Origin of the sequence: Pseudomonas sp. (assembly GCF_030698175.1) — a bacterium.
In the GTDB taxonomy this organism is placed as follows: Bacteria; Pseudomonadota; Gammaproteobacteria; order Pseudomonadales; family Pseudomonadaceae; genus Aquipseudomonas.
Genome location: NZ_JAUYNT010000029.1, coordinates 402,689 through 457,563, shown reverse-complemented (window position 1 = coordinate 457,563; position 54,875 = coordinate 402,689). Strand labels below are relative to the sequence as shown.

Genomic DNA, 54,875 nt, shown 5'->3' with positions numbered 1-54,875 from the left:
ACGCCGGCTGCGCCTGAGCAAAATCCAGATAACCCAGCACGGCCTGTTGCAACCGTTGTTCGAGGGCGATTTGCTCGTCACTGACCAGTTGTTGCAGCAAGGCGGCTAGCTCGACAAAGCCTTGTTCGGCGACGGCGGCCAGCAGTGCTTGTTTGTCTTTGAAGTGGTGATAGGGCGCCGCCCGCGACACCCCTGTCAGCTCGGCCAGGCGTCGCAACGACAAAGCCTCGCTGCCCTCGGCGCGCAGCAATTGCAGGCTGTTGTCGAGCAGGCTTTGGCGCAAGTTGCCGTGGTGGTAGAGGTTGCTGGTGGCGGTCATCGGTGACTCTTTGTGGCGGCTAAAAGGCGGGCGAGTGGGCTTGACAGTCTCAGGATCGCGCCTCTATCTTGACGCCGTCAAGATAATTTCTCCACGCCCACCGCGGCTTCGCACAGGTTTGTCTGCCATGACCTATAAGAGTTTTAACGTCACCCTTGCCAACCACGTTGCCCATGTCCAACTGGCACGCCCAGAGGCAATGAACTCGATGAATGCCGATTTTTGGCTGGAGTTGCCGCTGTGCATGCGTGAACTGGAGGCCAGCGGCGAGGCGCGGGTGATTGTGATTTCCTCCACCGGCAAGCATTTCTCGGCCGGCATGGATTTGGGCGTGTTTACCAACCCCAAGGCGGTGCCCATGGGCGGCGACCCGGCGCGTATGGCGGAAAACCTGCGCCGCGTGGTGCTGCAACTGCAAGCCAGTTTGAGCAGCCTGGAGGAGGTGCGCTTGCCGGTGCTGGTGGCGATTCAAGGCGGTTGCATCGGTGGCGCCCTGGACATGGTCTGCGCCGCCGACAGCCGCTATTGCTCGGCCGATGCCTACTTCACCATCAAGGAAACCGAGCTGGGCATGACCGCCGATGTCGGCACCTTGCAACGTTTGCCCAAGTTGTTGCCGCAAGGCGTGGTGCGCGAGCTGGCCTATACCGGGCGCAAATTCAGCGCCGACGAAGCCAAGGCCCTGGGCTTTGTCAATCAGGTGTATGCCAGCCATGGGGAAATGCTCGACGCGGTGCTGGCGATTGCCGCGCAGATCGCCGGCCATTCACCGCTGGCGGTCAGCGGCTGCAAGGAAATGCTCAACTTCAGCCGCGATCACAGTGTCGCCGATAGCTTGAAATACATGGCCACGTGGCAGTCGGGAATGTTTCGCCCCAACGAGATGCTCAAGACCTTTCAAGCCAAGGCCACCAAGACCACCGCGACCTTCGACGGTCTGTTTCCGGTTAAGGGTTTGTTTGAGCAATAAGCCTGAGTGCGTGGCGACGCTCAGCGGGCGTCGCCGCGCTTAGCGAACCCAGTCGCTTAAGCGCAGGACCAGCTCGTGCTTGGTACCCTTGAGGCGTAGTTGCTGTGGGCTCAAATCGGCCTCGCTCCAGTCACTCAGGGTGCTGGTCATGGCGGCTTCCCAGTCTTGCTGTGGCGATTGGCAGAGCATCATGGTCGAGGCCATCTTGCTGATGCGCAGTTGCTGGCCCTGGATTTCTACCTGGCCCATAAATCTATTGCAGCCGGCATTGCCGTTGGCGCGCAGTTGCTCGCCAATTTCCAGGTCGGGTTGCCGACCTTTCTCGGCGACCACCGGCTGGCCGTCGATCTGCTCCAGCACCCAGTGATGGTGCTGCAGGCTTTCAGCCGTTAGCGGCGTACCGCTTGGTGCGTTGGCACAGGCGCTGAGCAGGGCCGTCATGCCGATAAGGCTTAGGTAGTTGCCGCGCATAAAGTCTCCTTGGATTGAGCTTTAGCTGTTAACGCTTGCCCATCGAGCGACGCGTACCATTGGGCGCCCGGCTGGGGGTTTTGTCGTGACTGGACTTGTTGCCTTGCTGATGCCACGGCTGCTCGGCGTCCTTGTTCGGGGCAAAAGTCGCCGGCGAGAACGGGAAGCGAAACGCTGGAATCTTGCTCGCCGGTGCGGTTGCGTCGTTAGGTTGCGTCGCTACGTCGGGTTGAGTGTCGGCGTTGGCTGTTGGGCTGGTCATGGTTAATCCGTTAAAGCGAATGGCTTGAGTTAAGTGCGCAGCGGGCTTGCGCGAACCCGGACAGTATACCGGCTTAGCGGCCGGGGTTGCTGTTGGGGCGGATGTTGAGCTGTTGGCGCAGCGGCGTTAGCAGCTCGGATAGGCCGTTGTGGTCGATCTCCTGCATCAGCTGCAGCAGCTGGCCGATTTCCCCCTTGGGGAAACCTTCGCGGGCAAACCAGTTGAGGTATTGACCGGGCAGATCGGCAATCAGCCGGCCTTTGTATTTGCCGTAGGGCATTTGTCGGGTGAGCAGCAGTAAGAGATCTTCGGGTTTCATCGGCGGCGCTTAGCGGTCGTTGGCGGCGAGAATGCGCGCCACTTGCTGTGGCTGACACTTGAGGTAGGCCGAGGATTTGGCCAGGCGCCGGTCGGGATACCAGGAGTACATAAACTGGCCGCCCTTGAGTTTGTCGATCACCCGCTTGGCCACCTCCGGGCGCACCGCCGGACAGCCTTGGCTACGGCCAATGCGGCCTTGGCGCTGGCTCCAGAGTGGGTTCACGTAGTCGGCGCCATGAATCACGATGGCGCGCTCGCGGGCCAGGTCATTCACCCCAGGCTCCAGGCCGTCCATGCGCAGCGAATAACCGTGGCTGCCTTGATAACTCTCTTGGGTGCGAAATAGTCCAAGGCTGGACTGATAGCTGCCGACTCGATTGGAGAAGCGGGTGGCGAAGTTTTCGCCAGATTTATTGCCGTGGGCGACTAAGTCTTGCAGTAACAGGGTTTGTTTTTGTAGGTCAAAAATCCATAACCGCCGGGCCGTTGACGGCTCGGAGTAATCGATTATCGCCAGCCGTTGCGCTTGGGCGGCGCCGCTGTTGAGGGCGCACTGTACGGCGCTCAAGGCTTGCTGTAAGGCCTGTGGATTAAGCTTGGGCGCGGCGCGGGAAAGGCTGTTAAACAATGGTTGGGTATTGCTGTTGGTGGCCAGTGCCGGCACTGAACAACTGGCGGAAATCGCGGTGGCCAGGCAAAGCCTGCGCAAGAAATTAAACATGCGAGAGAGTCCCCAAAAAGTAGGCTCCCGACTTCCTGTCGTTACCCTCACTGGTCTGTTTATACTTAGCGATGCACGCTAAGCGTTGCCAGTTTAGGTTGGCCGTTAATGCGCCGGCCATGGATTGGAGTGGTTTTAATTGTACAAAAAGTGCGCAGTTTACCTCAGTGTTAGCCTGCTAGTCATGCCGCTGGTCAGTGCTGGCGCGGGGCTCGATACGCCCGCGGTCAGCCCTCTGCAGCTCAGCCTCGAACAACTACCCCTGGCGTGCCCGGCGTTACCAGTCAGTCTGGATGCTGCAGCCCAAGCCTCGTTGCAAGCCTTCTACCGCCAGCAGCAGTTTACCCAAGCCTGGTCGAGCCCTGGCCGGTTGGCTGCGTTGCTGGTGCAACTTGAGCAATTGGCCGATGACGGCCTCAATCCGGCCAGCTATCAGCTGGCCGGTTTACGCAGCTTTGCCCAGCAGCCGGCGACCGTTACGCAGCAGGCCCAGTGCCGCGACATTCTTATCAGTCATGTGTACTTGCAGGCGTTGCGGCACTTGCAGCATGGACGTTTACAGCAGGCCAAGGTTGAGCCCTTCTGGCAGGCACCCAGCCAACCCGAGGCCTTGGTGCCGGCGCCGGCAGCGGCAGAGGATGCACTGCTGGCGCTGGCCGTGTTTGGCTTGAATGACTTGCCGGCGGCCTTCCAGTATGCCCGGCCGGCCTTGGCGCAGTATCAAAGCTTGCGCCGCACCTATGCGCAACTGCGCCAACAACCCTTGGCCAGTTGGTCGGCAGTGGCCGGTGGTCCACTGCTGCGTCCGGATATGCAGGACGCGCGGGTGCCCGAGTTGACCCAGCGGTTGGCCAGTGAAGGTTATCTGCCGGCCACGGTGACCAGTATCGATAATCGCTACGACCCAGCGCAGGTCGCGGCGTTGAAGGCCTTTCAACAACACCACGCGTTGCAGGCGGATGGCATAGTCGGGGCGGGCACCTTGGCGGCGCTAAACGTCAGCCCGTTTGAGCGGCGTGAGCAGTTGCGGGTCAATCTGGAGCGTTTTCGCTGGCTGGCACACAACCTGGAGGCCACCAGCTTGCTGATTAACGTCGCGGCCGGCCAGCTGACCTATTACCAGGCCGGTGTACCGGTTTGGCAAACCCGTACCCAGGTCGGGCGACCCGAGCGGCCGACCCCGTTGTTGAAATCGCAGATTACCCGCTTGACCCTGAACCCGAGATGGAGCGTGCCACCGACCATTTTTCGGGAAGACAAACTGCCGGAAATCCGTCGTGACTTAGGCTTTCTCAGTAAGCACGAAATGCAAATTTTTGACCGTGAGGGCAATCAGTTAGAGGCCGAGCAAGTGGATTGGAATAACCCGGGTTTTATCCAACTGCGCCAGCGTGCCGGGCCGAAAAACCCACTGGGGCAGGTGGCGCTGCGCTTTGCCAATCCGTTCTCGGTGTACCTGCATGACACCCCCAGTCAGCAGCTCTTTGCCAAGGCGCCACGGGCGTTCAGCTCGGGTTGTGTGCGGGTTGAGCAGGCCTTGCAGCTGAGTCAGCAACTGTTGAGCGAGGCCGAGCGCGAGCGGGTCAGCACACTCCTGGCCAGCGGCAAAACCCATGAGTTTCGACTGGCCAGCCCGATGCCGCTGCTGATGAGTTATTGGACGGCCGAAGTCGACAGCGCCGGGGAGTTGCAGTACGCGCCGGATATTTACCAGCTCGATGCGGCCCTGTTGGCGGCGCTCGATAGCGCCCGGCTGTAACGGGTTTTTAACGCGGCTATGTCCCGGTTACGTGTTGCATAATATGTGCGCCACGTAACCCACCATGGCGCTCGACCGGCAAACCGCATGGTGGGTTACGCGGGCCTGGCTTACGCGGTGATGCAAACAACCACCGCTCGCGCCGCTAACCCACCCTACGAAACTATTTAGCCGGCGCTGGCGGCTATTAGCGCGGGCAGCGTTGGGCGACTATTTCGGGTAAATCCTGACGGCGCATATAGACCAGTAAGGGCGCGCTGATGCGCAGGCGATCAGGCACATGCTGGTCGAGCAAAATCTGCAAACGCTCGCGTTTGAGCGTCATCAAGCCACCTTCCAGGGCGCACCAGACGAACTCGCAGGCGGGGGTGATGCTGGCTTCGCTGATGTCCAGGCCGAAGGAGTCCTCACTAAAACGCACGAGGTATTGCTGGGTTTTGTGGTTGAAGCCCACCAAGCCGTTGAGCTGATCGACGGCGGTGCAGATGTCGGCGGATTTAATTGTCATGGCAGCCTCGCAGAGTGATGCGCACATGCTACCCATGGCTTGGCGCAGCGCCTTGCGCAAGATCAATGTCGGTGCGATCAGCGCCGTGGCGCGTGTTTCGCGGGTGGGGTTATTGGCTGGCGCGCGCTTGCCCCAGCTGCAGCAGCTGCACGCGACTCAGCCACAACTCGGCCCGCGACAGTGGAGTGGCCGCCGGCAATAGTGGGTTTTCCAGCTCTAGAATCCGCCGGTTGGACAGCTTCAGCTGGCGCAGTACGGCGCCGTAATGCTGGTAAAACAACTGATCGAAGGAACCATCGGCCAGCGCCCGCTCAAGCCCCAGGCGCAAAGTTTCAGCCAGCGCGGGGTTATGCGGGGAGACAAAAAAATACGAGGTGGTGGGGTAGTGCAGGAGGATATAAGGGTCTATCTGTAAACCCAGTTGCTGGTAGCTCTTGGCCTCGCGGGAGACCTCCAGCAGCGAGCGCGGAAAGTAATCGAAGCGCCCAGCCGCGAGCATGTGAAACAGCCCTTCGTAGCTGGAGCTGGCCTGCACCGGCAAGCCGTTATGGGCAAGAATCGTGCGATCCGGCCAGTCGTGGCCCTGACCGGCCTGGAGTTTCTGTAAGTCCGCCAGGCGCTGAATGTTCTGCAGCAGCTGCCCGTGCTGCTTGGCCAGCAGCGCCACGCGCCAGCCCATTAAACCTTTGTCGATACTGATGCGCACCGGCAGCAATTGAGCTTCGCGCTCCTTGCTGGTCATGGCCCAGACCACGTCCACGTTGCGCCGCAGCACCAGCTCGGCAAGGGCGCGGTTTTGCGCCATGCTGTTGGTTGAGGGGGTAAGGTTGAGCGAGCTGCCGGCTTTGCTGAGCGCCAATTGCAGCAGGGCCAAGGCGTAGCTGTCGCGCTGTTCATAGCCGCTGAATGAACGTGGATAACGCAAGTTGTTGCTGGCACTGGCAGTGTTTGCTGGCCCATCCGGCACTGCTGCCGGCTGGGCCAGTGCCGGACCGCTCAGCAGCATGGCCAGCAGTAAGCAGCGCCAGTGGCGAATTGCCGTAGGGCTGGATGATTTGCGTCGGTTGCGATTGCGCATAGCGGGCGCCAGTGTCCTTTGGCCTAAATCGGCCGGCAGTATCGCACCGCCGAGCCGGGTTGACGAATTCCCGCGTGAACTTGGACTAGCCGTCTGCTGCGACTAGGGGGCGGGCGCTGCGCCATGCTGACTGAGTTGCAGGCGGCGGCGAAAGGCACCGGGGGTTTCGCCGCAGAGCTGTTTAAACAGCCGGGCAAAGGTGGCCCGATCTTGGTAGCCGACGGCAATGGCCACTTGCTCCAGTGCCGGTTGCGGTTGTTGCAGGGCGATCTGCGCGGCGCCGATACGCAGTCGCTGGATATAGTCGTTGGGGGTCAAGCCGGTTTCGAGTTTAAAGCGCCGCAGTAAAGTCCGGGTCGAGCAGTGCAGGCGTGCAGCCAGCCCGTGCAGGTCCAGCGGCTGAGCGAAATGTTGCTGCAGCCAGAGCAGTAGCGCGCCGAGTGGGCTGTCGTCCTGGCGCACGGCGGGCAACAGCGGTTGAAAGCGGGTTTGCTGGCCGCGGTGCAGATCCACCAGCAGGGCGTGTGCGACTTGCTGGGCCAACCCGGCCCCGGCGTGGCGGCGAATCAGTTGCAGGCACAGATCCAGCCCCGCCTGGGCGCCGGCCGAGCAGAAGCGGTTGCGGTATTCGCTAAACAGCGCCTGTTCATCCAGCCGTACCCGGGCAAAGCGCTGGCGAAAGGCGGCCGCCAGCGCCCAATGGGTGGTGGCGTGGCCGTCATCCAGCACGCCGGCGGCGGCCAATAAAAACGCGCTGCTACAGAGGCTGGCCAGTTGTTGGCTCAGTGGTCTGGTTGCCAACCAGTCGACCAAGGCCGCGTTGCTCGCCAGCGTTGCCTCGATATTGCTGCCGGTGGCCGGCAGCAGCACCAGGTCGGCACCGGCGGCCAAGTCCAGACCGCCGTCGACGCTGATCCGCGCGTAGGACAGTTGCACTGCGGCGCCGTCCTGGCTGAAGCGACTCAACTTAAACAACGGCTGGCCGGCCAGTTGATTGGCCAGCCCGAAGGCGTCGCAGGTCAGGCTCAGGCTGGAGCACACAGTCTGGGGGCAAACGTAAATGGCGAGACGAAGCATGGCGGTGGGCCGGCAGATAGCGAGTGTCGATTATCACCACAAAGCTGTCATTAATGCCAATCGCGAGGCGGGAAAACAGCGGCCATACTCAGCGTCTACCTTGAATGGAGTTACACCATGTCTGCTGCCAATGCTGAATTGATCACTCACTTTTATCAGGCCTTTCAGCGTCAGGACGCCGAGGCCATGGCGGCTTGCTACGCCCCTGATGTGCAGTTCAGTGATGCGGTCTTCGTCGGCCTTAAAGGCCGTGAGGCGGGCGACATGTGGCGGATGCTGTGCAGTCGCGCCAAGGATTTCAGCTTGAGTTTTTCGGCCGTGCAAGCCGATGAGCAACATGGCTCGGCGCGCTGGACGGCGCAGTACACCTTCAGTGCGACGGGGCGCACCGTGGTCAATGAAATTCGCGCCGAATTTGTGTTTAAAGACGGCCTGATCATTGAGCACCGTGATCATTTTGATCTGTGGCGTTGGAGCCGTCAGGCGCTGGGCCTTAAGGGGTTGCTGCTGGGCTGGTTGCCGCCGGTACAGGCGGCCATCCGCCGCCAGGCCCGGCAAGGTTTGAGTGGTTTTCAGGCGCAGGGTCGCGCCTAGCATTGCGCGTCGGGTCTGTCATGGGTGCCGGCATTAAGTCCTATAAGGAGCACGCTGATGAAGACGAAGCATGCACTGTTGACGTTGTTGATCGGCGCCTTGCTGGCCGCTTGCGCCAGCTCTGACTCGGCCGATGACAACCGCTTTCGCAATGTGCGCTTAAACCCTGGCCCGCAAAACCTGGGCAGCATTGCTCAGGCTGGTTTGACCGACCAAGGGCCCATCACCGGCCTCAACTTGTTTGTCGGTGGAGTGCCGAGCGGGTCGGGCAGTCCGCTGCAAATTTACAGCTTTATCTACCCAGGCACTTGCGCCCAGTTGGGGGCGCAGCCGGCGTTTTCGCTGAACGAAAACGTGCGCGCCAACCGGGTTAACAATGGCTGGTACCTGAGCAAAACGGCGCCTGTCAGCCTGGCCGCCTTGCGCGCCGGACACTACGCGATAGTGCTGCGCAGCAGCCCGGCGGATCGCAATATCGAGCTGTTCTGTGGCGATATCGATTAGCGCCACCAATTGTTCCTTGGCTATTGGCGGCCATTGCGCGACTGCGGGACGGCGTAATTTGACACTTTAGAGTAATTGCTCTAAAAGGTGCGGGCAGTTTGCGCTGCCTAATAATTGAAGTGCTCAGTCCGCCCCGAGAGGAATCCTTAATGCGCCTACCCGTATTTGCCGTCTTACTCTGTAGCAGCCTGTTGAGTGGCTGCGACCCGCAAGTACCGGTCAGTAGCGCCGACGCCGAGGGTGGCTTTAGCGCACCCACCAGTGCCACGCTAGCCGCCCAGAAGGCTACGGCGCAAAGCCTGCCGGCCGACGATGTGCTCGATCAGCAGGAGGCCGAGCGCGGTTTTATCGCTCGCGAGCCGTCGCTGCAGGTGCAGATGGCCGACGGCCGGGTGATGTTTGATCAGGACGCCTACGGCTTTATCCAGGGCGCTGCGCCCGGCAGCGTCAACCCGAGCCTGTGGCGCCAAGCCAAACTGAATAACAGCAATGGCCTGTACAAGGTGGCCGAAGGGGTTTATCAGCTGCGCGGTTACGACCTGGCCACCATGAGCCTGATCGAGGGTAAAAATGGCTGGATCGTGGTCGACCCGCTGACCACCGAAGAAACCGCTGCACGCGCCATGGCCTTGGCGCGCCAGCATTTGGGCGACAAGCCGGTGGTGGCGATTATTTTCACCCACAGCCATGTCGATCACTTTGGCGGCGCGCTGGCGCTGGCCTCGCCGGCCGATGTCGCCAGCGGCAAAGTGCGGGTCTATGCCCCAGAAGGCTTTATGGAGGAGGCCACCAGCGAAAACGTGCTGGCGGGTCCGGCCATGGGCCGCCGGGCCATCTATATGTACGGTCGCGATCTGCCGCGCAGCGAGCGCGGCAAGGTCGACAATGGTCTGGGCAAAGAGCCGGCCATGGGCACCGTGGGTATTCTGCCGCCGACTGATTTGATCGGCAAAACCCCAACCGCCATGAGCATCGACGGTGTCGATTTTATCTTCGAGTACACCCCCGGCTCAGAAGCTCCGGCCGAGATGACTTTTTACCTGCCGGCGGCGAAGGCCTTCTGCGGCGCCGAGGTGATGAGCCGCACCATGCACAACCTCTACACCTTGCGCGGGGCCAAGGTCCGCGATGCCAAGCGTTGGGCCGGCTATATCGAAGACAGCCGGGTCAGCCATCCAGAAACTGAGGTGATGTTTTTCAGCCACCATTGGCCGGTCTGGGGCGCCGAGCGCATTAATGCCTTGATGACGGAGCAGCGCGACACCTACCTGTATATCCATGACCAAACGCTGCGCCTGGCTAACCAGGGCTACGGCCCGCGCGAGATTGCCGAGCAGCTGAGCTTGCCTAAATCGCTGCAGACCCATTACTGGAACCGCGGCTATTACGGCACCCTCAAGCACAACGTCAAAGCGGTGTATCAGATGTATTTCGGCTGGTACGACGGCAATCCGGCCAACCTCGATCCCTTGCCACGGGTCGAAGGCGCAAAGCATTACGTGGAGTTTATGGGCGGCAGCGCGGCGATTCTGAGCAAGGCCCAGGCCTCTTTCGATCAGGCCGATTACCGCTGGGTGGCGGAAGTGCTCAACCATCTGGTCTCGGCCGAGCCGGACAACCTGCCGGCCAAGACGCTGCTGGCGCAGACCTACGACCAACTTGGCTACCGCGCCGAATCCAGCGCCTGGCGCAATGTCTACCTGAGCGGTGCTTACGAGCTGCGTCATGGTGCCCCGGCCCAGGGCGTGGATATCGCCGCCGCCGCTGGCTTGCTGGAGCAGACCGGCGCCGAGCAGTTTATGCAGATGTTCGCGGTGGCCCTCAATGGCCCCAAGGCAGACGGCGTAGCTTTGACCCTGAACATCAGTTTCAGCGATTTGCAGACTAACTACGTGCTGAACATCGACAACAGCGTGCTGCATGCCCGGCAAGCGCCGCCAGACAGCCAGGCCAGCGTCACCCTGACCCTGACCCGGCCGCTGCTGGTGAAGATAGTGACCAAACAGGCCGGGATTAAAGACTTGCTCGGCTCGCCCGACCTGCAGGTCGATGGCAGCCTGATCGATCTGGTGCGTTTCTTCGCGCTGCTGGATAAACCGGATCTGGTCTTCCCGATAGTCACTGCCAAAGACTAACCACTAAGGGCGCGTCTAGTTGGCGCGCACTTCTCAGGTGTCCGTTGCTTACGGCGCCAGCACGCTGAAGTTGTCCTTCTGCGTGCTGGCGCCGCTTTCAGTTAGCCGGCAAACAGTCCTCCACTAACGCCCAAAGCGCCTGATTACGGCTGTGGAAGAAACTGAAGTGGCCAATGCTTTTCAGCCCATGAACTTCAGGGCGAACCTCACGGTGTTCGCGCTGGGCGGCGGGGAAGTGCGCGAGCAAGTCCTGCACGGTGGCCGGTGGGGCGAAGGCCTGATCATCACTAAAGGACAGCGCCACAATCTTGCCTGGGTAGTCGCGGTAGCCCTGAGTGTCGAGCTGTGAATCGCCGAACAGATAGTTCTTGGCCGTGCTCCAGTTGCGCCAGTCCCAAGCCACGCCCGGCGGCAAGTCGTGACCGACGCCGAAACGCGCCGGTAGATAACCCAGGCTGCGCAGCAACAACGGGGTAACCAGGTACCAGGCGCTGAGAAAATACGCCCAGTGTTTGCGCGGGTAGAGCCGCCAGCTGCAGGTGCCGGAGGCCAGTAAAATCAGCCGTGGCACCTGTTGCAGGGCCGGCGCTAAGCCACTGAGGTGGCCGCCGGAGCTATGCCCGAGCACGGTGATGTGCTCCCAGGGCACCTGTAACTCAGTCACGGCGGCGTGCAACACTGCATCCAGGTCGAGTTGGCCCCAGTCGCGCATGCGCGCCTTGTCATGTTTGGCCGGGCCTTGCCGCGAGGCGCCAATGCCGCGGGCATCCCAGGTCAGCACGTCAAAACCGGCCTGGGCGAAGTGCTCGGCAAAGCGCCGGTAGAAGCTTTGTGGCACGCCAGTGGCGGAGTTCACCACCAAGACGCCACGGCGGGTTTGGGTTGCATGGCGGAAGAGGCTGGCGCTCAGTTTGCGGCCGTCTTGACAGTGGATTTGCATCGCTTGCACCTGCTGCTTGGGAGGGAGGCAAGCACCCTAAGCTGTGGACTCAGGTTCACAGTCAAGGACTTTCTTTTGACGTAAGTGGCAACAGTTGAATGGCTCGGCGATCCGCCGCCGGCTTGATCCAGGCCAGGTCGGCAATCGCTGACAGCGCTAGACTGGGCTTCACTCTTGATAGACGGAGTAACCCATGCGCGAGTCGATTTCCCGTGACTGGCATGCCCTTAGCGTCGAGCAAAACCTGCAGCAACTGGATGCCAGCGCCACTGGCCTGAGCAGCGGCCAGGCGAGCCTGCGGCTGCAGCAATACGGCCCCAACGTGCTGCCGGAGCGCCCGGGTTTGGCGCCTTGGCGGCGTTTTTTGCTGCAGTTTCACAACCTGCTGATTTACGTGCTGCTGGGCTCGATGCTGATGACCTTGGTGCTGGAGGAGTGGCTCGACAGTGGGGTGATCTTCGCCGTGGTGCTGATCAACGCGGTGATCGGCTTTATCCAGGAGGGCAAGGCCGAGCAGGCGATACGCGCCATTCAGTCGATGCTCACCGTGGCCAGTCGCGTGCGCCGTGATGGCGAGGTGGTGAGTTTGGCCGCCGAGCAACTGGTTCCAGGCGATATGGTACTGCTGGAGGCCGGTGAGCGGGTGCCGGCGGATTTACGCTTGCTGGAGGCTCGCGAGCTGCGCATCGAGGAAGCCGCGCTGACCGGTGAGTCGCTGCCCGTCGATAAAGCCATTGCCCCGGTGGCGGCGGTGGCCAGTTTGGGCGACCGCCGCTGCATGGCCTATTCCGGCACGCTGGTGACGGCGGGCAGCGGTTGCGGCGTGGTGGTGGCCACCGCCGAGGCGACCGAACTGGGTTGCATCAGCCGTATGCTCGGCGCCGTGACCGCGCTGCAAACCTCGCTGCTGGTGGACATGGCGCGCTTTGCCCAGCAGCTGACCTGGGTGATTGTCGGCCTGGCCTGCGTGACGTTTACCTTTGGCGTGTGGCTGCGCGGTTACAGCGCCAACGAGATGCTGATGGCGGCGGTGGGCCTGGCCGTGGCGGCGATTCCCGAGGGATTGCCGACGGTATTGACGATTATTCTGGCCCTGGGCGTGCAGCGCATGGCGCGCCGGCGGGCGATTATCCGGCGCTTGCCGGCGGTGGAAAGCCTCGGCGCGGTGACGGTCATTTGTTCGGACAAAACCGGCACCCTGACGCGTAACGAGATGACGGTGCGCGAGGTGTTTACCGCCGGCCAGCACTACCGCGTCGATGGCGTTGGCTATAGCCCCCACGGCAGCATCCATGGCGCTGACGGCCAGTTGTGTAGCCTGGACAGCGCCGACGATTTGCGTGAACTGGCCCGCGCCGGGCTGTTGGCCAATAGTGCCAGCCTGTGCCTGAACGCCGAGCAGTGGTGCATCAGCGGCGACCCGACCGAGGCGGCGTTGCTGACCCTGGCCGGCAAGCTTGGCTTGCAGCAGCCCCTAGAAAGCCAAAATTTGCCGCGGGTCGATGCCATTCCATTTAGCTCCGAGCGCCGTTGCATGGCCAGCCTGCACCATGACCATGGTGGCCATGGTTTGATCTATCTGGTCGGTGCGCCGGAACGCTTGCTGGAGGTGTGCAACCGCCAGTGGCGCGCGGGTCGCGACGAGCCACTAAACCTCAAGCACTGGCACGCCACCCTGGAGCAAGGCGCCAGCCAAGGCTTGCGGATGCTCGGCCTGGCCCTGCGCACCTTGCCGCACGCGCTGCATGAACTGAATTACAGCGATATGGAAGGTGATTTCGTTCTGCTCGGCTTGGTCGGCATGCTCGACCCGCCGCGCGAGGAGGCCATACGCGCCATCGCCGACTGCCACAGTGCCGGCATCCGGGTGAAGATGATCACCGGCGACCATGCCGCCACCGCCGCCAGTATTGCCGCCAGTTTGGGTTTGGGCGGCGAGCCAGCGCTGACCGGCGTCGAACTGGATCGCCTGAGCGACGCCGAACTGGACGCGCGCCTGGCCACTACCCATGTGTTTGCCCGCACCAGCCCGGCGCACAAGTTGCGTCTGGTGGAGCGCTTGCAAGCGCCGGGGGAGCGGGTGGCGATGACCGGCGACGGAGTCAACGATGCGCCGGCGCTCAAGCGTGCCGACATCGGTATTGCCGTGGGCATCAAGGGCACCGAAGTGGCCAAGGAGGCGGCGCAGATGGTGCTGGCCGACGACAACTTCGCCACCATCAGCCAGGCCGTGGAGGAGGGCCGGGCGGTGTACGACACGCTGAAAAAATCCATCCTGTTTATTCTGCCCACCAATGGCGGCCAGGCGTTGTTGCTGCTGGCGTCGATTGCCTTGGGCCTGACGCTGCCGATCACCCCGTTGCAGATTCTCTGGGTCAATATGATCAGCGCGGTAACCCTGGCCCTGGCGTTGGCTTTTGAGCCGGCCGAGGCGGGCCTGATGCGTCGGCCACCGCGCGATCCACGGGCGCCGCTGCTGGGTGGCGTACTGCTGTGGCGGCTGGTGTGGATCGCGCTGCTGATGACGGTCGCCAGCCTCGGGCTGTTTATCTACAGCCAGCAACTGGGCTGGAGCCTGGACGCCAGCCGGACCCTGGCGGTGAATGCCATGGTCGCCTGCGAAATCGGCTATTTGTTCAGCAGCCGCAGCCTGGAGGGGCCGGCGCGTTTTGGCTGGCGCGACAACCCGATGGTTTGGGCCATGGTGTTGCTGCTGAGCGGCTTGCAACTGGCGTTCAGTCACTGGTCGGTGCTGCAGGGGCTGTTTGCTACCGCCGACTTGCCGTGGCTGGCCTGGGGCTGGTGCCTGGGCGTGGCGCTGAGCACCTGCGCATTGGTCGAACTGGAAAAATGGCTGCTGCGGCGCGGGCAAACGGCGGGCTCAACAGCTTAGACCCTGCCAGAGCCAACAGTTGTCGCGGCGGTGCTTAGGGCGCAGTACTAGACCGGCCGATCCGGCTGGACGTGGCAGGGGTTGGCGCGGGTAAACTGTGCGCCCCTGTGCCTGATCATGCGCCATGTTAATTGCCGAAGTTGAACGCCAGTCAGGCCTGAGCCGCGACACCATTCGCTATTACGAGCGCATCGGTTTGTTGCCGCCCACGCCGCGCAGTAGCAACGGTTACCGCGCCTATGAACCCCATACGCTGATAGTGCTGAGTTTTATCCGCAGCGCTCAGCAGATTGGTTTCACCCTGGAGCAGGTACGCGCCGCCCTACCGCATTTGCGCCATCCGCCTGAGCGTTGTGAAGAGTTGCTGGGCGCCTTGCGGGCTAAGCGCGAGAACATCCTTGAGCAAATTGCCAGCGAACAGGCCCGACTGCGCCAGGTCGATAAATTGCTGCTGCGTTGGGAGCCTTTGCCCTAAGGGGCTTGCTGCGGTTTGAGCAGGGCCAGCGGCAGGGCGATCAGCAGGCCGGCGGCGAAGTTCAGGTACAGATGCCAATAGAGGCCATGGGCCGCCGAGATCAGGCAGTCCAGCGGTAGCCAAAGCAGCAGCGCGGCAAATACAGCCAGCTTGATCAGCGCCTCACCATGACGGCGATACAGATAAATCAAACAGCAGAACAACAGCCCCCAACTGGCCACCGTTGGGCCGAACAGCTGGATCAGGGTTTGCGCCAGCACGCGGGTTTCAGCGCCGGCGTTTTGCAGGCCGAACTGGCTAAGCAGATTGTCGAAGTAGGGCGTCAGCAGGCTCGATTGGGCACCGAGTGCCAGGGCGACGCCGAGCACCACATGGCCACCGCCGATACTCAGCAGCCAGAGGTACAGCCAGGCTTGCACTTTCTCGCTCAATCTAGGGTCTGTTGCCGTTTCATTCGTGGCCGCGCCGGAGTCTGTTTTTGCGCGAGGCAAGGCACGAGGAGCGCGATTTGGTTGTTCCAAATAAGCGACGAGAAACGCCGCCTCGCACAAAAACAGGCCCGGCCCTTCGGGTTGCGCGAGAAATGGCCCCCGCTGTCGTTGCAGGACTTGGCAAGGGAATAACCATTACCTGCGTCCTGCGCCTAACCGGGGGCCATTTCTCGCGGCAACGCGGCTCACGATGAAACGGCAACAGACCCTGGACTCCTTAGCGGTGCACCCCCGAGTGCTAAGCGGCAAACGGCGCTCATGCTGAGGGTGCTGGTGGTATGTCTGTGGTTATTCTAAAGCCAGCTAAGGGACATAAATGCAGGCGCTAGGCTTGATAAATGTGCATGCGGCTAGCATCCACTCACCGGCGTCAGGGAGCAGCTATGCCTAGGTTTTTCCAGTTTGCGCAGCGTTCACCTGGGTTTGTGCGGGCAGCCGTTGCAGCCATGGAGTCAAATAACCCTAGTCTGCAGCGCCAGAGTATTGCCAAGTGGACCTTGCTGCGCCTGGGCATCTTACTGCTGCTGGTGGGGAGCGGTTTCTTCTTGGTCTCGTCGTTGTTGTTGGCGCAGCGTTTCGATGCCTTCGAGGCTGCGCAGTATCGACAAGAACTGGCGCGGGTCCGTGCGGTTATCGAGCAGGACAGCCAGGCGCTTTCCGCCACCATCAGTGACTACGCGGCCTGGGATGCGAGTTATCGCTTTATCCACAACCATGACCCGGCTTACCTCGAGGAAAACTTCACCGTTGAGTCGTTGACCAATTTGCGCGTCGATGGCGTGGTGATCTTGGATCTGGCCGGCCAAGCCCTGGCTGCGCTGGCGTTGACGCCTGACACGGTGACGCCGCTGGCGCCCGCGCTGCTGAGCCAATTAACCCACTTTGCCGAGCAAGTGGGCACCCTGGGGCCGAAAGATCGCAATGTGCGCGTCTTGTGGCAGGGTGAAACCGCCATTTTAGTGGTGCTGGCGGGCGTCACCGACACCGATCGTACCCAGCCCAGCAATGGCCGGCTGTTGATGTTTCGCTACCTCGATGGCGGCTATTTAAAGCGCATTGCCGAGCTCACCGCAGTGGCATTTAGACTGCTGCCGGTTGCCGGCAATGATGCAGGCACTGCGGTGGAAATTGCGCAGCAGGGCGATCATTGGGCGGCGAGTCAGTTACTGGCTGATCTGGGCGTGCGCATCAGCGTGTCTGGCCCCGGTCGACTGACGGCGGAGCGACAGGTGACCAATCTGGTATTGGCGGCTAATGCCTTGTTGCTGGTGCTGCTGTCGCTGTTGGGCATCTACGCGATCCTCAATCGTCGGGTGTTGCAGCGCTTGGCGGACTTTTCCAGCTTTGCCGATCAGCGTCGTGATCACACCGATGCCGAGGTTCGTTGGCCGGTGGCCGGCCGTGATGAGCTGGATAATCTGGCGACCTCGTTAAATGAGTTGATGGACGAAGTTGAGCACCAACACAGTGATCTGCGCCATTTGGCCGATCACGATCCACTGACCGGTTTGGGTAACCGGCGGCTGCTCATGGAACGCTTACAGGCCATGCAGAGCCAGTGCCGGCGCCAGCCCGGATTGTCCTGTGTATTGCTGCTGATCGATCTGGACAGCTTCAAGCTAATCAATGATGGCCTTGGCCACGCGGCGGGTGATTGGGTGCTGCAGCAAGTGGCGGTGCGCATTGGCCGGTTAATCCGTGGCTATGACACGGCGGTGCGCTTGGGGGGTGACGAGTTTGCCCTGCTGTTGCGCGATATTGACGCCGCCCAGGCGTTGACCTTTGCCCAGCGCATGGAGCAGGCGCTGGAGGTGCCGGTGAGTTTTGACGGTCGCGTGTTGACCATCAGCGCCTCAACCGGTATCGCCCAGGTGCAGGCCGAACTGACGCCTGCAGAGGTGCTGCGCAACGCCGACCTGGCCATGTACGAAGCCAAACGCCTGGGTAAGATGCGCGTGGCGGTGTTTGACAGCTCGCTGTTGGAGGTTACCGCCCGGCGGCTGCGCTTGGAGCAAGCGTTGCGTGGCGCCCTCGATGACGTGGCGCTGGAAGTCTGGTTTCAGCCCATTATTGATCACGCAGACGGCCGCGTCGCCGGCATGGAGGCCTTGGTGCGCTGGCCAGTGGCGGGGCGCTACATACCACCGGATGAGTTTATTGGGATTGCCGAAAGTACCGGCATGATCACCAAACTCGGCGCTTTTGTGCTGGATCGCGCCTGCGCCGCGCTGCACAGCTTGCGCGGCGCATACCCAAACCTCAGTTGCAACGTCAACCTGTCGGTACGCCAGTTTGTCGACACTGACTTGCTGCGAGACGTGCATGCTTGCTTGCGCACCTATGAGCTGCCGCCGTCAGCCCTGCATCTGGAGCTGACCGAGAGCATGGTGGCCGAGCACGAGAGCGATATTCTGCCGACCATGCAGGCCCTGGTGGCGAGTGGCTTGCGCTTTCATCTGGACGATTTTGGCACCGGTTATTCATCGCTTGATCGCCTGCGGGCTTTGCCGATCGACACCCTGAAGATTGATCGCAGCTTCGTCACGCCGCTGCGTGAAAATGACGATGTGATGGCACGCAACATTATTAATTTGGGCCATGAACTCGGCTTGGCCATCATTGCCGAGGGGGTGGAAACCGAGGATGAATGTGCGCGCCTGCTGGCGCTTGGCTGCACGCAAATGCAGGGCTATCTGTTCGCCAAGCCCATGCCATTCACGCGCCTGTGTGACTGGTTAAGCACGAGATCTACGCCGCAGCATGAGGCCGCTGGTGGCGCTGCCAGGCAGGCAGGTTAAAGAATGGCCATGTCCCAGTTATATATTGCAGGCCCTGTTTTGTCGGGTGGGCTAAAGCCCACCGTGCTGCACTCAACACCTAACCGGTGCAGAACTTAAAACTGCAGCAGCGTTTGCAGGCGCTGGCGCAGGGGTTCGCCATCGTTGGCAGGGTCAAGGTTCAGGCCAAACTCATGGCGCAGCAGTTCGACCAATTGCGCGGCGGAATTGATGGTTTGCTGTTCGACGCGGCCATCGGCGTGGCGGCGGCTGAAGTTGCGATTGCCCAGACTCAAACGCAGCTCGCCACTGCTGCGGGCGCACATCAGGGTGTTTAAGAAAATGCTGTCGGGATGGGTTGAGGTGTACCAACTGCGGGCAATGTAATCGACCCAGGGCTGCGCTTGCAGGTCGAACTGGTACATGGTCTGCCACTGGCCATTTTGCAGCGCTTGCAGTTGGTAAAGCACTTCGGTCTGGCCGGGCGCCAGCAGTTGGTAGGGGCAATCTGCCAGGCCGGCGCGACCCTCCAGTGGCATGGCGCAGGGCGGCGTGGGGCCGCCAAAACCGATGTCGACAATAAAGCTGCCTTGGCTTAACTCCACCCGCAGCAACAGGTGCGAGAGCATGGTTTTGCCGGCGTCGCTGGCCAAGCCCCAACGCACGCGGGCACCGAGCAAACTCACGCGGTAACCAAAGCTCAGCAGCAAGCGGGCAAACAGCGAGTTGATCTCAAAGCAGTAGCCGCCACGGCCGCGCTCGACCACCTTGGCAAACACGGCGTCGGCGTCGAGCACAATCGGCCGCTGCAGCAGCACGTCAATATTCTCGAAGGGCACGCGTTGCAGTTGCGCGGCAATTAGCCGGTCGAGGTTTTCCCGGTCGGCTATTGATGGCGAGTGGGTGTTCAGGTGCTGCAGATAGGCCTGCACCTGCTGGGGATTGAGTGGCTGCATGGCGGTCGGCTCAAGCGAAATAAGCCGCGATGTTAGCAGGCTGGCTGCTGCTGCGGGATAGCGAGAGCCGTTGCCTAGTGCTCAGGTTTTATCTGCGGCGCCAGCAGTGGTAAGCGCAGGCTAAAACAGGCGCCATGGCCCTCTGTGCTGCTGACTTCGATGCTGCCACCGAGGACGTCCTGCGTCAGGTTGTACGCAATATTCAGCCCCAGTCCGCTACCACCCTGACCCAGGCGGGTGGTGAAAAAGGGGTCAAAGACCCGGCTTAGATTTGCTTCAGGAATGCCGACACCATCATCGCGGATGATTAGCTCAACGCCGTTGCCATGCAATTGGGCGTTGATGGTCACAGTGCCGTATTCGCGCCCGACAAAGGCATGCACCAAGGCATTGTTAATCAAGTTGCTGATGATCTGGGTGAGGGCGCCGGGGTAGCTGTCCATTTGGATGTCGGCGCTAATTTGGCAGTCAATCCTGTGGTTGGTCTTGCGCAGCGTTGGGCCTAGGGTCAGGAGAACTTCCCTGACGGTGTCGCCGAGTGAGAACCAGCGGCGTTTCTCGCTAGCTTGGTCGACCGCCACCTGTTTAAAACTGGCCACCAGTTCGGCGGCTTGTTGCAGACCGCGCATTAAAATATCGGCGCCTTGCCGGGTACTGCTGACAAACTCGTTTAGGTGGCTGCGGGTCATGCCCTTGTCCATGTTGTTGGCAAACACCTCGGCGTGATGCTGCAGGGTGCTGGCCACCGTCAGGCTATTGCCAATCGGGGTGTTGAGTTCGTGGGCAATGCCGGCCACCAAGGAACCCAGTGACGACATTTTTTCGCTGCGACGCAATTCAGTTTGGGTCACGGTTAACTGTTCCAGCGCCGTTGACAGCTCGGCGGTGCGCTCAATCACGCGCTGCTCCAAGGACACGTTCAGGGCCAGGATGTTCTCTTCATAGAGGTGCTTAGCGGTGATGTCGTCGTAGGCCAGAATCAACAGCGACTCGTCGCGCAGCTTGATCACCTTGCCCCAGATCTCACACAAAATATCGTCCTGACCGCCACCGCGTTGCAGCCAGGCGGTGCAGCGGCTGAGCTCGCCGGTTTGTTGCAGGGTGATTAAGGCCGTTTGCCGCTCCTCTAATGAACGCCACATGTTATGGGTGTCGTTGCCAAGAATAGTGGCCCGCTCGCGTTTGAACAGGCGTACCCAGGGCGCATTGACGTCCAGCAGGGTCATGCCCTCATCCATGCGCGACACGCTCATGGACACCGGGGAGGCATTAAAAATTGCGGCAAACTTGGCTTGGCTTAAGCCCAAGGCAACTTCGATGCGCTGGCGTTCGGCGAGCTCGGTTTGTAAGGCGGCGTTTTTTTGCTCACGCTCGCTCAGCAGCGCCGCCAGATCACCGCGCATTTGATCCAGGCCTTGGGCCAGTTGACCAATTTCATCTTCGCGTTGCCAGTGCAAGGGCTGCTCAAGCTCGCCACGGGCGAGTCGTTGGGCGCCCTGTTGCAACGCTTGCAGGGGCCGCAGCATGCGGCGGTCAAATAAGCGCCAGATAACGATGAAAGAGATCGCCACTTGGGCGAGCAACGCACAGGCCAGTTTGAACAGATCGCTCCAGCGTTCGCGCTCGATCCGGGCGGTACTGAACTCCAGCACCAGATGGCCGATAGGCGTGCCGTTGTAGGTGATATCACGTTCCTCACGCAATAAGCCCGCAGTCTCGGTCTGGGGGTTTTGCTTGCTGGCAAAGGTATCCTGGTATTCGTTGGTTACGGTGATGCTGCTGACGTCGGGGTTGCGCAGCACCGCATCCATCAGGCGTGCGGCCACCTCGCGGTCAACATTCCAGATCGCCACGGCCATGCCGTGGGACAGTACATCGGCCGATTGCTGCATCGGTGCCCGCACGCGTAACAGCACATCGTCGGTAAATTTACTGGTGAGCTGTATATAACCGAGCACCAACGCCGGCAGCAAAATACCTAAGCCTGCGCCAAGAAACAGAGTTGGTCGCAACGAAGTCGAGCGCGGGAAGAGGGACCAGAACGGTTTTTTATCAGTCATCGGCTGAAGAGTATCCGAGCATTAAAACATTGCCGGAAATCCGTGGCAGATGGCACCGGATGAGGGCTGAAGTATGTCGGCAGTGGGCTGGATTTGGGCATTTAACGACTCCGACATTTAACCGCTAAGTGCAGGGTAATACTGCATCGACGCCAAGCTTGTGTATGCGGCTGTTAACTTGGTTGAAGTCGAACGTGCTGAGAAAATTGTAGTCAGTTTTCGGCGCTCTGTTTTGGCGCTCGCCACGTGTGAATTTAGTTGACAGCTGGGCAGTGCAAAAAAAGATTTCCACTGAGTCAACCGTACCGCTTGCTAGCCGGCCGTTATTACCAGGCGCTCGCGAAAGCTTAATAATCCTCGCTTTGGCTTATGCACAGCAGCAAGGGCTGCGCGGTTTGCCTATGTGTCTTGGGCTTAATCCCCGGTATTTTTGGCTAAAGTTGCTCGGCCGTCAGTCTGTCAGGGTGCTGTTGACTGCCCGTAAACTGCCCGGCTGTGGCAAACTCTGCGTTTTGCCGCAATATGGCGGGTAACGTGCCGTTTACGCCCTGCGACAAGTCTATTTTTTGCCTGTGACGCCCTAGATCACAGGCTTTGCGCATAACGGGCCGCACAGGCGGGCCCAACAACAAGAGGACAGACCGTGCACAACGTCGTTATTAGTGGCACTGGCTTATATACCCCGGCTAACAGCATTTCCAACGAAGAACTGGTGCTGGCTTTTAATGCTTATGTGCAGCAGTTCAATGCAGACAATGCGGCCGCCATCGAGGCGGGTGAAGTGCAAGCACTCACCGAGTCCAGCGCCGCCTTTATTGAAAAGGCCTCGGGCATCAAAAGCCGCTTTGTGATGGATAAAGCCGGCATTCTTGATCCGCAGCGCATGTGCCCGCGCATTCCTGAGCGCAGCAACGATGAACAGTCGATCCTCTGCCAAATGGGCGTTGGCGCAGCACTTGATGCCTTGGCCCGCGCCGGCAAAACCGCCGCCGATGTCGACATGGTCATAGTTGCCTGCTCAAACCTGCAGCGGGCATATCCTGCGATCTCCATCGAAATTCAAGCGGCTCTGGGCATTCAGGGCTTTGGCTACGACATGAACGTGGCCTGCTCGTCAGCCACCTTCGGTTTGCAGGCCGCGACCAACTGCGTGCAGTTGGGCCAGGCACGTGCGGTGTTGGTGATCAGCCCGGAAATTTGCACCGGGCATTTGAATTTCCGTGACCGCGACAGCCACTTTATTTTTGGTGACGCGGCGACCGCCATTTTGGTTGAGCGGGCCGACTTGGCCACGTCCGAACATCAGTTCGATATCGTCGGCACCAAGCTGATCACCCAGTTCTCCAACAATATCCGCAACAACGCAGGCTTCCTCAATCGCGCCGCCGAAGAGGGCATCGGCGCGCCGGACAAACTCTTCGTTCAGGAAGGCCGTAAGGTGTTCCGCGATGTTTGCCCAATGGTGGCCGAACTGATTGCCGCGCATCTGGCGGAAAATCAGCTGAACGTTGGTGACGTCAAACGTTTCTGGCTGCACCAGGCCAACCTCAACATGAACCTGCTGATCACCCGCAAGCTGCTCGGCCGTGACGCAGAGCCAAGCGAGGCGCCGGTGATTCTCGATACCTACGCCAACACCAGCTCGGCCGGCTCGGTGATTGCTCTGCACAAAAATCAGGATGATTTGCCCAAAGGCGCACTCGGCGTGCTCAGCTCCTTTGGTGCGGGGTATTCGATTGGCAGTGTGATTTTGCGTAAACGCTAATGGGGGTTAGCAGTGATGAGCAATTGCTGCCGCGCCTGCTGGCCGGCGAGCAAAAAGCTTTTGCTGAGCTGGTCGGCGCTTATCAAGGCGCGATGATGGCGGTGGCCTACGCCATAGTCGGGCGCCGCTATGCCGATGAAGCGGTGCAAGACGCCTGGCTGGCGGTGGTGCGTAGTTTGGCCGGTTTTCAGGGTCGTTCGAGCTTGAAGACCTGGCTGCTGAGCATCACCGCCAACACCGCCAAGGCCCGCCTGCGGCAGAACCGTCGCACGGTGCAACTCGATGAGCAACCGGCGCCCCACGGCAGCGTCGGGGCCGAGCGCTTTGCCAGTGACGGGCATTGGCTCAACGCCCCCCAGGCCTGGCACGAAGACTCACCGGAGGCCTTGCTCAGCGCGGGCGAACTGCGTGAGTGTCTGGATAAAACCCTGAGCAGCCTGTCGGAGTTGCAAAACAGCGTCTTGTTACTGCGTGAGCGTCAGGGCTTGGAGTTGGAGGCCATCTGTAATCTTTTGGACATCTCGCTCTCCAATGTGCGGGTGCTGTTGCATCGGGCCCGGCTGAAAGTATTTGCCACCCTGGAACACTTTGAGGAGACCGGCCAATGTTGAGTTGTAAGGCGCTGGTCGCCTGTTCAAGCGATTATCTCGATGGTCAGCTGCGTTTCACCGAGGGCTTGTCGGTGCGCGCCCACTTGGCCATGTGCGGTAACTGTCGGCGGTTTGTGCGGCACCTGCGCTTAACCCTACGGGTGCTGCAGCAGATGCCGGAGCCACTGGTTAGCGATCTAGATGCAGTGGCCGCGCAACTCGCCGAAGCGGCTAAAAAACCTGATTAAAGCGCCAGATCGCCAACCTCAAGCCTTTAAGCCTTTGCCGTACGCATGCTCAGCGCCGCCGTTTTGGCCGCCTGGCCGTTGCTCCGGTGCGGATATTTTGCTTATAGTTCAAACGCTTAGAAAAGTTCCGCTGTCACAAAAGCTTCACGCATTAGCCACTGCGCTGAAATAACCCCCCGGCAAGATTCCCTTACACAAAAGAGCCAAGACGCTCTGGTGTTTCTTAAGACCAATAGGGGAATTCTGGATGATTCGTAAGCACTTCGCCGGTTTTGTTGCCAGCGCCTTGGCTCTGGCCGTTTCGGCCCAGGCTTTCGCTGGTACCGTAACTACAGACGGTACTGACATCGTCGTTAAAACCAAAGGTGGCCTAGAAGTTTTCACCACCGACAAGCAGTACAGCTTCAAGTTGGGCGGTCGTATTCAGGCTGACTTCGATCAGTTTGATGGTGTCTACACCAAGAACAATGACAGCGCTAACGAAGCCTACTTCCGCCGTGCTCAGTTGGAGTTAGGTGGCAACTACAAGGATTGGCGTTATGTGGCCAACATCGACTTCGGTGACAAGGCTGGTAGCAAGACCAAGTACGACGAAGTAACCATCACTTACACAGGCTTTGCGCCGATCAACATCAAAGTTGGTCGTTTCGATCCGGACTATAGCCTGGAGAAAGCCACCAGCTCCAAGTGGGTGACTGCCATTGAGCGTTCGTCGGTTCTGGATCTGGCTTCCTGGACTACCGATAGCGAAGAGGGTATGGGGATTCAGGTTAACGGCACCACTGCAGGGATGTTCTACGGTTCTGCCAGTGTTCAGCAGCAAGACAAGGCTGCTTACCTCGAAGATTCCGATGGTAAAGATGTAAATAGCTTCTTCGCTCGCGGTGTTTTTGCACCGATCGTCGCGGATACAGAAGTGCTGCATTTTGGCCTTGATTATGCAACTCGTACCTATGGCGGCGCCGCCTCGTACGACGGCAAAATCGAGACCCGTCTGGGCGTGCGTGGTGTGACTGAAGACACGACCAACTCGAGCGCAATCGTTTTGGGCAAGTCCGACGCTCTTGGATTTGATGACGACAGCGTTGTTGGGCTTGAGTTTGCCTACATGAACGGCCCGATCTCGGTGCAGAGCGAATACCTAAAGCGCGACTTGAGCGGCTCTGACAGCAATGGTGATCGTGAAGCCACCGGTTACAACGCTCAAGTGGCTTATACCCTGACCGGCGAATCGCGTGTCTACAAACTGGACGGCGGCAAGTTCGACACCATCAAACCGGCTGACAAGGTGATGGGCGCTTGGGAAGTGTTCTATCGCTACGACGACCTAAGCGTCGAAGACGATCAGGACCTCGGTGTGGCCAATGTCGATGAAAGCTCGGCCAATGTGCATACCTTGGGTGTGAACTGGTACGCCAACGAAGCTGTTAAGTTGTCGCTGAACTACCTGATGACCAAGAGTGATACTGAGACCGTGTCACTGCAAAGTGGTCGCCCTGCTGACGCCACCGATGACGACGGCAAAGCCATCTCGCTGCGTGCTCAGTACGTGTTCTAAGATCGTTTAAACATTGCTGCTCCTTCTTAGCCCCGCCTCGTGCGGGGCTTTTTTTCGTCTGTAGAAAACCCCAAACTGGCGCATGCCAATCATTACCTTCCAACGTTTAAGTGATTTACCCGCGCCGCTCTGGGATGCGCTGTTGCCAGCAGATCAGGTGTTTTTGCAGCACGGCTTTCTTAGCGCCCTGGAAGACAGCGGCAGTGTTGTCGCGAATACCGGCTGGCAGCCCGTCCATCGGCTGCTGACCGACGCCCAGGGCACGCCGCTGGCGGCGTTGCCGCTGTACCTGAAGAGTCATTCCTATGGCGAATATGTGTTCGACATGGCCTGGGCCGAGGCCTGCGAGCGGGCCAGGATTGGCTATTATCCCAAGTTGCTCGCGGCGGTGCCCTTTACCCCGGTCAGCGGCGCGCGCCTGCTTGGCGATACCGACGCATGTGGCCAATTGCTCGACGCTTTGCTGGTCGATATGACGCAGCAAGGCTGCTCGGGCCTGCACATCAACTTCACCGAGGGCAGCGCCGATGCGCTGTTGGCCAATCGTGACGGTTGGCTGGAACGTTTGGGCTGTCAGTATCATTGGTTTAATCGAGGCTACCGCGATTTCGCCGATTTTCTCGACGCTCTGGCCTCACGCAAGCGCAAGCAGTTGCGTAAAGAACGTGAGCAGGTGGCGGGCCAGGGCATCGAGTTTGACTGGCGTGAAGGCCATCAGCTGAGCGAGTTGGAGTGGGACTTTGTCTATGCCTGCTACGCCAATACTTACTTGGTGCGCGGCCGTCGGCCTTATCTGACTCGGGATTTTTTCAGCTTGCTGGCGCAGCGTATGCCGCAGGCGATTCGCCTGGTGCTGGCGCGGCAAGGTTCGCGGCCGGTGGCCATGGCTTTTAGCTTGTTAGCCGGCGATACCCTGTATGGACGTTACTGGGGCTGTCTGGGCGACTTTGACCGGTTGCATTTCGAGACCTGCTTCTATCAGGGCATCGACTATGCCATCGGCCAGGGTGTGCAGCGTTTCGATGCCGGTGCCCAGGGTGAGCACAAGCTGATTCGTGGCTTTGAGCCGGTGCTGACGCGCTCCTGGCACTACCTCTCCCATCCGGGGTTGCGCGCCGCAGTGGCGGAGTTTTTACAGCAAGAGCGCCTTGGCGTGCGGGCCTATGCCGAGCAGGCGCGACAGCAACTGCCGTATCGGCAGGAATAACGGTTTTTACTGATCTGTAATCTGTCGGTCATGCTGCTGTCACGAAAATCAGGCAACTTTATCCGCCTATGTTCTCTAAAGCCGGAGTTGCTGATTCTATGAAATCGTTCGTTATTAAACGTGGGTCTATCGCCTTGTTAGCCGCAGCCATGGCAGTCTGCAGTCTGAATGCCGCTGCAGTAGATGCCGCCAAGTCGGCAGAACTGGCACTGAATAACGATGACTGGTACCAGGTGTGGAGCGAGAACCAGGCCGTGGTATTCGATGACCGTGCGGTGTATCTCGACTACCTGAAAACCGGCAAAGCCCCCTATTTGAAAGACCTTGGCACTAAAGACAATGCCGGTCGTGCGCTGGTGTTGGGCTTGCGCGCCGAGGACAAGGGCAAGGATCTGAACACGCTTTCAGCCAAGCGCTTCCTGGATGTGAGCTTGCCGCCCAGCAGCAGCTTTTATGGGGAGATTCGTGAAGACAACAAAATCTTCATCTTCCAGCGTTACGGCGACATGATGGACGTGGTCAAACTCGGCGAGCCGATTTTCAGCTATATCGAATTGGGCGGTGGCCCGAATGGCGAACGTTTGGTCTATGCCTTGGCCAAGGAAGAGAAAAAACCTGAAACCTTGATTAGCAAGTTCAAGAGCCTCAACCGCTAAGGAACCTCTGAAAAACTACTGCGCTCGGTTATGCCGCGTTGAAACCAGCCTAAAAATGCTCATTTACAGCACGTAAACTGCGCTTTTTCGGCTGATTTCGCCTTGCCTAACCATCGCTCGCTACTTTTTTCAGCGGTCCCTAAGCGATTGGCTCTGCGCAATAAAAAAGCCCGCTAACGAGTTGTTCGTTAGCGGGCTTTTTCTGTGCTGCGTTTTAAGGCTTACAAGCGCTTGGCGTCGATGATTAGCACTGGCTCGCGGGGTACGTTCTGGTTGCCGCCGGAGTTGCCAGTGGCGACGGCGGAAATTTTATCGACCACCTCGATGCCGCGTACCACACGGGCGAATACCGCATAGCCAAAGTCGCGGCTGCCGTTGTTGAGGAAATCATTGTCCTTGCTGTTGATAAAGAACTGGCTGGTGGCCGAGTCGACCGCCGAGGTACGGGCCATGGCCAGCGAACCGCGGGTGTTTAGCAAACCATTGTCGGCTTCGTTCTTGATCGAGGCCTGAGTGTCTTTTTGCTGCATGTCGGCGGTGAAACCGCCGCCCTGAATCATAAAGCCCGGAATGACCCGGTGAAATATTGTGCCGTTGTAGTAGCCGCTCTCGACGTAGCCGAGGAAGTTTTTCACGCTGATCGGGGCTTTAGTGGCTTCCAGCTCGATTTCCACTTCGCCCATGCTGGTGGTCAGCAATACATGGGGTTTGGCGTCGTCGGCAATGGCCAGCAGGCTGGTGCTCAGCAGCAGGGCGCTGGCGGCGAAGGCGAGTTTTTTTAGCATGTTTTTGACGTCCTGGTTTTTTTCGGTTTGTTGTTGGCTTGACGGGCGCGGGCGGTCACTTCCTCGAGGAAGTTCAGCAGTTGCGCGTTAAAGGTTTCGGGTTGATCCATGGGGCTGGCATGCCCGGAGTCTTCGATAACCAGCAGGCGAGCATCGGCGATTTCGCTGACGTAAGCCTCCTTGCTGGCGACGCTGCTGTAGTCGCGGTCACCGCTCACCACCAGCACCGGGCAGCTGATATGGCTGAGTCGGTCACGCACGCCCCAGCCGATAATGGCGTCCAGGCTCGCCAGGTAGGCGCGCTTGTCATTGCGCGGCCAGCGTCGCTCGATCTTCAGCCGTAGCTCGATTTGCTCAGGCTTGGGAAACAGCAATTTGCCCAAGCCCTTGGCGATGCTGTCGAGGCTGAGCAGGCGTGAGAAACTCCAGCGTTTGGCGATTTGCACGCAGTCGGCAAACGACTTGGCTTTCACCTCCGGGCCACTGTTGACGATGCACAGGCTGTGCAGCAGCTCCGGGCGCTCAACCCCCAGTTGAAAGCCGATCATGCCGCCCATGGAGATACCCACCAGATGCACCGGGCCGAGTTTCAGGTGCTCGATCAGCGCCGCCACATCTTCGGCAAAGCCGGCAATGCTGTAGTGCTCAATGGGCTTGTCGGAGCGCCCGTGACCACGCAAGTCCAAGGCAATAACCCGGTAGTGAGCGGCCAGCACAGCGGTCTGGAATTCCCAGTCCAGCGTGCTGGAGCCCAAGCCATGCACCAGCAACAGCGGTGCACCGTGGCCGTACTCTTCGTAGTGCAGTTGGCAGCCGTCGTAATCGAAAAAAGACATTGAACCTCCTTGTGCGCTTAAAGTTGCCCTTGGCTAAGCGACGCCAGGCGTCTGGACAGTGCTTGCATGGCCTCGCTGACCTGATTAAGGGCGAGCGCGTCGCGGGCATTATCCTCGCTGATGGTATGGATGCGTACTGCCAGTTGATTGATTTCCTGGGTGACGTGGCTCTGCTCATTGGCGGCCAGGGCGATCTGCTGGGCCCGTTGGGAAATGTCATCAAAGCTGGTCACGGTGCTCGACAGCGCTTGCGCCGCGCCCTCGGCTTCGCCCACTGCATGTTCGGTACGCGCCTCACCCGACTGCATGGCTTGCACCGCTTGGCGGGAGGCCTGCTGCAGGGCGTTGATCATGCCGCCAATCTCGTTGGCCGAGGCCTGGGTTTTGCCGGCCAGGGTGCGCACCTCATCGGCCACCACGGCAAAGCCGCGGCCTTGCTCGCCGGCCCGCGCCGCTTCGATGGCGGCGTTTAGGGCGAGCAGGTTGGTTTGCTCGGAAATCGCCTTGATCACATCCAGCACGGCGCCGACTTGCTGGCTGTCTTGCTCTAAACGAGTGATGACCATGGCCGCGCCGGCCATTTCGGCGGCCAGCGCCTGGATCGCCTGGCTGTTGGCGGCGACCTTGGTTTGTCCCTCGCGCACCACCAGTAGCGAGCTTTGCGCGGTGGTCGCGCAATCATGGGTGTTGCTGGCCACTTCCTGGGCGCTGGAGGACATTTCGGTGATGGCCGCCGCCAGTTGGGTGTTTTCCATGCGCTGCTGTTCGGCCCGCTCGGCCAGGGTGCTGCTCAGGCTGGCCAGCACGGCGGCCTCAGTTTGCAAACGCTGGGCCTCGCTGGCGATGTTCTGCAACATGGTGCGCAATTGCCCGGCATAGCGATTGACCGCGCCACGCAGGGCGCCGATCTCGTCCGCACGCTCAACCCGCAGCTCGACGCTGCTGCTGTGGGCCTGGCCTTGGCCGAGGGCATCGATTTGTTCGGTGGTTTCTTCCAATTGCGCGATCAGTTTGTGCCCGGCCAGCCAGGCGAGGAACAGCAGCAGTGCCAACACCGGCAGCAGAAACAGCAAGATTTCCCCGGTCAGGGTGTGTGCCAAACCGGTAACCCGGGTTTGCGGGGTGACCAGGCCAATCACCCAGCCGCTGCCGGGCATTACAAACAGGCTGACGCGACTGGCTTGTTGCAGTTGACCGTCGTCGTCGAGGTCGACGGTACGAATAGTTTCGCTGCCGCGATTCAATGCATCGGCGACGGGCCGTAGCCAGGCGTTATCGGCCACCAAGGCTTTGAAGGTCTGCATGCTGGCGCTGGTGGCGCGTTTGGCGCTGGGAAAGTGCAGGACGTTGCCGGCCTGGTCGAGGGCAAAGGCGTAGCCACCGGTTACCGCGCCTTGTTGTTCCAAGAACTGGGCGAGGTCGTCGAGACGCAAGTCGATGGTGGCGACCCCGGCAAAACGCCCGCTGAGTTTGTACGGCACGCTGCAGGTGACCATGGGCACGCCGCTGACCGGGTCTTGGTAGGCCTCGGACCACACGCATTGGCCGTCTTTGCCGGTGCGTGCCGAGCTGTACCAGGCATCGTTGTGGTAACCAGGGCCGTCGGCTTTGTTGTAATCGTCGGAGTAACTCAGTTGGCCGCCGGCGCCACGGGCCCAGAAGAAGCTGCGCCGGGTGACATCGGCGCTGAAGGCGTTGGGCTCCGGCCAAACGCCGCCGCCGGCAATGGCCGCATCGCCGGCATGATTGATCATGTTCGGCAGGCTGCCCTTGTACAGCGCCTCTTCGCGCGGCAGGACCTCGGCCAGCTGCGCCATGCTGGCGGTCAGGCCTTCGATGCCGGCCAGTTGTAAGCCCAGTTGGCGCACGATGGCGCCGCCGGTTTGCTCGATAAGTTCGGAGCTGGCGGCGACTATCAGCGGTTGCCCACGCCAGGTCATCACCGCAAAAACGGCAGCGGCCGTTAGCACCAACAGGGCGCAACTGCCGAGCGTTAGTCGCTGGGAAAGGCGTACGGGGATTAGGGCCATGGGCTACTCCTGAGGTTGTTATTGGTGTTGCAGCAGGCTATCGGCTGGCGGATGGCAGGGCTTTAATAGGTTCTGCGTATTCTGGGCTTTTCTTTATGGTTCAACCGCTTGGCGCTTAAGTAAGTCGACCAGAATTTGGGTCGCCGGCCCCAGGGTTTTATCCTTGTTAGCATAGAGTGAAAACCAGGGGTGACGGCTGCCGCCTTGTTGCAGCGGCAACTCTTTGAGCAGACCTGCGCTTAACTCGCGCTCGATCAGGTGACGCGGCAGCCAGGCAAAGCCCAGGCCGCTGCTGACGAAAGTGGCGGCGGTCGGCAGGCTGCCGACTGTCCAGCGTTGCTCGGCGCCGAGCCAGCCGACATCGCGCGGTTGGGCGCGGCCAGAGTCGCGAATCACCACTTGCATATGGTTTTCCAGATCGCTGGCGGTCAGTTCCCGTTGCAGCTGCTGCAGCGGATGCTGCGGGTGGCTGACGGCGATAAATTCGACACTGCACAGCTCGCTGCCCAAGTAGCCGGCAATGGTCAGGCCGGTAATGGCCAAGTCGGTGGCACCCTCCAGCAGCACTTCCTCAACGCCCGACAACACTTCTTCGCGCAAGCGCACCCGGCAGCCGCGGCTCAGCGGCATAAAGGCGCTGAGGGCTTGCACCAGCAGGGCGGTGGGGTAGGCGGCGTCCACCACCAAACGCACTTCGGCCTCCCAGCCTTGCTCCATGTGCTGGGCCAGCTCTTCCAGCTGACTGGCCTGCTTGACCAGTTGCCGGGAGCGGCGCAGCAGCATGTTGCCAGCCTCGGTGAGTACCGCCTTGCGCCCTTCGATGCGCAGCAGGGGCACGCCCAGTTGCTCTTGCATGCGCCCAACCGTGTAGCTGATGGAGGACTGTGAGCGATGCAAGGCTTCGGCGGCTTGGGCAAAGCCGCCATGGTCGACCACCGCTTGCAGGGTTCGCCATTGTTCGAGGCTGACGCGGGGCGCTTTCATGCTCGCTCCTGGTGGAATTCACGATCGTATAAATTGGGCTCGAGGCTAATTCGGGCTGGCTTATAAATCAATTATTTCGATGGTTATTAGCGTGTATTTGCGCTTTTTAATCGATTGCTCGGGCTATAACCTTGCCTGCATCAACACCAAACAACCCCAATATAGTTTCTTGCCGAGGTGCTCAGCATGTCCCAAGTTCTGGTTATTGAAAGCAGTGCGCGTCAACAAGGTTCGGTCTCGCGTCAGCTCACCGAGCAATTTATCGCCCAGTGGCAAACGGCCCATCCAGATGATCAGGTGACCGTGCGTGACCTGGCTCTGGAGCCGGTACCGCACCTGGACAGCACCTTGCTGGGTGGCTGGATGACCCCGGCCGAGCAGCAAACCGAGGCCGAAAAAACCGCCTTGGCGCGCTCCAATACCCTCAGCGATGAGTTGCTGGCTGCCGACGTGTTGGTGCTGGCTGCGCCCATGTACAACTTCGCCATTCCCAGCACCCTCAAGGCCTGGCTCGATCATGTGCTGCGGGCCGGCGTCACCTTCAAATACACCGACACCGGCCCGCAAGGCTTGCTGACCGGCAAGCGTGCCTTTGTGCTGACTGCCCGCGGTGGCATCTATGCCGGCAGCGGTCTGGATCATCAAGAACCCTACTTGCGCCAGGCGCTGGGCTTTATCGGTATCCATGAGGTGAGCTTTATTCATGCCGAAGGCCTGAACATGGGCGGCGTGGTGGCCGAACAGGGCTTGGCGCAGGCCAAGGCGCAGTTGGTGCAGGCAGTCTGAATTTGCGCAGTTGATTGAGCATTGTTTACCGCGCCGTTGCTCCTTGGCGCGCTAGGCCGACATCCGCAAGGGTGTCGGCCTTTTTAGTTGGGTGTCCGACGGTTTCCCAGAACCTGGCTAACAGGTTAAGGTCGCGCCTTGTTGGCGGCGCGCTAAAGCGCTGCGCAGGGGTTTGGCGTTGCCACTAGGGGGCTTAAGTGAAGTTGTCGGGACGCGGGGTCAGTCTGTCGCTGATTGCCTCGCTATTGTTTGTGTTGATCCCAGGCTATGTGCGCGAACTGGCGCCGCTGGATGGGGTGCAGGTGTTTGCCCAGCGGGTGCTGTGGTCGATTCCGGCGGTGCTGTTATTGGTGCTGCTGACGCGCCAGTGGGCGGTGTTGGCAGCTGCGCTGCAGCGTTTGCGGGCTGAGCCGAAGCTGTTGGCCGCCTTGCCGCTGGCGGCGTTGCTGATGGGCGTGCAATGGGCGCTGTTTGTCTGGGCGCCGCTGAGCGGGCGGATGCTGGAAGTGTCGCTGGGCTATTTTTTGCTGCCCTTGGCGATGGTGTTGGTCGGCCGGGTGTTTTACGGTGAGCGTTTGCGCGCGCTGCAACGTTTGGCGGTGTTGTGTGCCTTGCTCGGGGTGGCCCATGAGCTGTGGCTGACCCGCGCCTTTTCGTGGGTCACGCTGGTGGCGGCCCTGGGCTACCCGCCGTACTTTATGCTGCGCCGCTGGATGCGCCTGGATGCCTTGTCGGGGTTCGTGCTGGAGATGTTGATGCTGACGCCGGTGGCCATCTGGCTGATCGTCAGCGCCGGTTTGCCGGATGCGTTTGAGCAGGCGCCACAGCTGTGGTGGTTGCTGCCGGGCTTAGGTTTGCTCAGTGCGCTGGCCTTCGCGGCGATGATGACCTCGAGCCGTTTATTGCCGATGGGGCTGTTTGGTATTCTCAGTTATGTCGAGCCGGTGCTGCTGTTTGGCGTTTCGGTATTGCTGCTGGGCGAGCACTTTAATCCGGCGCAACTCTGGACCTATCTGCCGATCTGGCTGGCGGTAGTGTTGATTGGTTGGGACAGCGCGCGACTGCTGCGCAAGCAAGCGCAGCAGGGGTTTTGATCGGGCAGGCCGCCGCGCCTGCCGTCTGCGTCACGATGTTTAGCGCAGCACATCCCACATGATTTCGCGGATGATGCCGGTGGTGATATTGATCAGCAAGGCGTCGGTGCCGACCTGGCGCCACTCGTAGCCCTGGTAGTAGGGCAGCTGCCGGGCAAAGTCGGGGTCGAGCTTTTTCGCGATGCCGGGTGGCAAGGGTTTGCCACGGGCCAGATTTTTGCGAATGCCGGGCGGCAATGCGTCTACCTGGCCGTACTGGCCGTGGTGGTCGGTGAAAATCCGCAAAATTCGGTCCAGGTCATCGTCATAACGCTGCTGCAAATGCTCATCGTCGTCGTAGTTGCCATGGCTGGCGTTGGCGGCCTTGCTGTTGCTTTGCGCTTTTGAGTTGTTGCTTTGAGCGCTTTGGCTGCTTTGACTGTTGTTCGCCTTGCCGTTCTGGCTGTTGCCTTGATTGTTTTTAGCGTTACCGGGGTCGGCCAGTAGCAGGCTGCTGCTTAGCAATGCGGCCAGGCAGGTGACGCCGAGCAGTGAGGGGCGGGTTATGGACATGGCGTGACTCCTTGGGCGGGCTTGGCCTTAATCTAGGTTATGTCAGGATACTTAAGCAGTTTAGTGCCTCCCAGCGTTGTTGCTTAGGCAGAAATCCCCGGCCTCGCAGCGGCATCCGGGTTATCCTATGCAGTTGATTCTGTGATTTTTTTGAGGTGTTGCCCGTGTTTGCCCAATTCGCCCTGCATGAACGTCTGCTGAAAGCCGTGGCCGAGCTTAAATTTGTCCAGCCAACCCCGGTACAAGCAGCGGCCATTGGGCCAGCGCTGGAAGGACGCGACCTGCGGGTGACGGCGAAAACTGGCAGCGGCAAAACCGCCGCCTTCGTGCTGCCGCTGCTCAATCGCTTGATGGGCCCATCGATGCAGCGCGTGACCATTCGCGCGCTGATTTTGCTGCCGACCCGTGAGTTGGCCCAGCAAACACTGAAAGAAGTTGAGCGTTTCTCGCAGTTCACCTTTATCAAGTCGGGGATCATTACCGGAGGTGAAGACTTCAAAGTCCAGGCGGCCATGCTGCGCAAGGTGCCGGATATTCTGATCGGCACCCCAGGGCGGATGCTCGAGCAGTTGAACGCCGGCAACCTCAAACTTAATGATGTTGAAGTGCTGATCCTCGACGAAGCCGACCGCATGCTCGACATGGGCTTTGCCGAAGACGTGCAGCGGCTGGCCGGCGAGTGCTGCAACCGTGCGCAAACCATGCTGTTCTCCGCCACCACCGGCGGCGCGGGCTTGCGTGAGATGGTTGGCAGCGTGCTGCGTGACCCGCTGCATTTGCAGCTCAACAGCGTTAGCCAGTTGAACGAAGGCACCCGTCAGCAAATTATCACCACCGACCACAACCACCACAAAGAGCGCGTGGTTGACTGGCTGCTGGCCAACGAGACCTATCAAAAGGCGATCATTTTCACCAACACCAAGGTGCAGGCCGATCGCCTGTACGGCAAGTTGGTGGCCGCCGATTACAAGGTGTTCGTGCTGCACGGCGACAAGGACCAGAAGGACCGCAAGCTGGCCATCGACCGCATGAAGCAGGGCGGGGCGAAGATTCTGGTGGCCACCGATGTGGCGGCGCGCGGCCTGGATGTCGAAGGCCTGGACCTGGTGATCAACTTCGATATGCCGCGCAGTGGCGACGACTACGTGCACCGTATCGGTCGCACCGGTCGCGCCGGCAATGAGGGCCTGGCCATCTCGTTGATCTGCCACAGCGACTGGAGCCTGATGTCGAGCATCGAACGCTACCTGAAACAGCGTTTCGAGCGGCGCAATATCAAGGATGTCAAAGGCATCTACCAGGGCCCGAAAAACCTTAAGGCCTCGGGTAAAGCGGTGGGCGTGAAGAAGAAGAAAACCCCTGCCGAGAAAAAAGCCGCCGCGAAAAAAGTCAGCGCCAAGCCGAATAAACGTAAATCGATCAACCGTCCGCAACCCGATGCCCCGGCATTGGTCAGCCACGATGGTCTGGCGCCGCTCAAGCGTAAGAAGCCGGCGGCTGAAGCGGGCGCCTAACAGGCCGTTGAAAAACTACTGCGCTCGGCTATGCGGCGTTGAAATCAGCCTCAAAATGCTCATGTACAGCTCGTACACTGCGCTTTTTCGGCTGATTTCGCCTTGCCTAGCCGTCGCTCGCTGCATTTTTCAACGGTCTGTTAAACCGCTTTTGGCTTAACGCCACCCTGAGAAATGCCACTGCGGCGCGGGTCGGACTATCCAGTCTGGCCCGCGCCGCAGTCGTTTCAGGCCCTGTTCCCAGCACCGGCAGATCCCGTTCGATTTCCGGCACAGCAACAATCCTGAACTCACTATTTGCCCGCGCAGCTAGCGTGGCACTTTGCCGTGGCCGGCGCCTTGGTCGCAAACCGGCAGGGTGGTGACGCAATCAGCACGCCTCGGGTCGCTATCGTCATCGGCGGGCTGTAAGCGCTTTGTTACGTTCGACTGTGAAAGTTCGCGGTTTTGCATTTCATTCAGCACTTACAGGAGTAACCCGATGAAGCTTGCACAAACACTACTAGCCACTGCGCTTTGGCTGAGCCTTGGCGCTCAGGCCATGGCGACTGAATTGAGTCATTGGCCGGAGCCTGCCGCCAAGCAATTGCAAAGCATGATCAAGGCGAATGCCAACAAGGGTAATTACGCCGTATTCGACATGGACAACACCAGCTATCGCTATGACCTGGAAGAGTCGCTGCTGCCGTTTCTGGAAATGCAGGGGGTGCTGACCCGCGAGAAACTCGATCCATCTTTGCTGCTAATCCCGTTCAAGGACGTCAACGGCAACAAGGAAAGCCTCAACAGTTATTACTATCGCCTCTGTGAACTCGACGACATGGTTTGCTACCCCTGGGTAGCGCAAGTGTTCTCGGGCTTTACCCTGGCCGAGCTTAAGGTGCATGTCGATGCGCTGATGGCTTACGGCAAGCCGGTGCCGAGCACTTACTACGAAGGCGATGTGGTCAAAACGGTGGAGATCAATCCACCGAAGATTTTCAGCGGGCAAAAAGAGCTGATGAATCTGCTGACGGAAAACGGCATCGAGGTCTACATCATCAGCGCCGCCCATGAAGAGCTGGTGCGCATGGTGGCGGCTGATCCCAAGTACGGCTACAACGTCAAACCGCAGAACGTCATTGGTGTGACCACCTTGCTGAAAGACCGCAAGAGCGGCGCCCTGACCACCGCGCGCAAACAGATCATTGCCGGCAACTACGACCAGAAGGCCAACCTCGGCCTGGAAGTCACCCCTTACCTGTGGACGCCCGCGACCTGGATGGCCGGTAAACAGGCGGCGATTCTGACCTATATCGATGAGTGGAAAAAACCCGTGCTGGTGGCCGGCGATACGCCGATCAGCGATGGCTATATGTTGTTTCACAGCGTCGATGTAGCCAAGGGCGGCATCCACCTGTGGGTCAATCGCAAGGCCAAGTACATGGACCAGATCAACGCCATGATCAAGAAAAACAGCGCCGCGCAAGTTGAACTTGGTCTGCCGGTGACTGCCGACAAAAACTGGCTGATCGTTACCCCGGAGCAGATTCAATAAGCCAGGCTTAGTTTTACGGACAAATAAAAGGGCTGACACAGCAACTGCGTCGGCCCTTTTTGTTGGCGCTGACTCGGTTCCGTGCTGCACACAGTTTTTGTAGGGTGGGTTAGTGGCGCAGAGCAGAGTTTGAAAATCAACTGCGCAATCTGTGCGCCACGTAACCCACCAAGCGGTGATCGGCCGACCCCATCTGGTGGGTTACGGCGCAACGGACTAAGCATCAGCAGATAGCCCGTGGTCATGCGCCTAACCCACCCTTGAATTACCGCGCATCAGGCATCGCCTAACCGGTCCGCGCGCTTCAACACCTAACGGGTACAGCGCCTTTTTGTTGCTGCGCAGCGCTGCTTTACCGTCCACGGCTTGACTGTTGCCCAACCCCCTGCGGCGCTTTCGGTGAGTCGCGCTGGCATCTCTGGACGCTGCATCGTGGGGCGTCGGCTGTTAATCTTTGAGCATTAAATGCTGCGCGCCGTTTGGCGCTGAGTCGCTGCTCGGGAGTTGCTGGTGAAGTCCACTTTTAAAGTCCTTTGTGTGTTGCTGACGGCTCTGCCAGTCACGGCATTTGCCTGGTCCAATCATTCGCTTGGCACTGTCTTAGCCTTGCGTGATTTGCCGGCGCTCAAGCAAGCCGCTGCGGTTCAGCTTGAGCCGCTGGAGGATTTTTTGCGCAGTGAAGCCGCGGGCTTGCAGGCGTTGCTTGATCAGCAAGAGGCCTTTGCCCTGGCTAATTTCCCCGGTTATCCCGAGCGTCCAGCCGCGTTGCGCTGGCAGGGCGAGAGTGAAGGCGGGCAGCAGACGGCGTTTCTCAAGGCGCTGCGGGTGAGCCCTGAAATCAAGTTGGCCAACTTCGTTCAGGCCTTGCCGGGCTATCCGGCTGAAGGACGGGCGCACTTAAATGCGCAAGAGGTGATGCTCTACAAAAAGCTCAGCGTCTGGGACGAATGGCGTTTTCTGGCAGTCGCTGCCGGTGAGCCTCTGAGCCCATTGCAGGTGGTGGCCAGCGCCGCCGATGAACCGGATTACGGTCACGACATCAATCTGTTCAGCGATAATCCGGGCGACGTCGGTGGCCAGTACAACTTCGGCCCGCAGCCCTTTGGTGATGCGCGCTTTGAGTATTCTTCCCAGGCGCCGTTTCACATTGGCTATTACCACGACGACGCCATCATCTTCGCCGCCGGGCCCTTTCTGACCCGCACCTACCCCGAGTGGCGCGCCTATCAGTATTTTGGTCTGGCCCGTTACGCCTTCGAGCATGGCCATCCGTACTGGGGCTATCGCTTTATGGGCTGGGGCCTGCATTACATCCAGGACCTGACCCAGCCCTATCACGCCAAGGTGTTGCCGGGGGTTGAGACCAGCAGCCTGATCTGGACGGCGGCCAAAGATGCGGCCGGTTTTGGCGACGATAAAAAAGCGGCGATTGAGCGGGTCGCGACCCGCCACACCGAGATTGAAAAGTACCAATTCAAATGGCTGCAGCAATTGCTGCGCGACGGCGAAAACGCCAGCCCGCTGCTGCAGGCCTATGCCGACACCAGCAAAGACGGCAATTACCCAGCCTTTGACAGCGCCTATTTACGCAACCAGGTGTCGGCGCAGTCGTTTGCCCGCGCCGATCAACTGGATGCCTTGGTCGGCCAGGCGCTTGCGGCAGCCCCCGCGACCGAGGGCTTTAGCCAGGGCAATCAATTGGCCGCTGAAGCTGCGCCCAGCGCCGAATTGAGCGCCTTGCTGATTGAGCTGATCGGTAACTTTGGCGCCCATAGCCGCAACGCGGTGCGTGGTACGCTGTCGCCAATAAGCGCAGCGCCTGCCGCCGGGGAGACACCTTAGCGGCACGCCTCGCTATGCTGTAGGCAGCATCTAAGCGAGGGATGGGTATGCGGGTTTGCTTGCTGGCGCTGTTATGGGGCTTTTGCCTACCGATCTTCGCGGCAGAACCCTTGCGCATGGGTTTCGGCAGCAACAAACCGCCCTATGTGTTTGAAAATGAGCAGCGCGGGCTGGAGTACGAGATAGTCGTCGCGGCCCTCAAAAGCGCCGGTTTTCAAGTGTTGCAGCCTTACTACGCGCCGATGGAGCGCCTGCATCTGCGCCTCGAACGTGGCGAGCTGGATGGCATTGCCACCACCCAAGACGACGGCGGCGCGGCCTTCTATTCGGATGTTTATATCCAGTACCAGAATGTTGCGGTGGCGCTGGCTAAGCGGCAGTTACAGATCAACAGTATCGCGGATCTTGCCGACTACTCCGTCAGCAGCTTTCAGCGCTCCAGGTTTTTTCTGGGCGCCGAGTTTCAGGCGATGGCCGAGCACAACCCGCGCTACCGTGAAGAGCCGTGGCAGATCAACCGTAACCGCTTGCTGTATGCCGGGCGCATCGATTTGGTGATCGCCGATCGGCGGATTTTTCGCTACTTCAATACGCTCGTGGCCGATCAAGTCGATGTCAGCCAGCCGATTACTGTCTATCCACTGTTTCCCGTCTCGTCTTATCAGGTGGGCTTTCGTCTGGCCGCTCAGCGCGACAGGTTCAATCAGGGCTTGAAGGCCATACGTGAGAGCGGTGAGTACCAGCGGATCGAGCAACGCTACGCGGATTATTAAGGGCTATTCCGCGTCTTTTGCCCTGTGTGGTGCAGCGCTGGCTTGGCGATAAAGCCGATAGGCAAAGGCGCCCTCGGCTGGCTATGATCGCAGGCCATGACGCCCTCATTTCAGAATCGCCAATCCTGCCCGCCCGGCGCCTGCATCTGCGGGCGCGAAGGCTTGCTGGACAACCCGGATGCGGATCTGCGCTTCCTGCGCCTGACCCGCCCCGAGGAAAAACGCCTGCTCGAACGGCTGGAAAATATCGACAGCCTGAGCGACCTCGAACGCCTGCAGCAACGCCTGCATGAGCAACTCGGCATCCGCCTGCAAGTCGCCCCCGGCCGCAACGAGGTGCGCAGCATGCGCGGCATCGCCGTGCATATCGACGAGCTGCCCGGCCTGTGCCGCAAAACCCGCCAAGCCATCCAGGCCGCGATTCGCCGCGGGCTGGAGAAACGGCCCGAGATCGCTTACCGGTTGCTGGATGCTCATGATTTGTTTCGCGAGGGGTGAGGTGTGGGTTGCAAGAGGGGAATGTGAGCGGGGGTGGTTGTCGCTAGAAGCAGGCATTAACGCAGCTGGATTGGTAGTCTCTCGCTTCGACTTCGAACATCTAGGCCGTTGCTCATGATTCAGCTTTCGCAGGTGCAGACCATCATCGCTGCCGATCCGGTACGTTGGCGAATACTCCGTCTGGTGCAAGAGCTGGAGCTTCCAGATTGCTGGGTTGCAGCGGGCTTTGTGCGCAGCGCGATATGGGATCACCTGCATCAGCGAAGCACCTCACCGCTGCCGCCGGATGTCGATGTCATCTGGTTCGACAGCGAGCGGACCTCTCTGGATCTGGACGCTCACATCGAAGCCGCCTTGCGACGCAAGGACTACACGATAGATTGGTCCGTAAAGAACCAGGCGCGTATGCACCTTCGCAATGATGACTCCCCCTACTTCTCGGCGGCCGATGCCATGACCCATTGGCCGGAAACGGCCACTGCGGTAGCTGTAAGGCTTGGAGTGGAGGGGGTGGTCGAGGTCGCGGCACCACTCGGCCTAGACGATCTCTTTAACCTTGTCGTTCGACCTACGGCGAGGTTCCAGACAGAGAAACAGCAGATCTATCTGAACCGCCTTCGCGCAAAAAACTGGCTCGCAACCTGGCCGGACCTGAAGGTTTTTCCGATAGGCTGAAGCGCTTCAGCTTCGAAGTTTCATGTTCATTTTTGGTCGATGCCGTCATTAGCTAAGCCTCGCGGCCCATCAAACCCAGACCCGCAGCACTGCCCCTTAATCGAGCCGATAGCTGGCCAGCTCCAGCGCTGTCAGCAGGCGCAGGTTCTTTGGGTCGATCGACTGCATGTCGGCCGCCAGGCTGCTGGGGATGTTCATTTCTTTGAAGTAGGCGGCGGGGCTGTAGCGCGAAGTATTGCCGGCCAGGTTGGCCTGGGCGGAGTCGCCATTGGCGAAGTAGGGGCGGTGGATGCCGACATAGCCGCGCACGGTTTTGTCGCGGCCGGCGGCCAGCAGGTAGACGCAGCTGCCTTGGCACACGGCGCTGGCCGGGACCAGGGTGTCGAAGCCGGCTTCGCGCAGCAGGCGACCCATCTTGATGGCTTCCGGCACGCTGCCGCCGATGTTGTCCAGCAGCGCGAGCTTCTTGGCATACTTGCCGGGGTTGGCCGTGAGGCCTTTGAGCAGGGCTTCATAGTCGCCGGGAGCAATGTCTTCCGAGACGCTGACGGCGAGGATGGGTCCGGCGGTTTTGTGCTGCACGGCCTGCACCTCAACCTTGCCGATTGCCGCCGCCGATGCGCAGATGCTGATGCACAGCAGTGTGGCGCGGATAACTCTACGGCTCATAAAACAGGCACGTCCTACACAGGGATTGGCGGTTAATGCGTTGGCGGCGTGACGATGGCCAGCAGGCGGGCGACTTAGAATTTTTCTTTCGGACCCAGGTAGCGCCACTCACCCAGTGGCAGCTTGGCCATGGGCACGCCGCCGATGCGGATGCGCTTGAGGTTGATCACCTTCAAACCAACCGCCTCGCACATATGGCGAATCTGCCCCGGCAGCGGGTTTTTCAGGGCGAAGCGCAGGCGGGTTTCGTTCTGCCAGCTGACCTTGCAGGGCATCAGCGGTTTGCCGCGAAAGTTCAGGCCGTGAGCCAGGCGCTTGAGGCCGTGGGACACCAATTCGCCGCTGACTTCGACAATGAACTCTTGTTCGAGTTTGTTGATGTCTTCGTTGAGCTTGCGCGACACGCTGAAGTTTTGCGTGAACACCTGCAGGCCGCAGGCATCGGTGTCCAGCGGCAGGCACATGGTCAGGCGCTCAAAATGCCGTTGCAGCGGGCGAATGGCCGAGAGGTCGGCGGCTGCCTGGGTTTCTTTGCGCAGCAGTTTTAGCGCGTCGTCGGCGACCATGCCGACCGGCTTGTGCACTATCAGGGTGATCGGCTCTTGTTGGGTGAGCACGGCCTCCGGGTGCAGGGCGACCAACTGCTGCTCGACCTTGAATTGCGGTTCTTCGACGACTTGGCCGTCCACCGTGACCCAGCCACCTTCGATATAGAGCTCGGCTTCGCGGCGCGAGCAGCCTACTTGTTCGGCCAGGCGTTTGGAGAGGCGAATCGGATCAGTCATGCGGGTGGCCGTAAATTGGGGGGAGCTGCATTGTAATCGCCAGCGCCGGCTTGTGCGCAGCAATAGTGCTTTGCGGCGGCGTGAAAGTGCTTGGCCGCGCGCCAGCGGCACAGTTACTGGGCAAATTGTCGCGCCACTGTAACTGGGCGCAGGCCTGCGGCCTTCGTATACTGCTTGGCTACATAAGGAGACCTGATTGTGGCGCAGGCAAAAGCTCAAGTGCAGGCAATGCTGTGTTTGGTGGTGACGGTTGGCGCCTATGGTCTGTACAACTTTGCCGTGAGCCGGCTGCCCGCCAATCAGGCCTCGGCGTTCGTCAACTTGATTCCGCTGTTTACCTTGCTGTTTGCGGTGCTGCTGCTGGGCGAGCGGTTGACTGGCCAGCAAGTATTCGGTGCGACCTTGGTGTTTGCCGGCGTGGCGCTGAGCCAGTGGCGCAGCCGAATGCCCGTGTCTGTGGCGGGGATTTTGGATTGAGGAGTGTCGCATGAGTGATAGTCATCGTTGGACTCGCGAATCGATCCGGCTGATTGAGGCCGATTTTCAGCGCAGTGCCGATACCCATCTGATCCCGCTGAAGCTGCCAGGCTTTGCTGGGATTGATCTGTACTTCAAGGATGAATCTAGCCATCCCACGGGCAGCCTTAAACATCGATTGGCGCGTTCGTTGTTTCTGTATGCGTTGTGTAACGGCTGGTTGCGGCCTGGGGCGCCGGTGATTGAGGCGTCGAGCGGTTCGACTGCGGTGTCGGAGGCCTACTTTGCCCGCTTGTTAGGCTTGCCATTTATCGCGGTGATGCCGGCCAGCACCTCGCCGGAGAAGATTGCGCAGATTGCCTTTTACGGCGGCAAGAGCCATTTGGTCGCCGACCCCACGCGCCTGCACGCCGAGTCACAACGCTTGGCGGCTGAACACGGCGGACACTTTATGGATCAGTTCACCTACGCCGAACGGGCTACCGACTGGCGGGCGAACAACAACATCGCCGAATCGATCTACCAGCAAATGCGCCATGAGCCTCATCCTGAACCAGCCTGGCTGATTTCCAGCGCGGGCACCGGCGGTACCCTGGCCACCCTCGGCCGTTATGTACGTTATAGCCAGCATGCCACCCGCGTGCTCTGCGCCGATGCCGAGCATTCGGTATTTTACGACTGCTACCGCACCGGTGATCGCAACCTGACTTTGGCTTGCGGCTCGCGCATCGAGGGCATTGGCCGGCCGCAGGTGGAGCACTCGTTTATGCCGCATGTGCTGGATGCCATGTGCCGGGTGCCGGACGCGCTGTCGTTAGCCAGTATGCATTATCTGAGTCGGCGCCTGGGGCGACGGGTGGGCGGCTCCAGTGGGACCAATCTGCTCGGCGCTTTGCTGGTGGCGCAACGCATGCAGGCTGCCGGTGAACAAGGGTCTTTGGTCGCGATTCTCTGCGATGGCGGTGAGCGCTATGCCAGTACCTATTACGATCAGGCTTGGCTTGCGCAACAGGGTTTTGATCTTGAACCCTTGATTGAACAGGTGGCGGCCTGCGCCGAGACGGGCGCGGCGCTGCCAGCGGACTTTGCTGACAGCGCGATTTGGCGTTACTAGCGCCGAGGCCTGTGGTTCGTAGGGTGGGCTTCAGCCCACCCTAGAGAGGTTTCACAGACCGACGGCGCGCAGGTCCAACTTCCCGTCTTTTAGCGGCGGGCACCAGAAGTAGCTGCCGGTTAGCGGCCGGGTGAACTGGAACAGGCCATCAACAATGCCATCTTCAGCGCCGACCATGCGCTTGAGTTGCGCCTCGAACGCTGCGACCGAACAGCCAAAGGCGCTGAACATAAAACCGGCTTGACCGGCGCTGGCCCAGGGCATCGAGCGGCGCAACACGAAGGCTTCCGGTTCGAAGCTTTCTTGGGCGGTGCGCTTGACGTGGGCTGACTCGGGGGCTTCCTCGAGTTCTTCGTTATCGCTTTTGCGCCGGCCGATGGCGTGATCCTGGGCCTGGTCGGACATGGCCTCAAATGCAGGCAGGTCATGCAACCATTGCTGCAGGGCGACAAAGCTGCCGCCATCCAGGCCCGCGCCTTGATCCTTAACAATGGCTGCGGTCAGCGCCGCCATCCCGACCGGATTTTCGGTGCCGTCTTCATAGCCGGTTAGATCCAGGCCGGTTTTGTACTTGAAGGCCTCGACTTGCTGCTCAAGCACAAAGGCGCCGGCCAGGGCCTGCTCAATTTTGCGCGTCAGGTGAATCAGCTCGCCGCGCTCATCCTCACGCAGCCAGCAACACAGGGCGCTGGGGGTGGCTGGAATGTCGCAGCCGGGCACGGCCATGTCGCAGCCGGGCAGGGCGTAGCTGGGGAAATCATGCAGGCCGTCGATGGCGTGATCGAGGGCGAGCACCAGCGATTGGCCCAGGCCGACCACGACGCGCGTGCCGTCCGCCAATTGGCTCAGGCGTTGCAACGCCGCCGGCAGACCGGCATTCGGCAGCGCATGGAAAAACAGGTAGCTGGCGAACTTGGGGATGGGCGCCAGTATGCCCGGCTGTACATTATTCATCGAAGCTCCTTGGCGGGCCTGTTGGTCGGCTATTGCTGGCCGCCGCGCTTGTGGCGCGGCGGGATGATTAAGCGATTAACCAGCGGCAGTTTGTTGCGCCAGTATATCCAGCGCCACGGCTTCGGCGATGCGCACGCCATCCACCCCAGCTGAGAGAATCCCGCCGGCATAACCGGCGCCTTCACCGGCCGGGTACAGGCCTTTGATGTTGAGGCTCTGCAGGTTGTCGCCACGGGTGATGCGCAGTGGTGAGGAGGTGCGGGTTTCGATGCCGGTGAGCACCGCGTCATGCATGGCAAAGCCGCGAATTTGTTTTTCGAAGGCCGGCAAGGCTTCGCGGATCGCCTCGATGGCAAACGCCGGCAAGGCGCTGGCCAAATCGACCAGGTGTACGCCGGGTTTGTAGGAGGGCTCGACACTGCCAATCGCAGTGGAGGCGCGCCCGGCAATAAAGTCGCCGACCAATTGCGCCGGCGCCTCGTAGGTGCTGCCGCCCAGTGCATAGGCGTGGGACTCCAGGCGCTCTTGCAGCTCGATGCCGGCCAGCGGGCCACCGGGGAAGTCCTGCTCAGGGGTGATGCCGACCACGATGCCGGCGTTGGCATTGCGCTCGTTGCGCGAGTACTGGCTCATGCCATTGGTGACCACCCTGTTCGGCTCGGAGGTGGCCGCCACTACGGTGCCGCCCGGGCACATGCAGAAGCTGTAGACCGCCCGGCCATTTTTGGCGTGGTGCACCAACTTGTAGTCGGCGGCGCCGATTTTCGGGTGGCCGGCAAATTTGCCCAGACGGGCGCGGTCGATCAAGGATTGCGGGTGCTCGATGCGAAAGCCCACCGAGAACGGCTTGGCCTCCATGTACACGCCACGGGCATGCAACATGCGGAAGGTGTCGCGGGCGCTGTGGCCCAGCGCCAGCACCACATGCCGGCTGTGCAGCTGTTCGCCGCCGGCCAGCTCCACGCCGCAGAGTTGCTCGCCGTCCAGCAGCAGGTCGGTGACTTTTTGCTCGAAGCGCACTTCACCGCCCAAGGCTTCGATCTGGTGGCGCATATGCTCGACCACGCCAGTCAGGCGGAAGGTGCCGATATGGGGTTTGTTGACGTAGAGAATTTCCTCCGGCGAGCCGGCCAGGACAAACTCATGCAGCACCTTGCGACCCAGGTGCTTGGGGTCTTTGATCTGGCTGTAGAGCTTGCCATCGGAGAAGGTGCCGGCGCCGCCTTCGCCAAATTGCACGTTGGATTCAGGGTTGAGCACATTCTTGCGCCACAGGCCCCAGGTGTCCTTGGTCCGCTCACGCACGCACTTGCCGCGCTCGAGGATGATCGGCTTGAAACCCATTTGCGCCAGCAGCAGGCCGGCAAAAATCCCGCAGGGACCAAAGCCCACCACAATCGGGCGTTCGCTCAACTCGGCCGGTGCCTGGGCGACGGGTTGATAGCGGGTGTCGGGGGCCGGGCCGAGGTGGCGGTCGTCGCCGAACCTGGCCAGCAACTCGGCCTCGTCGCGCACGCTGAAATCGATGGTGTAGATAAAGCACAGCTCGGCGGATTTTTTGCGCGCATCGTAGCTGCGCTTGAACAGGCTGAAGTCCAGCAGCTCCTCGGGTTCAATCCCAAGCCTGGCCAGCAGTGCCGGACGCAGGGCTTCTTCGGCGTGGTCGATGGGCAGTTTCAGTTCGGTAATGCGCAGCATGGCGATAATCCAGAGTGGGCCGGTGGTAACCCGGCAGTGTTGAGCAAGGCGGCGATTATAAGGGGTATGCCCTTCCTAGTTGTTGGAAAACCGTCCGGCTATGGCTGCGAACTTGCGCAGCCACGGCCCAGCGTCTAGCGGGCCGTTGAAAAATGTAGCGAGCGACGGCTAGTGCGACGCCCGTTCCTGCGGGCTAGCTGCATTTCCCACATCCATGTGGGTCACAAGGCGAAAACAGCCGCAACGTAGCGAAGCGTAGTAACAGCCGCAGGCTGGCCCATAGGGCGAGCGCAGCGAGTCAAAAGCGCAGTTTACTGGTCGTAAATGAGCATTTGATTCGCTTTGCTCACCCCTTCGGGGCCGCGTTAAAGCGCGTTCAACCGTTGGTTGTGAGGCTGATTTCAACGCCGCATAGCCGAGCGCAGTAGTTTTTCAACGGCCTGCTAGCGGCAGGCTAGTCGCCAGGACTTCAGGTCCAGGCGTTTATACAGCGCATCAAAGTTCATCGCGTTTGCGGCGGCGCAGACCTTGGTTTTATTGCCTTGGTATTCGATTTGGAAAACCGGTTTGTTGGCCGCGATAAAGGGGCTGAGCAAGTTGCACTCCTGGTACTGGGCGCATTGTTCATTGATGGCGAAGTCAAAGTGTGGGACCAGCTCGGCAATCTGGTTTAGATCGTTTTTCAAACCCACGGCTAAGCCGCGCGCGTGGGCGTTTTCCGCCAGCCATTTATTGTAATAAAGCTGGTTTTCGGCAGTCAGCGGGAAGCCCGGTGTATTGGTATAGCCATCGACGTTATCGGGCTCAACGCCGTCGCAGTGCTTGGCTTTGGCCAGATCCAGGCGCGCGGCCATGATCGGCCCGAGTACATCGATACGGCGAATATCCAGCCAGCGTTCGCCCGGCCAGTCGGCGAGCGGGTTGCCCAAAACGTCGGGGGGAAAGGCGCTGGCATCACTGCGCCAATCTTCAAAGGTGCCCGCGCTGAAGTAGCAAATCACTTTGATGCCGCGCGTGTGCAGGGTGTTGATCACGGATTGCGGCGTATCGTACAAGTCGAGGTTGTACATCTGTACTCGATGGCTGGTGTTGATGCTGCCCTGCAACTGGATTTGCCAGCTGGTGCCTGGCTTCGGTTGCCACCATGTCGGCGCTGTCGCTGCGCAGGCTGAACTCGAAAACAGCATCCCGGCCAGCAGGGCGAAAACAGGTTTTTGGGATTTCATGATGGTTCACCGTCAGGCACGTGAGTTGAGTGGTCATGCTGCTCGGGCAGCTGTGCGTTGAGATTAAAACTGACGGGGGCTGTGGTGGGTGTGATCAAGGTCGCAGCCAGGCCAGCAATACATCCAGCATGCGATTGGCGAAGGCCCATTCGTTGTCGTACCAGGCCAGCACCTTGACCAGATCGCCTTGCACGCGGGTGTGGTTCAGGTCGACCACGCAGGAGCTTGGGTAGCCGTTAAAGTCGCAGGACACCAGTGGCAGCTCGTTACATTCCAGTACGCCAAAGGGCAGGCTTTTGGCGCTTTCTTGCAGGCCGGCATTGATCGCCTCGCGAGTGGTCGGGCGCTCGCTGCTGAAGGTTAGATCGAGCAGCGAGACATTCGCAGTTGGCACCCGAATCGCCAAACCGTCCAGGCGGCCGGCCAGGCGTGGCAGCACCAGGCCGATGGTCTTGGCCGCGCCGGTGCTGGTGGGGATCATCGATTGCGCGGCGGCGCGGGCTCGGTAAAGGTCATGGTGGCTCTTATCGAGCAGGCTTTGGTCGTTGGTGTAGGCGTGTACGGTGGTGATCAGACCGTGGCGAATGCCGACCGCTTGGTCCAGCACCATCGCCAGCGGGGCCAGGCAGTTGGTGGTGCAGGAGGCGTTGGAGACTATCTGTTGGTTACCCAACAGCTGATGATTGACGCCATAGACCACGGTCAGATCGGCGTTTTCCAACGGGTGCGAGAGCAGCACTCGCGGCGCGCCGGCGGTCAGGTGCTGCTCGACTTGCAGGCGTTTTTTCAGCTTGCCGGTGCACTCCAGCACCACGTCAACGCCGAGCCGGTCCCAGGGCAGATTGATTACTTCGCGTTCGTGCAGCAGGCGTATCGACTGGCCGTTCACCTGCAGAATGTCATCGTGCAGGCTGACGGCGCCCTTGAAGCGGCCGAAGGTAGAGTCAAAACGGGTCAGGTGGGCGAGGCTGGCAAAGTCGCCCAGGTCATTGATGGCTTCGATGTGCAGCTTGGTTTCCAGGCCGCGGTCAAATACCGCCCGCACCAGCGCGCGACCGATGCGTCCGTAACCATTGATGGCAATGCGCAGCATGATCAATCTCCCGAAAGGCTCCAAGCCTTAGCATAGGCAGCCCCCGGGAAGTTGCTGGAAGTCAGTCTTGGCGAGCGCCGCCGTAATACGCGCAGCCGCGCATTACTTTGCCATCCAGGCGCAACTCTGCGCTCAGGTGCTGGACGGCGCCGCTCATGCTGTCGACGCAGCGCTGCGGTGCGACCCAAAGCTCCAGGTACTGGCCGTTGGCGTCGCTGCTCAGGCTAAAGCGGCCCTCGGGCAGCTGCTCCTCCAGGTAGGGCAGTACCAGCGGCTCTTGGCCTGGGCGCTCGAGAATCAGGCCTTTGCTGTTGGCATTGATCACCCAGTCCGGCTCATGGCCGCTGGCGCGCAGGGTCAGGCGCTTGAAGTTAAGGTCGTTGCAGCTCTGACCCTGGTTTTGAATGCGGTACAGGCGCGTCAGATTGATCTGCCCATCGTTGCCCGGCACCTTGCTGGCGACCAACTGGCCCTGCAGGTCGGCAAACAGCGTGCCTTTGCCATCGTTCAGCAGCGCCACCGACTCTTGCAGCAGGCCGGTGCCGGCGCTGTCTTCGAGAATAAAGCGGCGTTGTTCCTGACAGGGGCGAAACTGCAGGCGGTTATCGACGGCGCTCAACTCACCCTGCATGCGCACGGCCGGCACCACGACTGGCTCAGGTTCTGCGCTGAACATTTGGCAACCGGCAAACACCGGCACTAGGGCCAGGAGTAGAAAACGGACGCTGGGCATGGCGCTGGGCATAGTGGCTCTCCAGAAAAGGATCGCCACGGTACCGGGCGCCACCGCCTAGCTCAAGTGCCGGTTGCGTCCTAGCAGCCTGTCGGGCTTAGGACTGTCCTACTGCGGAAAAGCCGGATTTGGTCATTTTCCGCGCTCTTTTTCGTTAAAGAGAGCGACTATTCGCCTCAAAAGAGCGCAAAAATTGCCTCAAACCGGTCTTTCCCTCGCTACGGACGCCTAAGCCCGACAGGCTGCTCGCCGGTTGTTGCGCCGCCGCTAAAAGGCCCGGTAGACCTGGCCGGTTTGCGCACCTTCGACGCTTTTCGCGAAGGCCAGCGCCGCAATTGCGGCCGCTACCGGCTTGAAACCTCGGAAGTAAGGGCCGTAGCTGGGCAAGGATTCTTCAACCACGGTTGGGCTGACGCTGTTGATCCGCAAGCCGCGTGGTAGCTCGATGGCGGCGCCACGCACGAAACCATCGATGGCGGCGTTGACCATGCTGGCCGAGCTGCCGTAGCGGATCGGATCGTCGCTGAGCACCCCGGAGGTCAGGGTAAAGGAGGCGCCGTCGTTGGCGAACTCGCGGCCGATCAAGACCAGATTGACCTGTCCCATCAGTTTGTCTTGCAGGCCGATGGCGTAGTGCTCGGCAGTCATCTCGGCCAGTGCGCCGAAGTGCAGTTTGCCGGTGGCGCTGATCAGCGCATCGAACGCACCGGTCTGCTCAAACAGCCGGCGAATCGAGGCCGGCTCGGTGATGTCCACCTGCAGCTCGCCGCGGCTGTGGCCGACGCGAAGGATTTCATGGCGTTCTTGTAATTGCTGGTCGATGGCGCTGCCGAGAGTGCCGCTGGCGCCGATCAAAATAATTTTCATGGAGTTGCTCCTGAAGATGGGGTGGGGTTGTTGATGGCTCCAGTGTAGAGGCATGATTGGCGTTGATAAGCCGGCTAATGGGAAACCTTTGGTTTCCAATAGGAAACAATCATGGGCGAGTGCTATGAGCGAAATTGATGATCTGGCTGCCTTTGCCGTACTGCTGGAAGTCGGCAGTATTACCCACGCCGCCGCGCGCCTAGGTTGCAGCAAGGGGCAATTGTCCAAGCGAATGCGCTTGTTGGAGCAAGGTTTAGGCGTGACGCTGCTGCAGCGCAGCACCCGCAGTTTGACCCTGACCAGCGCCGGCAACGCCTTGTTGCCGGAAGCGCAGGCATTGTTGGTGCAGGCGCAACGGGCGCGGCAAACCCTGGCACGGTTGCAAGAGGAGGTCAGCGGCACGGTGCGCATCACCCTGCCGGTGTCGCTGGGGGAGAGCTTTTTCGATGGATTGCTGCTGACCTTTGTCCAGCAGTATCCCCAGGTGCGTGTCGAGCTGGATCTGAATAACGATTACCGCGACATGATCGCCGACGGTTTCGATCTGGCCATTCGCAGTGGCGTGGACAGCGATGCGCGCCTGGTGGCCACGCCGCTGTTTGCCATGCAGGAACTGACTTGCGCGAGCCTCGCTTATCTCGCCCAGCATGGCGAGCCACACAGCCCAGAGGAGTTAAGTGCCCACAGTTGCCTGGTGAACAGCCATTACCGAGGCCCGGAAGAATGGCTCTACCACCGTCAGCACCAGCTCAGCCGGGTGAAAGTCGCCGGCCCCTTGGCCAGTAATCACTACAGCTTGCTGAAAAATGCGGCGCTGGCCGGCGCCGGTATCGCCCGGTTGCCGTCCTATATGTTGCACGCGGAGTTGGCCGATGGGCGCTTGCGCTGGCTGCTGCGCGACTACCAGACCCGCAGCATGCCAACCTTTTTGGTCCACCCCTATCAGGGCGGCTTACCCAAGCGCACCCAGGTGCTGGCCGACTATTTAGTGCAGTGGTTTCGCAGCAGTGGCGAGGTGTTGCAAGGCTTGGGGGTTATGGATGGCGGTGTGAGCGGCGCCGTACAGTAGCGCTTGGCGCTGTTTTAACTGGGTTTTGCATCCAGCCAGTAACCCGTGCAGGGTCTGAAATTTACGCGATCTAGGATTGTTTCAAAGCCAATAAAAAGGCTGCCTGAACGGCAGCCTTTTTATTGCTCGCAACCCTTATGTGCGATCTTTCAGCGCGGACATATCACGCTGTGGGTAGCCGGTGTAAAGCTGGCGTGGACGGCCAATTTTGTACGGGCTGGAGAGCATTTCTTTCCAGTGAGAGATCCAACCAACGGTGCGCGACATGGCAAAAATCACGGTGAACATGCTGGTTGGAATGCCGATGGCTTTCAGGATTATGCCCGAGTAGAAATCGACGTTCGGATACAGGTTGCGCTCTTTGAAGTACGGATCGTTACGCGCAATTTCGTCCAGCTTCATAGCCAGTTCGAGTTTTGGATCGTTGATCCCTAGCTCAGCCAGCACTTCGTCGCAGGTCTTTTTCATGACCGTGGCGCGTGGATCGAAGTTTTTGTAAACGCGGTGACCAAAGCCCATCAACTTGAACGGGTCGTTCTTGTCTTTGGCTTTGGCGATGTACTTCTCGATATTGGAAACATCACCAATTTCGTCGAGCATGCTCAAAACGGCCTCGTTAGCGCCGCCGTGGGCTGGGCCCCAGAGTGCAGCGATACCGGCAGCGATACAGGCGAACGGGTTGGCGCCAGAAGAGCCAGCCAAGCGTACGGTCGAAGTCGAGGCGTTTTGTTCGTGGTCGGCGTGCAGGATAAAGATTTTATCCATGGCCTTGGCCAGCACCGGGCTGATCGGTTTGATCTCGCACGGGGTGTTGAACATCATATGCAGGAAGTTCTCTGCATAGCTCAGGTCATTACGCGGATACATCATCGGCTGACCCATGGAATATTTATAAACCATGGCGGCAATGGTCGGCATCTTGGCAATCAAGCGGACTGCCGAAATTTCACGATGCTGAGCATTATTGATGTCTAGCGAGTCGTGATAGAACGCCGACAGCGCGCCAACTACGCCACACATGATCGCCATTGGGTGGGCGTCGCGACGAAACCCGTTGAAGAACGACTTCAACTGTTCGTGCACCATGGTGTGGTTTTTAACGGTGTTAACAAACTTCTCTTTTTCGGCTGCATTTGGCAGTTCGCCGTTTAGCAGCAGATAACACGTTTCCAAATAATCTGACTTATCGGCCAGTTGTTCGATTGGATAACCGCGGTGCAATAAAATGCCTTTATCACCATCGATATAGGTGATTTTGGATTCGCATGAGGCGGTCGACATAAAGCCAGGATCGAACGTAAAACGGCCCGTGGCGGTGAGCCCGCGCACGTCAATTACATCGGGACCAACGGTGCCGGTTAAAACGGGCAGTTCGACGGGGGCCATGCCCTCGATGATCAACTGCGCTTTTTTATCAGCCATGTGTGGCCTCCTAATTATGCTTAAAATCATCAACTGCCCCCCACGAAGGGCCCGCACCACTATAGTGGCATAAATTCTAATGTCAATTTGCTAGAACCTAGCTGGCAAGGGCTTTGCGGCTTGTTTTGCGAAGTTTTAAAGCGCCATTTACGGCATTTTTGCAGTGAGCGCAATGCGCTGTTCGGAGTGGGTGTTTGCGTTGTCATTGCAATCTTGACTGTCTATACTCGGCGTCCGGCCGCCAGGGGCTTTAGCGCCTGCATTCTGGATGTCGGCACTCCCTGGGTGGTGGGTAACTGACCTGCACACTTCCCGACAACTTTGCCCTGATTGTTAGGGGCTCTCAGTGTGAAACTAAGCCGTGAAAAGCCAACGACCTGTAAATTTAGACCTTAGGACGATTAAGCTCCCAATCACTGCCTACACGTCCATTCTTCACCGCGCCTCAGGCGTCATTCTCTTTGTTGGACTTGCGATAATGCTTTATGCGCTCGACAAGTCGCTGGCATCCGAGGAAGGCTTCGCGCAGGTGAAAGCGTGTATGACCAGTCCACTCGCCAAGTTGGTGATTTGGGGTCTGCTCTCCGCTCTGCTGTATCACTTGGTGGCCGGTTTGCGCCATCTGATTATGGACATGGGTGTCGGTGAAACGCTGGAAGGCGGCAAGCTGGGCTCGCAAATCGTTCTCGCCGTTTCTGCGGTGATAATAGTGCTGGCTGGGGTGTGGATATGGTAACTAACGTCACGAACTTCTCGCGTTCAGGCCTCTATGACTGGATGGCTCAGCGGGTTTCTGCAGTTGCTCTGGCAGCTTACTTCCTGTTCTTAATCGGGTTTCTGCTGGCTAATCCCGGCTTGAGCTACGCCGATTGGCATGGTCTGTTCGCCCACACTTCTATGCGTATTTTCAGTCTGTTGGCTTTGGTGGCACTTGGTGTGCACGCCTGGGTTGGCATGTGGACAATTTCCACCGACTACCTGACGCCGATGGCGCTGGGTAAGTGGGCGACTGTTGTACGGTTTCTCTTTCAAGGAACGTGTGGCGTTGCCATGTTTACGTTCTTTGTTTGGGGTGTGCAGATTCTTTGGGGTATCTGAGTCATGGCTAACATAAGTACGCTTTCCTTCGACGCCATCATTGTTGGCGGCGGTGGTGCTGGCATGCGCGCCGCACTGCAACTGGCTCAAGGCGGCCATAAGACCGCTGTAGTCACCAAAGTATTTCCAACCCGTTCGCACACTGTTTCGGCTCAAGGTGGCATCACCTGCGCCATCGCCTCGGCTGATCCACAAGACGACTGGCGCTGGCACATGTACGACACCGTCAAGGGTTCCGACTATATCGGCGACCAGGACGCCATCGAATACATGTGTTCGGTTGGTCCAGAAGCGGTGTTCGAGCTTGAACACATGGGCCTGCCATTCTCGCGTACCGAGCAGGGCCGCATCTACCAGCGCCCGTTCGGTGGTCAGTCGAAAGACTATGGCAAGGGGGGGCAAGCTGCCCGTACCTGCGCCGCTGCCGAC

General features: G+C 59.9%; 52 protein-coding genes and 3 pseudogenes (2 of these 55 running past the window's edge). 28 read left to right on the top strand and 27 right to left on the bottom strand.

The window, feature by feature from the left end; translation table 11 throughout:
• Nucleotides 1-319: the 5' portion of a TetR/AcrR family transcriptional regulator gene (locus Q8R10_RS17400; protein ID WP_305655109.1), read on the bottom strand. Its footprint begins 308 nt before the window's first position; the window shows 319 of its 627 coding nt (coding positions 1-319); its start codon is at nucleotides 317-319; the stop codon falls past the left edge of the window.
• 127 nt (nucleotides 320-446) lie between these two features.
• Here Q8R10_RS17400 and Q8R10_RS17395 point away from each other — a divergent pair, with 127 nt between their 5' ends.
• Nucleotides 447-1,289 carry a crotonase/enoyl-CoA hydratase family protein gene (locus Q8R10_RS17395; protein ID WP_305655108.1) on the top strand — a complete coding sequence of 281 codons (843 nt, stop codon included), beginning with the start codon at nucleotides 447-449 and terminating at the stop codon, nucleotides 1,287-1,289.
• 39 nt (nucleotides 1,290-1,328) lie between these two features.
• On the opposite strand, the gene Q8R10_RS17390 is transcribed toward Q8R10_RS17395, so the two are convergent.
• The 4 genes from Q8R10_RS17390 to Q8R10_RS17375 all read right to left on the bottom strand — a co-directional run bounded on the left by Q8R10_RS17390 (nucleotide 1,329) and on the right by Q8R10_RS17375 (nucleotide 3,064).
• Entirely contained in the window at nucleotides 1,329-1,760 is a 432-nt protein-coding gene (locus Q8R10_RS17390; RefSeq protein ID WP_305655107.1) for an META domain-containing protein, read from the bottom strand.
• Nucleotides 1,761-1,788: 28 nt separating this feature from the next.
• On the bottom strand, nucleotides 1,789-2,022 hold the full coding sequence (locus tag Q8R10_RS17385) for a hypothetical protein (RefSeq protein ID WP_305655106.1): 234 nt from the start codon (nucleotides 2,020-2,022) through the stop codon (nucleotides 1,789-1,791).
• Nucleotides 2,023-2,095: 73 nt separating this feature from the next.
• Nucleotides 2,096-2,341 carry a DUF3820 family protein gene (locus Q8R10_RS17380; RefSeq protein WP_305655105.1) on the bottom strand — a complete coding sequence of 82 codons (246 nt, stop codon included), beginning with the start codon at nucleotides 2,339-2,341 and terminating at the stop codon, nucleotides 2,096-2,098.
• 9 nt (nucleotides 2,342-2,350) lie between these two features.
• Nucleotides 2,351-3,064, bottom strand: a complete 714-nt coding sequence (locus Q8R10_RS17375; RefSeq protein WP_305655104.1) for a murein L,D-transpeptidase catalytic domain family protein — start codon at nucleotides 3,062-3,064, stop codon at nucleotides 2,351-2,353.
• A 139-nt stretch (nucleotides 3,065-3,203) separates the two neighbouring features.
• On the opposite strand from Q8R10_RS17375, the gene Q8R10_RS17370 reads away from it, so the two are divergent.
• Complete coding sequence (locus Q8R10_RS17370; protein ID WP_305655103.1) at nucleotides 3,204-4,823, top strand: murein L,D-transpeptidase; 1,620 nt, start codon at nucleotides 3,204-3,206, stop codon at nucleotides 4,821-4,823.
• A gap of 187 nt (nucleotides 4,824-5,010) precedes the next feature.
• Here Q8R10_RS17370 and Q8R10_RS17365 read toward each other — a convergent pair whose 3' ends face one another.
• The 3 genes from Q8R10_RS17365 to Q8R10_RS17355 form a co-directional block, all read right to left on the bottom strand.
• Nucleotides 5,011-5,331, bottom strand: coding sequence for a DUF2025 family protein (locus Q8R10_RS17365; protein ID WP_305655102.1), 321 nt, complete (start codon nucleotides 5,329-5,331; stop codon nucleotides 5,011-5,013).
• A gap of 109 nt (nucleotides 5,332-5,440) precedes the next feature.
• Nucleotides 5,441-6,409, bottom strand: a complete 969-nt coding sequence (locus Q8R10_RS17360; RefSeq protein WP_305655101.1) for a hypothetical protein — start codon at nucleotides 6,407-6,409, stop codon at nucleotides 5,441-5,443.
• Between the two features lie 102 nt (nucleotides 6,410-6,511).
• Nucleotides 6,512-7,486 carry a GlxA family transcriptional regulator gene (locus Q8R10_RS17355; protein ID WP_305655100.1) on the bottom strand — a complete coding sequence of 325 codons (975 nt, stop codon included), beginning with the start codon at nucleotides 7,484-7,486 and terminating at the stop codon, nucleotides 6,512-6,514.
• Between the two features lie 117 nt (nucleotides 7,487-7,603).
• On the opposite strand from Q8R10_RS17355, the gene Q8R10_RS17350 reads away from it, so the two are divergent.
• The 3 genes from Q8R10_RS17350 to Q8R10_RS17340 all read left to right on the top strand — a co-directional run bounded on the left by Q8R10_RS17350 (nucleotide 7,604) and on the right by Q8R10_RS17340 (nucleotide 10,719).
• A complete protein-coding gene (locus Q8R10_RS17350) occupies nucleotides 7,604-8,080 on the top strand; it encodes a nuclear transport factor 2 family protein (protein WP_305655099.1) in 477 nt (158 codons plus the stop codon).
• Between the two features lie 57 nt (nucleotides 8,081-8,137).
• Nucleotides 8,138-8,584 (top strand): hypothetical protein, encoded by a 447-nt coding sequence (locus Q8R10_RS17345; protein WP_305655098.1) that lies wholly within the window; start codon nucleotides 8,138-8,140, stop codon nucleotides 8,582-8,584.
• 149 nt (nucleotides 8,585-8,733) lie between these two features.
• Nucleotides 8,734-10,719 (top strand): alkyl/aryl-sulfatase, encoded by a 1,986-nt coding sequence (locus Q8R10_RS17340; RefSeq protein WP_305655097.1) that lies wholly within the window; start codon nucleotides 8,734-8,736, stop codon nucleotides 10,717-10,719.
• A 97-nt stretch (nucleotides 10,720-10,816) separates the two neighbouring features.
• Here Q8R10_RS17340 and Q8R10_RS17335 read toward each other — a convergent pair whose 3' ends face one another.
• A complete protein-coding gene (locus Q8R10_RS17335; RefSeq protein WP_305655096.1) occupies nucleotides 10,817-11,659 on the bottom strand; it encodes an alpha/beta fold hydrolase in 843 nt (280 codons plus the stop codon).
• A 193-nt stretch (nucleotides 11,660-11,852) separates the two neighbouring features.
• Between Q8R10_RS17335 and Q8R10_RS17330 the strand changes: the two genes are divergently transcribed.
• Together Q8R10_RS17330 and Q8R10_RS17325 are read left to right on the top strand one after the other, a co-directional pair.
• Nucleotides 11,853-14,552: an HAD-IC family P-type ATPase gene (locus Q8R10_RS17330; protein WP_305655095.1), complete on the top strand. Its 2,700-nt coding sequence runs from the start codon at nucleotides 11,853-11,855 to the stop codon at nucleotides 14,550-14,552.
• 124 nt (nucleotides 14,553-14,676) lie between these two features.
• The gene (locus tag Q8R10_RS17325; RefSeq protein ID WP_305655094.1) at nucleotides 14,677-15,027 is read left to right on the top strand and encodes a MerR family transcriptional regulator; all 351 of its coding nucleotides are present in this window, start codon (nucleotides 14,677-14,679) and stop codon (nucleotides 15,025-15,027) included.
• On the opposite strand, the gene Q8R10_RS17320 is transcribed toward Q8R10_RS17325, so the two are convergent.
• Nucleotides 15,024-15,446, bottom strand: coding sequence for a hypothetical protein (locus Q8R10_RS17320; protein ID WP_305655093.1), 423 nt, complete (start codon nucleotides 15,444-15,446; stop codon nucleotides 15,024-15,026). The genes Q8R10_RS17325 and Q8R10_RS17320 overlap by 4 nt on opposite strands.
• A gap of 518 nt (nucleotides 15,447-15,964) precedes the next feature.
• Here Q8R10_RS17320 and Q8R10_RS17315 point away from each other — a divergent pair.
• A complete protein-coding gene (locus tag Q8R10_RS17315; protein WP_305655092.1) occupies nucleotides 15,965-18,316 on the top strand; it encodes a bifunctional diguanylate cyclase/phosphodiesterase in 2,352 nt (783 codons plus the stop codon).
• A gap of 95 nt (nucleotides 18,317-18,411) precedes the next feature.
• Here the strand turns inward: Q8R10_RS17315 and Q8R10_RS17310 are convergent, their stop codons facing one another.
• Together Q8R10_RS17310 and Q8R10_RS17305 are read right to left on the bottom strand one after the other, a co-directional pair.
• Nucleotides 18,412-19,251 (bottom strand): arylamine N-acetyltransferase, encoded by an 840-nt coding sequence (locus Q8R10_RS17310; RefSeq protein ID WP_305655091.1) that lies wholly within the window; start codon nucleotides 19,249-19,251, stop codon nucleotides 18,412-18,414.
• A gap of 74 nt (nucleotides 19,252-19,325) precedes the next feature.
• Nucleotides 19,326-21,311 (bottom strand): ATP-binding protein, encoded by a 1,986-nt coding sequence (locus tag Q8R10_RS17305; protein ID WP_305655090.1) that lies wholly within the window; start codon nucleotides 21,309-21,311, stop codon nucleotides 19,326-19,328.
• A gap of 643 nt (nucleotides 21,312-21,954) precedes the next feature.
• Between Q8R10_RS17305 and Q8R10_RS17300 the strand changes: the two genes are divergently transcribed.
• The 6 genes from Q8R10_RS17300 (at nucleotide 21,955) to Q8R10_RS17275 (ending at nucleotide 27,335) form a co-directional block, all read left to right on the top strand.
• Nucleotides 21,955-23,076: a beta-ketoacyl-ACP synthase III gene (locus Q8R10_RS17300; RefSeq protein WP_305655089.1), complete on the top strand. Its 1,122-nt coding sequence runs from the start codon at nucleotides 21,955-21,957 to the stop codon at nucleotides 23,074-23,076.
• Nucleotides 23,076-23,687, top strand: a complete 612-nt coding sequence (locus tag Q8R10_RS17295) for an RNA polymerase sigma factor (protein WP_305655088.1) — start codon at nucleotides 23,076-23,078, stop codon at nucleotides 23,685-23,687. The genes Q8R10_RS17300 and Q8R10_RS17295 overlap by 1 nt, the downstream gene beginning before the upstream one ends.
• On the top strand, nucleotides 23,681-23,914 hold the full coding sequence (locus Q8R10_RS17290; RefSeq protein WP_305655087.1) for a zf-HC2 domain-containing protein: 234 nt from the start codon (nucleotides 23,681-23,683) through the stop codon (nucleotides 23,912-23,914). The genes Q8R10_RS17295 and Q8R10_RS17290 overlap by 7 nt, the downstream gene beginning before the upstream one ends.
• A 247-nt stretch (nucleotides 23,915-24,161) precedes the next feature.
• Nucleotides 24,162-25,472, top strand: coding sequence for an OprO/OprP family phosphate-selective porin (locus Q8R10_RS17285; RefSeq protein ID WP_305655086.1), 1,311 nt, complete (start codon nucleotides 24,162-24,164; stop codon nucleotides 25,470-25,472).
• A gap of 82 nt (nucleotides 25,473-25,554) precedes the next feature.
• Nucleotides 25,555-26,679 (top strand): GNAT family N-acetyltransferase, encoded by a 1,125-nt coding sequence (locus Q8R10_RS17280; RefSeq protein ID WP_305655085.1) that lies wholly within the window; start codon nucleotides 25,555-25,557, stop codon nucleotides 26,677-26,679.
• 98 nt (nucleotides 26,680-26,777) lie between these two features.
• The gene (locus Q8R10_RS17275) at nucleotides 26,778-27,335 is read left to right on the top strand and encodes a hypothetical protein (protein WP_305655084.1); all 558 of its coding nucleotides are present in this window, start codon (nucleotides 26,778-26,780) and stop codon (nucleotides 27,333-27,335) included.
• A gap of 221 nt (nucleotides 27,336-27,556) precedes the next feature.
• Here Q8R10_RS17275 and Q8R10_RS17270 read toward each other — a convergent pair whose 3' ends face one another.
• From Q8R10_RS17270 to Q8R10_RS17255, 5 genes and pseudogenes are all read right to left on the bottom strand, one after another.
• Nucleotides 27,557-28,120 carry a peptidylprolyl isomerase gene (locus tag Q8R10_RS17270; RefSeq protein WP_305655083.1) on the bottom strand — a complete coding sequence of 188 codons (564 nt, stop codon included), beginning with the start codon at nucleotides 28,118-28,120 and terminating at the stop codon, nucleotides 27,557-27,559.
• Nucleotides 28,114-28,956, bottom strand: a complete 843-nt coding sequence (locus Q8R10_RS17265) for an alpha/beta fold hydrolase (protein WP_305655082.1) — start codon at nucleotides 28,954-28,956, stop codon at nucleotides 28,114-28,116. Before Q8R10_RS17265 ends, Q8R10_RS17270 begins: the two co-directional genes overlap by 7 nt.
• 17 nt (nucleotides 28,957-28,973) lie before the next feature.
• A pseudogene (locus Q8R10_RS20955) lies at nucleotides 28,974-29,513 on the bottom strand (methyl-accepting chemotaxis protein); the annotation flags it as partial.
• A 588-nt stretch (nucleotides 29,514-30,101) separates the two neighbouring features.
• A pseudogene (locus Q8R10_RS20950) lies at nucleotides 30,102-30,710 on the bottom strand (cache domain-containing protein); the annotation flags it as partial.
• Between the two features lie 369 nt (nucleotides 30,711-31,079).
• Complete coding sequence (locus Q8R10_RS17255) at nucleotides 31,080-31,970, bottom strand: LysR family transcriptional regulator (protein ID WP_305655080.1); 891 nt, start codon at nucleotides 31,968-31,970, stop codon at nucleotides 31,080-31,082.
• A 186-nt stretch (nucleotides 31,971-32,156) separates the two neighbouring features.
• On the opposite strand from Q8R10_RS17255, the gene Q8R10_RS17250 reads away from it, so the two are divergent.
• Nucleotides 32,157-32,756 (top strand): FMN-dependent NADH-azoreductase, encoded by a 600-nt coding sequence (locus Q8R10_RS17250; protein WP_305655079.1) that lies wholly within the window; start codon nucleotides 32,157-32,159, stop codon nucleotides 32,754-32,756.
• A 197-nt stretch (nucleotides 32,757-32,953) separates the two neighbouring features.
• Complete coding sequence (gene rarD / locus Q8R10_RS17245; protein ID WP_305655078.1) at nucleotides 32,954-33,850, top strand: EamA family transporter RarD; 897 nt, start codon at nucleotides 32,954-32,956, stop codon at nucleotides 33,848-33,850.
• Between the two features lie 39 nt (nucleotides 33,851-33,889).
• On the opposite strand, the gene Q8R10_RS17240 is transcribed toward rarD, so the two are convergent.
• The gene (locus tag Q8R10_RS17240) at nucleotides 33,890-34,402 is read right to left on the bottom strand and encodes an anti-virulence regulator CigR family protein (protein WP_305655077.1); all 513 of its coding nucleotides are present in this window, start codon (nucleotides 34,400-34,402) and stop codon (nucleotides 33,890-33,892) included.
• Nucleotides 34,403-34,566: 164 nt separating this feature from the next.
• Here Q8R10_RS17240 and Q8R10_RS17235 point away from each other — a divergent pair, with 164 nt between their 5' ends.
• From Q8R10_RS17235 to Q8R10_RS17210, 6 genes are all read left to right on the top strand, one after another.
• Nucleotides 34,567-35,916, top strand: coding sequence for a DEAD/DEAH box helicase (locus Q8R10_RS17235; protein ID WP_305655076.1), 1,350 nt, complete (start codon nucleotides 34,567-34,569; stop codon nucleotides 35,914-35,916).
• 481 nt (nucleotides 35,917-36,397) lie between these two features.
• Entirely contained in the window at nucleotides 36,398-37,453 is a 1,056-nt protein-coding gene (locus Q8R10_RS17230) for a haloacid dehalogenase-like hydrolase (protein ID WP_305655075.1), read from the top strand.
• Between the two features lie 510 nt (nucleotides 37,454-37,963).
• Nucleotides 37,964-39,295: a phospholipase gene (locus Q8R10_RS17225; protein WP_305655074.1), complete on the top strand. Its 1,332-nt coding sequence runs from the start codon at nucleotides 37,964-37,966 to the stop codon at nucleotides 39,293-39,295.
• A 47-nt stretch (nucleotides 39,296-39,342) separates the two neighbouring features.
• On the top strand, nucleotides 39,343-40,068 hold the full coding sequence (locus Q8R10_RS17220) for an ABC transporter substrate-binding protein (protein WP_305655073.1): 726 nt from the start codon (nucleotides 39,343-39,345) through the stop codon (nucleotides 40,066-40,068).
• A 96-nt stretch (nucleotides 40,069-40,164) separates the two neighbouring features.
• A complete protein-coding gene (locus Q8R10_RS17215) occupies nucleotides 40,165-40,566 on the top strand; it encodes a hypothetical protein (RefSeq protein ID WP_305655072.1) in 402 nt (133 codons plus the stop codon).
• Nucleotides 40,567-40,680: 114 nt separating this feature from the next.
• Entirely contained in the window at nucleotides 40,681-41,241 is a 561-nt protein-coding gene (locus Q8R10_RS17210) for a nucleotidyltransferase family protein (RefSeq protein ID WP_305655071.1), read from the top strand.
• A gap of 96 nt (nucleotides 41,242-41,337) precedes the next feature.
• Here the strand turns inward: Q8R10_RS17210 and Q8R10_RS17205 are convergent, their stop codons facing one another.
• Both Q8R10_RS17205 and Q8R10_RS17200 read right to left on the bottom strand, forming a co-directional pair.
• Entirely contained in the window at nucleotides 41,338-41,910 is a 573-nt protein-coding gene (locus tag Q8R10_RS17205; protein WP_305655070.1) for a hypothetical protein, read from the bottom strand.
• A gap of 74 nt (nucleotides 41,911-41,984) precedes the next feature.
• Nucleotides 41,985-42,695, bottom strand: coding sequence for an rRNA pseudouridine synthase (locus tag Q8R10_RS17200; RefSeq protein WP_305655069.1), 711 nt, complete (start codon nucleotides 42,693-42,695; stop codon nucleotides 41,985-41,987).
• Nucleotides 42,696-42,926: 231 nt separating this feature from the next.
• On the opposite strand from Q8R10_RS17200, the pseudogene Q8R10_RS17195 reads away from it, so the two are divergent.
• Both Q8R10_RS17195 and Q8R10_RS17190 read left to right on the top strand, forming a co-directional pair.
• Nucleotides 42,927-43,172 (top strand): annotated as a pseudogene (locus Q8R10_RS17195) (EamA family transporter); the annotation flags it as partial.
• Nucleotides 43,173-43,182: 10 nt separating this feature from the next.
• A complete protein-coding gene (locus tag Q8R10_RS17190; protein WP_305655068.1) occupies nucleotides 43,183-44,286 on the top strand; it encodes a PLP-dependent cysteine synthase family protein in 1,104 nt (367 codons plus the stop codon).
• A 51-nt stretch (nucleotides 44,287-44,337) separates the two neighbouring features.
• Here the strand turns inward: Q8R10_RS17190 and Q8R10_RS17185 are convergent, their stop codons facing one another.
• The 6 genes from Q8R10_RS17185 to Q8R10_RS17160 form a co-directional block, all read right to left on the bottom strand.
• Entirely contained in the window at nucleotides 44,338-45,240 is a 903-nt protein-coding gene (locus tag Q8R10_RS17185; protein WP_305655067.1) for a Dyp-type peroxidase, read from the bottom strand.
• A gap of 75 nt (nucleotides 45,241-45,315) precedes the next feature.
• On the bottom strand, nucleotides 45,316-46,938 hold the full coding sequence (locus tag Q8R10_RS17180) for an NAD(P)/FAD-dependent oxidoreductase (RefSeq protein WP_305655066.1): 1,623 nt from the start codon (nucleotides 46,936-46,938) through the stop codon (nucleotides 45,316-45,318).
• A 443-nt stretch (nucleotides 46,939-47,381) separates the two neighbouring features.
• Entirely contained in the window at nucleotides 47,382-48,164 is a 783-nt protein-coding gene (locus tag Q8R10_RS17175) for an endo alpha-1,4 polygalactosaminidase (protein WP_305655065.1), read from the bottom strand.
• Between the two features lie 94 nt (nucleotides 48,165-48,258).
• Nucleotides 48,259-49,257: a type I glyceraldehyde-3-phosphate dehydrogenase gene (gene gap / locus Q8R10_RS17170; protein ID WP_305655064.1), complete on the bottom strand. Its 999-nt coding sequence runs from the start codon at nucleotides 49,255-49,257 to the stop codon at nucleotides 48,259-48,261.
• A gap of 61 nt (nucleotides 49,258-49,318) precedes the next feature.
• On the bottom strand, nucleotides 49,319-49,990 hold the full coding sequence (locus tag Q8R10_RS17165) for a COG3650 family protein (RefSeq protein ID WP_305655148.1): 672 nt from the start codon (nucleotides 49,988-49,990) through the stop codon (nucleotides 49,319-49,321).
• A 267-nt stretch (nucleotides 49,991-50,257) separates the two neighbouring features.
• Nucleotides 50,258-50,857, bottom strand: a complete 600-nt coding sequence (locus Q8R10_RS17160) for a short chain dehydrogenase (RefSeq protein WP_305655063.1) — start codon at nucleotides 50,855-50,857, stop codon at nucleotides 50,258-50,260.
• A gap of 124 nt (nucleotides 50,858-50,981) precedes the next feature.
• Between Q8R10_RS17160 and Q8R10_RS17155 the strand changes: the two genes are divergently transcribed.
• On the top strand, nucleotides 50,982-51,926 hold the full coding sequence (locus Q8R10_RS17155; RefSeq protein WP_305655062.1) for a LysR family transcriptional regulator: 945 nt from the start codon (nucleotides 50,982-50,984) through the stop codon (nucleotides 51,924-51,926).
• Nucleotides 51,927-52,061: 135 nt separating this feature from the next.
• Here Q8R10_RS17155 and gltA read toward each other — a convergent pair whose 3' ends face one another.
• Entirely contained in the window at nucleotides 52,062-53,348 is a 1,287-nt protein-coding gene (gene gltA, locus Q8R10_RS17150; protein ID WP_305655147.1) for a citrate synthase, read from the bottom strand.
• Nucleotides 53,349-53,709: 361 nt separating this feature from the next.
• On the opposite strand from gltA, the gene sdhC reads away from it, so the two are divergent.
• The 3 genes in view from sdhC to sdhA are tightly spaced (at most 3 nt apart) and all read left to right on the top strand, a layout consistent with a single transcriptional unit that may run on beyond the window.
• Nucleotides 53,710-54,084 (top strand): succinate dehydrogenase, cytochrome b556 subunit, encoded by a 375-nt coding sequence (gene sdhC / locus Q8R10_RS17145; RefSeq protein WP_305655061.1) that lies wholly within the window; start codon nucleotides 53,710-53,712, stop codon nucleotides 54,082-54,084.
• Complete coding sequence (gene sdhD / locus Q8R10_RS17140) at nucleotides 54,078-54,446, top strand: succinate dehydrogenase, hydrophobic membrane anchor protein (RefSeq protein WP_305655060.1); 369 nt, start codon at nucleotides 54,078-54,080, stop codon at nucleotides 54,444-54,446. The genes sdhC and sdhD overlap by 7 nt, the downstream gene beginning before the upstream one ends.
• Nucleotides 54,447-54,449: 3 nt before the next feature.
• Nucleotides 54,450-54,875, top strand: the beginning of a protein-coding gene (gene sdhA / locus Q8R10_RS17135; protein ID WP_305655059.1) for a succinate dehydrogenase flavoprotein subunit. The gene runs 1,347 nt beyond the window's last position; only the first 426 of its 1,773 coding nucleotides appear in the window; the start codon lies at nucleotides 54,450-54,452; its stop codon lies off the right edge, out of view.

What these genes read in the sequence shown, in the direction of transcription:
- Q8R10_RS17365 (WP_305655102.1), bottom strand. Translation starts at nt 5,331, where the DNA reads ATGACAATTAAATCCGCCGACATCTGCACCGCCGTCGATCAGCTCAAC.
- Q8R10_RS17270 (WP_305655083.1), bottom strand. Translation starts at nt 28,120, where the DNA reads ATGCTAAAAAAACTCGCCTTCGCCGCCAGCGCCCTGCTGCTGAGCACC.
- Q8R10_RS17190 (WP_305655068.1), top strand. Translation starts at nt 43,183, where the DNA reads ATGAGTGATAGTCATCGTTGGACTCGCGAATCGATCCGGCTGATTGAG.
- Q8R10_RS17395 (WP_305655108.1), top strand. Translation starts at nt 447, where the DNA reads ATGACCTATAAGAGTTTTAACGTCACCCTTGCCAACCACGTTGCCCAT.
- Q8R10_RS17350 (WP_305655099.1), top strand. Translation starts at nt 7,604, where the DNA reads ATGTCTGCTGCCAATGCTGAATTGATCACTCACTTTTATCAGGCCTTT.
- Q8R10_RS17230 (WP_305655075.1), top strand. Translation starts at nt 36,398, where the DNA reads ATGAAGCTTGCACAAACACTACTAGCCACTGCGCTTTGGCTGAGCCTT.
- Q8R10_RS17205 (WP_305655070.1), bottom strand. Translation starts at nt 41,910, where the DNA reads ATGAGCCGTAGAGTTATCCGCGCCACACTGCTGTGCATCAGCATCTGC.
- Q8R10_RS17340 (WP_305655097.1), top strand. Translation starts at nt 8,734, where the DNA reads ATGCGCCTACCCGTATTTGCCGTCTTACTCTGTAGCAGCCTGTTGAGT.
- Q8R10_RS17160 (WP_305655063.1), bottom strand. Translation starts at nt 50,857, where the DNA reads ATGAAAATTATTTTGATCGGCGCCAGCGGCACTCTCGGCAGCGCCATC.
- Q8R10_RS17295 (WP_305655088.1), top strand. Translation starts at nt 23,076, where the DNA reads ATGGGGGTTAGCAGTGATGAGCAATTGCTGCCGCGCCTGCTGGCCGGC.
- Q8R10_RS17330 (WP_305655095.1), top strand. Translation starts at nt 11,853, where the DNA reads ATGCGCGAGTCGATTTCCCGTGACTGGCATGCCCTTAGCGTCGAGCAA.
- Q8R10_RS17210 (WP_305655071.1), top strand. Translation starts at nt 40,681, where the DNA reads ATGATTCAGCTTTCGCAGGTGCAGACCATCATCGCTGCCGATCCGGTA.
- Q8R10_RS17165 (WP_305655148.1), bottom strand. Translation starts at nt 49,990, where the DNA reads ATGCCCAGCGTCCGTTTTCTACTCCTGGCCCTAGTGCCGGTGTTTGCC.
- Q8R10_RS17380 (WP_305655105.1), bottom strand. Translation starts at nt 2,341, where the DNA reads ATGAAACCCGAAGATCTCTTACTGCTGCTCACCCGACAAATGCCCTAC.
- Q8R10_RS17360 (WP_305655101.1), bottom strand. Translation starts at nt 6,409, where the DNA reads ATGCGCAATCGCAACCGACGCAAATCATCCAGCCCTACGGCAATTCGC.
- Q8R10_RS17335 (WP_305655096.1), bottom strand. Translation starts at nt 11,659, where the DNA reads ATGCAAATCCACTGTCAAGACGGCCGCAAACTGAGCGCCAGCCTCTTC.
- Q8R10_RS17175 (WP_305655065.1), bottom strand. Translation starts at nt 48,164, where the DNA reads ATGAAATCCCAAAAACCTGTTTTCGCCCTGCTGGCCGGGATGCTGTTT.
- Q8R10_RS17290 (WP_305655087.1), top strand. Translation starts at nt 23,681, where the DNA reads ATGTTGAGTTGTAAGGCGCTGGTCGCCTGTTCAAGCGATTATCTCGAT.
- Q8R10_RS17390 (WP_305655107.1), bottom strand. Translation starts at nt 1,760, where the DNA reads ATGCGCGGCAACTACCTAAGCCTTATCGGCATGACGGCCCTGCTCAGC.
- Q8R10_RS17285 (WP_305655086.1), top strand. Translation starts at nt 24,162, where the DNA reads ATGATTCGTAAGCACTTCGCCGGTTTTGTTGCCAGCGCCTTGGCTCTG.
- Q8R10_RS17315 (WP_305655092.1), top strand. Translation starts at nt 15,965, where the DNA reads ATGGAGTCAAATAACCCTAGTCTGCAGCGCCAGAGTATTGCCAAGTGG.
- Q8R10_RS17155 (WP_305655062.1), top strand. Translation starts at nt 50,982, where the DNA reads ATGAGCGAAATTGATGATCTGGCTGCCTTTGCCGTACTGCTGGAAGTC.
- Q8R10_RS17310 (WP_305655091.1), bottom strand. Translation starts at nt 19,251, where the DNA reads ATGCAGCCACTCAATCCCCAGCAGGTGCAGGCCTATCTGCAGCACCTG.
- Q8R10_RS17375 (WP_305655104.1), bottom strand. Translation starts at nt 3,064, where the DNA reads ATGTTTAATTTCTTGCGCAGGCTTTGCCTGGCCACCGCGATTTCCGCC.
- Q8R10_RS17305 (WP_305655090.1), bottom strand. Translation starts at nt 21,311, where the DNA reads ATGACTGATAAAAAACCGTTCTGGTCCCTCTTCCCGCGCTCGACTTCG.
- Q8R10_RS17345 (WP_305655098.1), top strand. Translation starts at nt 8,138, where the DNA reads ATGAAGACGAAGCATGCACTGTTGACGTTGTTGATCGGCGCCTTGCTG.
- Q8R10_RS17255 (WP_305655080.1), bottom strand. Translation starts at nt 31,970, where the DNA reads ATGAAAGCGCCCCGCGTCAGCCTCGAACAATGGCGAACCCTGCAAGCG.
- Q8R10_RS17355 (WP_305655100.1), bottom strand. Translation starts at nt 7,486, where the DNA reads ATGCTTCGTCTCGCCATTTACGTTTGCCCCCAGACTGTGTGCTCCAGC.
- Q8R10_RS17240 (WP_305655077.1), bottom strand. Translation starts at nt 34,402, where the DNA reads ATGTCCATAACCCGCCCCTCACTGCTCGGCGTCACCTGCCTGGCCGCA.
- Q8R10_RS17215 (WP_305655072.1), top strand. Translation starts at nt 40,165, where the DNA reads ATGACGCCCTCATTTCAGAATCGCCAATCCTGCCCGCCCGGCGCCTGC.
- Q8R10_RS17185 (WP_305655067.1), bottom strand. Translation starts at nt 45,240, where the DNA reads ATGAATAATGTACAGCCGGGCATACTGGCGCCCATCCCCAAGTTCGCC.
- Q8R10_RS17200 (WP_305655069.1), bottom strand. Translation starts at nt 42,695, where the DNA reads ATGACTGATCCGATTCGCCTCTCCAAACGCCTGGCCGAACAAGTAGGC.
- Q8R10_RS17275 (WP_305655084.1), top strand. Translation starts at nt 26,778, where the DNA reads ATGAAATCGTTCGTTATTAAACGTGGGTCTATCGCCTTGTTAGCCGCA.
- Q8R10_RS17220 (WP_305655073.1), top strand. Translation starts at nt 39,343, where the DNA reads ATGCGGGTTTGCTTGCTGGCGCTGTTATGGGGCTTTTGCCTACCGATC.
- Q8R10_RS17325 (WP_305655094.1), top strand. Translation starts at nt 14,677, where the DNA reads ATGTTAATTGCCGAAGTTGAACGCCAGTCAGGCCTGAGCCGCGACACC.
- Q8R10_RS17265 (WP_305655082.1), bottom strand. Translation starts at nt 28,956, where the DNA reads ATGTCTTTTTTCGATTACGACGGCTGCCAACTGCACTACGAAGAGTAC.
- Q8R10_RS17180 (WP_305655066.1), bottom strand. Translation starts at nt 46,938, where the DNA reads ATGCTGCGCATTACCGAACTGAAACTGCCCATCGACCACGCCGAAGAA.
- Q8R10_RS17250 (WP_305655079.1), top strand. Translation starts at nt 32,157, where the DNA reads ATGTCCCAAGTTCTGGTTATTGAAAGCAGTGCGCGTCAACAAGGTTCG.
- Q8R10_RS17385 (WP_305655106.1), bottom strand. Translation starts at nt 2,022, where the DNA reads ATGACCAGCCCAACAGCCAACGCCGACACTCAACCCGACGTAGCGACG.
- sdhD (WP_305655060.1), top strand. Translation starts at nt 54,078, where the DNA reads ATGGTAACTAACGTCACGAACTTCTCGCGTTCAGGCCTCTATGACTGG.
- gap (WP_305655064.1), bottom strand. Translation starts at nt 49,257, where the DNA reads ATGCTGCGCATTGCCATCAATGGTTACGGACGCATCGGTCGCGCGCTG.
- gltA (WP_305655147.1), bottom strand. Translation starts at nt 53,348, where the DNA reads ATGGCTGATAAAAAAGCGCAGTTGATCATCGAGGGCATGGCCCCCGTC.
- Q8R10_RS17280 (WP_305655085.1), top strand. Translation starts at nt 25,555, where the DNA reads ATGCCAATCATTACCTTCCAACGTTTAAGTGATTTACCCGCGCCGCTC.